Annotated in this window: 52 protein-coding genes, 1 pseudogene and 1 riboswitch (2 of these 54 cut by a window edge); of the genes and pseudogenes, 27 read left to right on the top strand and 26 right to left on the bottom strand. The window is 70.3% G+C overall.

What is annotated here, in order from left to right:
* The 7 genes from H4F98_RS06090 to H4F98_RS06120 all read left to right on the top strand — a co-directional run.
* A protein-coding gene (locus tag H4F98_RS06090) for an SAM-dependent methyltransferase (RefSeq protein ID WP_182685890.1) crosses the window boundary here: on the top strand, positions 1-618 show its 3' portion. Its footprint begins 645 nt before the window's first position; 618 of the gene's 1263 nt are visible here — the last part of the coding sequence; the start codon falls outside the window, past its left edge; it ends in the stop codon at positions 616-618.
* Between the two features lie 47 nt (positions 619-665).
* Entirely contained in the window at positions 666-1442 is a 777-nt protein-coding gene (locus tag H4F98_RS06095; RefSeq protein ID WP_182686030.1) for a DUF1295 domain-containing protein, read from the top strand.
* Positions 1426-2529, top strand: a complete 1104-nt coding sequence (locus H4F98_RS06100; RefSeq protein ID WP_182685892.1) for an SAM-dependent methyltransferase — start codon at positions 1426-1428, stop codon at positions 2527-2529. Before H4F98_RS06095 ends, H4F98_RS06100 begins: the two co-directional genes overlap by 17 nt.
* A gap of 53 nt (positions 2530-2582) precedes the next feature.
* Entirely contained in the window at positions 2583-3074 is a 492-nt protein-coding gene (locus tag H4F98_RS06105; protein WP_220479116.1) for a lipocalin family protein, read from the top strand.
* Positions 3075-3131: 57 nt separating this feature from the next.
* Positions 3132-3926, top strand: a complete 795-nt coding sequence (locus H4F98_RS06110; protein ID WP_182685895.1) for a thiazole synthase — start codon at positions 3132-3134, stop codon at positions 3924-3926.
* Positions 3926-4669: a tRNA (guanosine(46)-N7)-methyltransferase TrmB gene (gene trmB / locus H4F98_RS06115; RefSeq protein ID WP_182685897.1), complete on the top strand. Its 744-nt coding sequence runs from the start codon at positions 3926-3928 to the stop codon at positions 4667-4669. The genes H4F98_RS06110 and trmB overlap by 1 nt, the downstream gene beginning before the upstream one ends.
* A gap of 131 nt (positions 4670-4800) precedes the next feature.
* Positions 4801-6639, top strand: a complete 1839-nt coding sequence (locus H4F98_RS06120; protein ID WP_182685898.1) for an SLC13 family permease — start codon at positions 4801-4803, stop codon at positions 6637-6639.
* Between the two features lie 134 nt (positions 6640-6773).
* Here H4F98_RS06120 and H4F98_RS06125 read toward each other — a convergent pair whose 3' ends face one another.
* Positions 6774-7133 carry a Rieske (2Fe-2S) protein gene (locus H4F98_RS06125; protein WP_182685901.1) on the bottom strand — a complete coding sequence of 120 codons (360 nt, stop codon included), beginning with the start codon at positions 7131-7133 and terminating at the stop codon, positions 6774-6776.
* An 87-nt stretch (positions 7134-7220) separates the two neighbouring features.
* Here H4F98_RS06125 and H4F98_RS06130 point away from each other — a divergent pair, with 87 nt between their 5' ends.
* From H4F98_RS06130 to H4F98_RS16830, 5 genes and pseudogenes are all read left to right on the top strand, one after another.
* Positions 7221-7514 carry a hypothetical protein gene (locus tag H4F98_RS06130; protein WP_220479108.1) on the top strand — a complete coding sequence of 98 codons (294 nt, stop codon included), beginning with the start codon at positions 7221-7223 and terminating at the stop codon, positions 7512-7514.
* A gap of 43 nt (positions 7515-7557) precedes the next feature.
* The gene (locus tag H4F98_RS06135) at positions 7558-8286 is read left to right on the top strand and encodes a fumarylacetoacetate hydrolase family protein (protein WP_182685903.1); all 729 of its coding nucleotides are present in this window, start codon (positions 7558-7560) and stop codon (positions 8284-8286) included.
* 70 nt (positions 8287-8356) lie between these two features.
* Positions 8357-8770 carry a large-conductance mechanosensitive channel protein MscL gene (gene mscL / locus H4F98_RS06140; RefSeq protein WP_182685905.1) on the top strand — a complete coding sequence of 138 codons (414 nt, stop codon included), beginning with the start codon at positions 8357-8359 and terminating at the stop codon, positions 8768-8770.
* A 143-nt stretch (positions 8771-8913) separates the two neighbouring features.
* Positions 8914-10347, top strand: a complete 1434-nt coding sequence (locus H4F98_RS06145) for a M28 family peptidase (protein WP_182685907.1) — start codon at positions 8914-8916, stop codon at positions 10345-10347.
* A 100-nt stretch (positions 10348-10447) separates the two neighbouring features.
* Positions 10448-10768, top strand: a pseudogene (locus H4F98_RS16830) (RebB family R body protein); the annotation flags it as partial.
* 318 nt (positions 10769-11086) lie between these two features.
* On the opposite strand, the gene H4F98_RS06155 reads toward H4F98_RS16830, so the two are convergent.
* From H4F98_RS06155 to H4F98_RS06175, 5 genes are all read right to left on the bottom strand, one after another.
* Entirely contained in the window at positions 11087-11899 is an 813-nt protein-coding gene (locus H4F98_RS06155) for a class I SAM-dependent methyltransferase (protein ID WP_182685909.1), read from the bottom strand.
* A 29-nt stretch (positions 11900-11928) separates the two neighbouring features.
* Positions 11929-12780, bottom strand: coding sequence for a TrmH family RNA methyltransferase (locus H4F98_RS06160; protein WP_182685911.1), 852 nt, complete (start codon positions 12778-12780; stop codon positions 11929-11931).
* Between the two features lie 21 nt (positions 12781-12801).
* Positions 12802-14244 (bottom strand): amino acid carrier protein, encoded by a 1443-nt coding sequence (locus H4F98_RS06165; RefSeq protein ID WP_182685913.1) that lies wholly within the window; start codon positions 14242-14244, stop codon positions 12802-12804.
* Between the two features lie 194 nt (positions 14245-14438).
* Positions 14439-17576, bottom strand: a complete 3138-nt coding sequence (locus H4F98_RS06170; RefSeq protein ID WP_182685915.1) for an efflux RND transporter permease subunit — start codon at positions 17574-17576, stop codon at positions 14439-14441.
* A gap of 2 nt (positions 17577-17578) precedes the next feature.
* The gene (locus tag H4F98_RS06175) at positions 17579-18667 is read right to left on the bottom strand and encodes an efflux RND transporter periplasmic adaptor subunit (protein WP_425487578.1); all 1089 of its coding nucleotides are present in this window, start codon (positions 18665-18667) and stop codon (positions 17579-17581) included.
* Between the two features lie 218 nt (positions 18668-18885).
* On the opposite strand from H4F98_RS06175, the gene H4F98_RS06180 reads away from it, so the two are divergent.
* Positions 18886-19437 (top strand): O-acetyl-ADP-ribose deacetylase, encoded by a 552-nt coding sequence (locus H4F98_RS06180; RefSeq protein ID WP_182685918.1) that lies wholly within the window; start codon positions 18886-18888, stop codon positions 19435-19437.
* A 205-nt stretch (positions 19438-19642) separates the two neighbouring features.
* Here the strand turns inward: H4F98_RS06180 and H4F98_RS06185 are convergent, their stop codons facing one another.
* Entirely contained in the window at positions 19643-20653 is a 1011-nt protein-coding gene (locus H4F98_RS06185) for a class I fructose-bisphosphate aldolase (protein WP_182685919.1), read from the bottom strand.
* A gap of 160 nt (positions 20654-20813) precedes the next feature.
* On the bottom strand, positions 20814-22280 hold the full coding sequence (gene pyk, locus H4F98_RS06190) for a pyruvate kinase (RefSeq protein ID WP_182685920.1): 1467 nt from the start codon (positions 22278-22280) through the stop codon (positions 20814-20816).
* A 209-nt stretch (positions 22281-22489) separates the two neighbouring features.
* Between pyk and H4F98_RS06195 the strand changes: the two genes are divergently transcribed.
* Complete coding sequence (locus H4F98_RS06195) at positions 22490-23794, top strand: short-chain fatty acid transporter (RefSeq protein ID WP_182685921.1); 1305 nt, start codon at positions 22490-22492, stop codon at positions 23792-23794.
* A 23-nt stretch (positions 23795-23817) separates the two neighbouring features.
* On the top strand, positions 23818-24390 hold the full coding sequence (locus H4F98_RS06200) for a GNAT family N-acetyltransferase (RefSeq protein ID WP_182685922.1): 573 nt from the start codon (positions 23818-23820) through the stop codon (positions 24388-24390).
* Here H4F98_RS06200 and H4F98_RS06205 read toward each other — a convergent pair.
* Together H4F98_RS06205 and H4F98_RS06210 are read right to left on the bottom strand one after the other, a co-directional pair.
* On the bottom strand, positions 24387-25043 hold the full coding sequence (locus H4F98_RS06205) for an HAD-IA family hydrolase (protein WP_182685923.1): 657 nt from the start codon (positions 25041-25043) through the stop codon (positions 24387-24389). The two genes, H4F98_RS06200 and H4F98_RS06205, sit on opposite strands and share 4 nt — an antisense overlap.
* Complete coding sequence (locus H4F98_RS06210) at positions 25043-26218, bottom strand: phosphoglycerate kinase (RefSeq protein ID WP_182685924.1); 1176 nt, start codon at positions 26216-26218, stop codon at positions 25043-25045. Before H4F98_RS06210 ends, H4F98_RS06205 begins: the two co-directional genes overlap by 1 nt.
* Before the next feature lie 153 nt (positions 26219-26371).
* Positions 26372-26670, top strand: a riboswitch (cobalamin riboswitch).
* A gap of 413 nt (positions 26671-27083) precedes the next feature.
* Between H4F98_RS06210 and H4F98_RS06215 the strand changes: the two genes are divergently transcribed.
* The 4 genes from H4F98_RS06215 (at position 27084) to H4F98_RS06230 (ending at position 32912) form a co-directional block, all read left to right on the top strand.
* Positions 27084-29420, top strand: coding sequence for a ribonucleoside-diphosphate reductase subunit alpha (locus H4F98_RS06215; protein ID WP_182686034.1), 2337 nt, complete (start codon positions 27084-27086; stop codon positions 29418-29420).
* A 144-nt stretch (positions 29421-29564) separates the two neighbouring features.
* A complete protein-coding gene (locus H4F98_RS06220; protein ID WP_182685925.1) occupies positions 29565-30572 on the top strand; it encodes a ribonucleotide-diphosphate reductase subunit beta in 1008 nt (335 codons plus the stop codon).
* A gap of 78 nt (positions 30573-30650) precedes the next feature.
* On the top strand, positions 30651-31169 hold the full coding sequence (locus tag H4F98_RS06225) for a hypothetical protein (protein ID WP_182685927.1): 519 nt from the start codon (positions 30651-30653) through the stop codon (positions 31167-31169).
* 36 nt (positions 31170-31205) lie between these two features.
* Positions 31206-32912, top strand: a complete 1707-nt coding sequence (locus tag H4F98_RS06230; protein ID WP_182685929.1) for a sensor domain-containing diguanylate cyclase — start codon at positions 31206-31208, stop codon at positions 32910-32912.
* A 19-nt stretch (positions 32913-32931) separates the two neighbouring features.
* On the opposite strand, the gene H4F98_RS06235 is transcribed toward H4F98_RS06230, so the two are convergent.
* From H4F98_RS06235 to gap, 3 genes are all read right to left on the bottom strand, one after another.
* A complete protein-coding gene (locus H4F98_RS06235; RefSeq protein ID WP_182685931.1) occupies positions 32932-33363 on the bottom strand; it encodes a group III truncated hemoglobin in 432 nt (143 codons plus the stop codon).
* A 116-nt stretch (positions 33364-33479) separates the two neighbouring features.
* Complete coding sequence (locus tag H4F98_RS06240; protein WP_182685933.1) at positions 33480-33689, bottom strand: DUF3955 domain-containing protein; 210 nt, start codon at positions 33687-33689, stop codon at positions 33480-33482.
* A gap of 214 nt (positions 33690-33903) precedes the next feature.
* On the bottom strand, positions 33904-34905 hold the full coding sequence (gene gap / locus H4F98_RS06245; RefSeq protein WP_182685935.1) for a type I glyceraldehyde-3-phosphate dehydrogenase: 1002 nt from the start codon (positions 34903-34905) through the stop codon (positions 33904-33906).
* A gap of 165 nt (positions 34906-35070) precedes the next feature.
* On the opposite strand from gap, the gene H4F98_RS06250 reads away from it, so the two are divergent.
* The gene (locus H4F98_RS06250; protein WP_182685937.1) at positions 35071-35694 is read left to right on the top strand and encodes an OmpW/AlkL family protein; all 624 of its coding nucleotides are present in this window, start codon (positions 35071-35073) and stop codon (positions 35692-35694) included.
* 65 nt (positions 35695-35759) lie between these two features.
* Positions 35760-36557 (top strand): S1/P1 nuclease, encoded by a 798-nt coding sequence (locus H4F98_RS06255; RefSeq protein WP_182685939.1) that lies wholly within the window; start codon positions 35760-35762, stop codon positions 36555-36557.
* Positions 36558-36570: 13 nt separating this feature from the next.
* Here the strand turns inward: H4F98_RS06255 and H4F98_RS06260 are convergent, their stop codons facing one another.
* Both H4F98_RS06260 and H4F98_RS06265 read right to left on the bottom strand, forming a co-directional pair.
* A complete protein-coding gene (locus H4F98_RS06260) occupies positions 36571-37056 on the bottom strand; it encodes a protein tyrosine phosphatase family protein (RefSeq protein WP_182685941.1) in 486 nt (161 codons plus the stop codon).
* A gap of 80 nt (positions 37057-37136) precedes the next feature.
* A complete protein-coding gene (locus H4F98_RS06265; protein WP_246372952.1) occupies positions 37137-37457 on the bottom strand; it encodes an ArsR/SmtB family transcription factor in 321 nt (106 codons plus the stop codon).
* 114 nt (positions 37458-37571) lie between these two features.
* Here H4F98_RS06265 and H4F98_RS06270 point away from each other — a divergent pair, with 114 nt between their 5' ends.
* The 6 genes from H4F98_RS06270 (at position 37572) to H4F98_RS06295 (ending at position 42819) form a co-directional block, all read left to right on the top strand.
* Positions 37572-38438 (top strand): MBL fold metallo-hydrolase, encoded by an 867-nt coding sequence (locus H4F98_RS06270; RefSeq protein ID WP_182685943.1) that lies wholly within the window; start codon positions 37572-37574, stop codon positions 38436-38438.
* A gap of 15 nt (positions 38439-38453) precedes the next feature.
* Positions 38454-38885 (top strand): YeeE/YedE family protein, encoded by a 432-nt coding sequence (locus tag H4F98_RS06275; RefSeq protein ID WP_182685945.1) that lies wholly within the window; start codon positions 38454-38456, stop codon positions 38883-38885.
* Positions 38882-39298 (top strand): DUF6691 family protein, encoded by a 417-nt coding sequence (locus tag H4F98_RS06280; RefSeq protein ID WP_182685947.1) that lies wholly within the window; start codon positions 38882-38884, stop codon positions 39296-39298. The genes H4F98_RS06275 and H4F98_RS06280 overlap by 4 nt, the downstream gene beginning before the upstream one ends.
* A complete protein-coding gene (locus H4F98_RS06285) occupies positions 39295-40044 on the top strand; it encodes a sulfite exporter TauE/SafE family protein (RefSeq protein ID WP_182685950.1) in 750 nt (249 codons plus the stop codon). The genes H4F98_RS06280 and H4F98_RS06285 overlap by 4 nt, the downstream gene beginning before the upstream one ends.
* Positions 40045-40120: 76 nt before the next feature.
* Positions 40121-42085: an acetyl-CoA hydrolase/transferase C-terminal domain-containing protein gene (locus H4F98_RS06290; protein WP_182685951.1), complete on the top strand. Its 1965-nt coding sequence runs from the start codon at positions 40121-40123 to the stop codon at positions 42083-42085.
* 47 nt (positions 42086-42132) lie between these two features.
* Entirely contained in the window at positions 42133-42819 is a 687-nt protein-coding gene (locus H4F98_RS06295; RefSeq protein WP_182685953.1) for a hypothetical protein, read from the top strand.
* Positions 42820-42886: 67 nt separating this feature from the next.
* On the opposite strand, the gene tkt is transcribed toward H4F98_RS06295, so the two are convergent.
* The 11 genes from tkt to H4F98_RS06350 all read right to left on the bottom strand — a co-directional run.
* On the bottom strand, positions 42887-44878 hold the full coding sequence (tkt, locus tag H4F98_RS06300; protein WP_182685955.1) for a transketolase: 1992 nt from the start codon (positions 44876-44878) through the stop codon (positions 42887-42889).
* Between the two features lie 168 nt (positions 44879-45046).
* Positions 45047-46366, bottom strand: coding sequence for a dicarboxylate/amino acid:cation symporter (locus H4F98_RS06305; protein ID WP_182685957.1), 1320 nt, complete (start codon positions 46364-46366; stop codon positions 45047-45049).
* A gap of 63 nt (positions 46367-46429) precedes the next feature.
* Positions 46430-48160 (bottom strand): BatD family protein, encoded by a 1731-nt coding sequence (locus H4F98_RS06310; RefSeq protein ID WP_246372929.1) that lies wholly within the window; start codon positions 48158-48160, stop codon positions 46430-46432.
* On the bottom strand, positions 48157-49947 hold the full coding sequence (locus tag H4F98_RS06315) for a VWA domain-containing protein (protein ID WP_182685959.1): 1791 nt from the start codon (positions 49945-49947) through the stop codon (positions 48157-48159). Before H4F98_RS06315 ends, H4F98_RS06310 begins: the two co-directional genes overlap by 4 nt.
* Complete coding sequence (locus tag H4F98_RS06320; RefSeq protein ID WP_182685962.1) at positions 49944-50969, bottom strand: vWA domain-containing protein; 1026 nt, start codon at positions 50967-50969, stop codon at positions 49944-49946. Before H4F98_RS06320 ends, H4F98_RS06315 begins: the two co-directional genes overlap by 4 nt.
* Positions 50966-51424 (bottom strand): DUF4381 family protein, encoded by a 459-nt coding sequence (locus H4F98_RS06325; protein ID WP_182685964.1) that lies wholly within the window; start codon positions 51422-51424, stop codon positions 50966-50968. The genes H4F98_RS06320 and H4F98_RS06325 overlap by 4 nt, the downstream gene beginning before the upstream one ends.
* Positions 51425-51426: 2 nt before the next feature.
* On the bottom strand, positions 51427-52368 hold the full coding sequence (locus tag H4F98_RS06330; RefSeq protein ID WP_182685966.1) for a DUF58 domain-containing protein: 942 nt from the start codon (positions 52366-52368) through the stop codon (positions 51427-51429).
* Between the two features lie 5 nt (positions 52369-52373).
* Positions 52374-53384 (bottom strand): AAA family ATPase, encoded by a 1011-nt coding sequence (locus tag H4F98_RS06335; protein ID WP_182685968.1) that lies wholly within the window; start codon positions 53382-53384, stop codon positions 52374-52376.
* A 199-nt stretch (positions 53385-53583) separates the two neighbouring features.
* Positions 53584-55539, bottom strand: coding sequence for a type IV pilus secretin PilQ (locus H4F98_RS06340; protein ID WP_182685969.1), 1956 nt, complete (start codon positions 55537-55539; stop codon positions 53584-53586).
* A 17-nt stretch (positions 55540-55556) separates the two neighbouring features.
* Entirely contained in the window at positions 55557-56051 is a 495-nt protein-coding gene (locus H4F98_RS06345; RefSeq protein WP_182686041.1) for a pilus assembly protein PilP, read from the bottom strand.
* Positions 56052-56116: 65 nt separating this feature from the next.
* Positions 56117-56193, bottom strand: the 3' portion of a protein-coding gene (locus tag H4F98_RS06350) for a type IV pilus inner membrane component PilO (protein ID WP_182685970.1). 592 nt of this gene lie beyond the right edge of the window; only the last 77 of its 669 coding nucleotides appear in the window; its start codon lies beyond the right edge, outside the window; the stop codon is at positions 56117-56119.

Raw genomic sequence — 56193 nt, forward strand, 5'->3', positions numbered from 1 at the left:
TGCCACGTCACCACCACGACCATCTCCCGCGAACAGCATGCGCTGGCCAGCCAGCGCGTCGCCGAGGCCGGGTTGCAGGAGCGCGTCACGCTGCTGCTGGACGACTATCGCGACCTGCAGGGCCAATACGACAAGCTGGTCTCGATCGAGATGATCGAAGCCGTCGGCGCCGACTACCTTGACACCTACTTCGCCACCCTCGGGCGCCTGCTGTCCCCGGGCGGGCGCGCCGTGCTCCAGGCCATCACCATCGAGGACCACCGCTATGCGCAGGCCCGCGATTCGGTGGACTTCATCAAGCGCTTCGTGTTCCCCGGCAGCTTCATCCCCTCGGTCAGCGCCATGCTCGACGCCAAGACGCGCAACACCGACCTGCAGCTGCTGGGCATGGAGGACTTCGGCCCTTCCTACGCGCTGACCCTGCGGGCGTGGCGCCAACGCTTCCTGGCCCGGCTGGCCGAGGTCCGGGCGCAGGGCTTCGACGAGCGTTTCATCCGCATGTGGACCTTCTACCTGGGCTACTGCGAGGGCGGGTTCCTCGAACGCGCGACCGGCGTCGCCCACCTGGTGATGGGCCGCCCCGACCGGCGCGGCATCGACGCGGGGGCGAGGGCGTGAGTCCCTTCGTCGATCTCCTGGTGGTGTGGGCGCTGGCCGCGGTGACGATGGCCGCGGCCTGGACCTGGCAGCGCCGCCACGCCAACGCCGGGATCGTCGACGTGGTGTGGGCCGGCGGCGTCGGTGCCTCGGCGCTGCTGCTGGCCGTGCTGGGGACGGGGGCCCTACTGCCGCGGGTGCTGCTGGCCGTGCTCGGCGGCGCGTGGGGGTTCCGGCTGGCGCTCCACCTCTGGCGGCGCGTCCGCCATGAAGAGGAGGACGGCCGCTACGCCTACCTGCGCCGTCACTGGAACGACCGCCAGGGCCTGTTCTTCCTGTTCTTCCAGGCACAGGCCCTCCTGGTGGTGCTGTTCGCGCTGCCCTTCCTGGCCGTGGCCGCCAATCCGGCCGGCGCCTTCGGGCCATGGACCGCGGCAGCGCTCGCGACCTGGGGGCTGGCCGTGGCGGGCGAGGCGATCGCCGACCGGCAACTGGCGCGGTTCCGCGCCGACCCGGCCAATCGCGGCCACGCCTGCCGGGCCGGCCTGTGGCGCTACTCGCGTCATCCGAACTACTTCTTCGAGTGGCTGCACTGGTTCGCCTATGTGTGCCTCGCGGTCGGCGCGCCCCTCGCATGGCTGGCCTGGGCCGGCCCCGTTGTCATGTACGTCTTCCTGCGCTGGATCAGCGGCATCCCCTTCACCGAGGCGCAGGCCCTGCGCAGCCGCGGCGAGGACTATCGCCGCTACCAGGCAAGCACGCCGATGCTGTTCCCCTGGTTCCCGCGCCCCACGCCCTCCTCCTCCCCCACGCCCCTGCGAGGTCACCATGAACGCGCGGATTGAGTCCACCCTCCATCACGAGCGCCCCGGGCCCGGCCTGATCGGCCTGGCCGAACGCGGCTGGATCCCCGACACGCTGCTGCGGCTGGGCATCCGGCGCCTGTGCCGGCAGCGCCTTCGCGAAGAACACGCCGGGGGCTGGACCGGCGAGGCCCACCGCTTCGAGGCCCGCCTGGCCATGCTCCGCGGCAGCCCGGTGGCCATCCATGCCGATGCCGCCAATGCCCAGCACTACGAGCTGCCGCCGGAGTTTTTCAGGCTCTGCCTGGGCAAGCGGCTGAAGTACTCGGCCTGCTACTACCCGGAGGGCGACGAGAGCCTGGACGAGGCCGAGGACGCCATGCTCGCGCTCTACGGCGAGCGGGCCGGCCTGGCGGACGGCCAGGACATCCTGGAGCTGGGCTGCGGCTGGGGATCGCTGACGCTGTGGATGGCCGAGCGCTACCCCAACGCGCGGATCACCGCGGTGTCCAACTCCGCCGCGCAACGCGAACACATCCGCGCCCAGTGCCACCAGCACGGCTTCGACCACGTGCGCGTCATCACCGATGACGTCAACGTGCTGGAACTCGATGCAGCGGCCTACGACCGCTGCGTGTCGATCGAGATGTTCGAGCACATGCGCAACTACGCCGTGCTGCTGGAGCGCATCGCCGGCTGGCTGCGGCCGGGCGGCAAGCTCTTCGTGCACGTGTTCCTGCACCGCACGCTGATGTACCCGTTCGAGACCGAGGGCGAGGACAACTGGATGGGCCGGCATTTCTTCACCGGCGGCCTGATGCCGTCGGCCGATACCCTGGCCTGGTTCCAGGACCACCTGTCGCTGGAGCGCCGCTGGCTGCTCGACGGGCGGCACTACGCCCGCACCGCGAACCAGTGGCTGGCGCGGCAGGACCGCCACCGGGATGCGGTTGAGGCGGTCCTGGCCCACGTGCATGGCCAGGCGCAGGCCGCGCTCTGGGTGCAACGCTGGCGCATGTTCTGGATGGCCTGCGCGGAGATGTTCGACTACGACGGCGGCCGCGAGTGGGGCGTGGGCCATTTCCTCTTCAGCCGCCCCGACGACGCGGACGCGGGGGCCGGGCGATGAGCGCGCTGTCCACGCCACTGCGCCCGCGCACCCTCGCCGTGCTGTGCGCGGCGATGCTCGCCGGCTGCGCCCACCAGGCGCCGACCATCGCACCGGTCGAGGCGGTCGAGCTCCCGCGCTTCATGGGGACCTGGTACGTCATCGCGCACATCCCCACCTTCGTCGAGCGCGACGCCTACAACGCCGTCGAGCGCTACCAGCTCGACGACGACGGGCGGATCCGCACCACCTACACGCAGCGCAAGGGCGGCTTCGACGCGGACGAATCGACGATGCACCCCATCGGCCGCGTCGTCCCCGGTACCGGCGACGCCGTGTGGACGATGCAGTTCGTGTGGCCCATCCGCGCCGAGTACGTGATCACCTACGTCGACGCCGGCTACACCCAGACGATCATCGGGCGCAGCAAGCGCGACCATGCCTGGATCATGGCCCGCACGCCGAGCATCCCCGAAGCCGACTACCAGGCCCACCTGCAGCGCCTGCGGGAAATGGGGTACTCGCTGGAGGACCTGCGCCGGGTCCCCCAGCGCTGGCCCGAGTAACACCATCGGACCGCCACGTCGCGCCCCCGCGCGGCCGGGTGGTGCGATAATGGGGGGATGAACGCCCCACACCGCATCGATCCGCTCGTCATCGCCGGGAAAAGCTACGGCTCCCGCCTGCTCACCGGCACCGGCAAATTCAAGGACCTGGAAGAAACCCGGCTGGCCACCGAGGCCGCGGCCGCCGAGATCGTCACCGTCGCCATCCGGCGCACGAACATCGGCCAGGCGCCGGGCGAGCCGAACCTGCTCGACGTCCTCCCGCCCGATCGCTACACCCTGCTGCCCAACACGGCCGGCTGCTATACCGCCGAGGAGGCGGTCCGCACCTGCCGCCTGGCCCGCGAACTGCTCGACGGGCATGCGCTGGTGAAACTCGAGGTGCTGGGCGACCAGAAGACCCTGTTCCCGGACGTCGTCGCCACCCTGGAGGCCGCCGAGACCCTGGTGGCCGAGGGCTTCCAGGTCATGGTCTACACCTCCGACGATCCGATCCTGGCCAAGCGCCTGGAAGCGATCGGCTGCGTGGCGGTGATGCCGCTGGCGGCGCCGATCGGCTCCGGCCTGGGCGTCCAGAACCGCTACAACCTCATGGAGATCGTCGAGAACGCCAGCGTCCCGATCATCGTCGATGCCGGCGTCGGCACCGCGTCCGATGCCGCGATCGCGATGGAGCTGGGCTGCGACGGCGTACTCATGAACACCGCCATCGCCGGCGCCCGCGACCCGCTGCTCATGGCCCATGCGATGAAGCTGGCCGTGGAAGCCGGTCGCGCCGCCTTCAAGGCCGGCCGGATCCCGCGCAAGCGCTACGCCTCGGCGTCCAGCCCGGTGGACGGCCTGGTCGGCTGATGAGCGACGCGCCCGACAAGCCCGCCGGCAAGGCCCCGCCCAAGCCCTTCACGGTGCACGAGGGGCAACGGCAGATCCGCAGTTTCGTCCTCCGGCAGGGCCGCTTCACGCCCGCCCAGCAGCGCGCGTTCGACCAGGCCTGGCCACGCTTCGGCCTCGACTACGAGGGCCGGCCACGCGATTTCGACGCGGTGTTCGGCCGCGCCGCACCGCGGGTGATGGAGATCGGCTTCGGCAACGGCGAGGCGCTCCGCTTCGCGGCCCGCCAGGACCCCTCGCGCGACTACCTCGGCCTGGAAGTGCATGCCCCGGGCGTGGGCCGCCTGCTCAACGCACTGGCCGAGGACGGCAGCGACAACGTGCGGGTCTACCACCACGATGCGGTCGAGGTGCTGGAGAACGAGGTCGCCGACGGCAGCCTCGACGAGGTGCGCATCTACTTCCCCGATCCCTGGCACAAGAAGCGCCACAACAAGCGCCGCCTGGTGCAGCCCGGCTTCGCCGGCCTGCTGGTGCGCAAGCTGGCCAGCGGCGGCCGCTTGCACCTGGCCACCGATTGGCAGGACTATGCCGAACACATGTGGGACGTCCTCGATGCCACCCCCGGCCTGGAGAACCGCGCCGGAGCGCGGGGATCGGTGCCGCGGCCCGAGTGGCGCCCGCAGACCCACTTCGAGACGCGGGGCCAGAAGCTGGGCCACGGCGTCTGGGACCTGCTCTACGACAAGGCACGGGATTCGTGATTCGTGGTTCGTGATCCGGCAAACACGCGGCAACCGGTAGGCTCGGTCGAAGTTCCCGACTCCCGCATCGACGCACGGCGGCACCGGCCCTGTCGCGCGCCACGATCCGGTCACAGGCACGCACGGACCTGATGGACACCACGCTGGCGCTCACCACCGACATGAAGCTCGTCCTCGGGCTGGTGGGCTTCACGATGGTGATGTTCCTGTTCGAGCGCATCCGCGCCGACGTCGTGGCGCTGGTCGTGCTGGTGCTGCTGGGCCTGTCGGGACTGGTCGCGCCGGACGAACTGTTCAACGGTTTCTCGGGCCAGGCGGTCATCAGCGTCATCGCCACGATGATCCTCGGCGCCGGCCTCGACCGCACCGGCGCGCTCAACCGCCTGGCGGCCTGGCTGCTGCGGCGCGCGCACGGCATCGAGCAGCGGCTGATGCTGCTGACCGGGGCGATCGCCGGCCTGAACTCCTCCTTCATGCAGAACCCCGCGGTGATGGCGCTGTACCTGCCGGTCGCCTCCCGCCTGTCCTCGCGCACCGGCCTCTCGCTGCCGCGACTGCTGCTGCCGATCGCCGCGGCGATCATGATGGGCAGCGCGCTGACGATGGTCGGCAACTCGCCGCTGATCCTGCTCAACGACCTCCTGGTCGCGGCCAACAGCAACCTGCCCTCCGGTGCGGCCACGCTTGAGCCGCTGAAGATGTTCGCGCCCCTGCCGATCGGCCTGACCCTGCTGGCGGCGGCGCTGGCGTACTTCCATTTCTTCGGCCACCGGCTCGAGCGCGACGACGCCGGCAAGGGCGTGACCCCGGCGCGCACCCAAAGTTACTTCGCCAAGGCCTACGGCATCGAGGGCGATGTCTACGAGCTGACCGTCACCGCCGAGAGCCCCCTGGTCGGCATGTCGCTGGGCGAGGCCGAGACCCTGCACGGCGTGCCCCTGCTGCTGGCGCTCAAGAGCAACAACGAAGAACGCCTGGCGCCACCGGCCGATACCCGCATCTGGGTCGGCAGCGTGCTCGGCGCGATGGGCCCCAAGCAGCAGGTGGCCGACTTCGCGCAGAACAACTTCCTGCGCCTGACCTCGCGCCTGCGCAACTTCGGCGACCTGTTCAACCCCAGTCGCGCCGGCATCTCCGAGGCCGTGATCCCGCCGACGTCGAGCTTCATCGGCAAGACCGGCCGTGAGCTTGAGCTGCGCAAGCAGCGCGGCATCAGCCTGCTGGCGATCAACCGCGAGAAGGACGTGTTGCGCGAGGACGTGCGCAACCAGCCGCTGCGCTCGGGCGACATGCTGGTCCTGCACAGCATCTGGACCGACCTGGCCAAGGCCGCCGCCGGCAAGGACCTGGTGGTGGTCACCGACTACCCCAAGGGCGAACAGCGACCGCACAAGTTCAAGATCGCGATGGGCATCTTCGCCGTGGCCATGCTGCTGGCGCTGTCTTCGCGCCTGCCGGTGTCGCTGGCCCTGATGGCCGGGGTGGCCGGCATGCTGATCGCCGGGGTCATCCACATCGACGAGGCCTACTCGGCGATCAACTGGAAGACGGTCTTCATGATGGCCTGCCTGATCCCGCTGGGATGGGCGATGGATTCCAGCGGCGCGGCGGCCTGGGTCGCCGGGCACAGCATCGAGCAGCTTCCACGGGGCACGCCGGTCTGGATCATGCAGTTGCTGCTCGGGCTGCTGACGACCGCCTTCTCGCTGGTGATCAGCCACGTCGGCGCGACGATCGTGGTGGTGCCGCTGGCGATCAACATCGCCCTCGCCGCGGGCGGCAACCCGACCGCCTTCGCGCTGATCGTGGCCCTGTCGGCCTCCAACAACTTCATGACCGCATCCAATCCGGTCATCTCGATGATCACCGGCCCGGCCGGCTATTCGGGCAAGGAGCTGTGGCGCATCGGCGCACCGCTTTCGCTGGTGTACACCACGATCACGGTGCTGATGGTCAACCTGCTGTTCTGAGCGGCAATGGGGAATGGGGAATGGGGAATGGGTGCGAGCAAGATCATCGCGGCATGGTTCCCGGCATCTGGCGCCAAAGGTGGGTCACGCCGGCCCACGGGTGGCGCGCGCCACTGGCGATCCCGTACGGCCGGTTACTCCAGCCAGACCGCGCCGTCGCGCACCTGCAGGACCACTTCGCGCAGGGATTCGCCGCGGCAGGGCCCCGCCACGCACTCGCCCCGCCCCAGCTCGAAGCTGGCGCCGTGCGCCGCGCAGACCAGCAGGCCCTCCTTGCTGCGCAGGAACTGGCCGGGCGACCAGTCCAGCCGGCGGCCCGCGTGCGGGCAGATGTTGAGCCAGCCGCGCACCACCTCGCCCTCGCGGAACAGCACCAGCGACTCCGCGTCGCCGTCGAGCACGGCCTCGATCTCCACCAGGCCGCCGTCGGGCACGCGGTCGAGGGCCAGCAACGGCGCTGCCGAACCGTCTGAATCCTGACTGCCATCACGCATCGTTAACGAATCCATTACACGGGAAACTGGTCGCCGACCGATACTCCTCGCTCGGCGATGTTGCCGCATTGTGTCACGACGTACCGAATGTCCGCTTACGCTTTCCGCTTCGATCCCAGCTGGATCCGCTCGCGCGTCCATGCCGCCGCCTCGCCCCGCAAGCCGCGTCAACGCTGGTTGCGCGTCGCCTTCGGCGTGGTGGGCGTCGCCCTGCTGGCGGTGCTGGTGATGTTCAGCGTGGTGGTGGGCGCGGCCATGATCGCCGTCGGCCTGCTGTTCCGGCTGTGGCAGCAGCGCGGCAAGCCGGTGGCCCGCGACAGCCGGGTGGTGGACGGCGAGTACCGGGTGGTGGAAAAGCCCCGCCTGCCGCCGGTACGCTGAGCGTCCCGGGCCGATCGCGGCCCAGCACCAAGAGCCAGACTCCATGGGCGACGTCATCCAGGCGCCGGCAGTGCCGCGCGCTCCCGTCACGATCGACGGCAACGTTTCCGCCGATCGTTTCCCGGTCCGCCGCATCTACTGCGTGGGCCGCAACTTCGCCGACCATGCGCGCGAGATGGGCGCCGTCGCCCCGGCGAGCCGCGAAGCGCGCGGGCAACCGGTGTTCTTCCTTAAGCCGGCCGACGCGCTCGTGCTCGACGGCGAGGTGCCCTACCCGCCCGGCACGCGCGACCTGCACCACGAGGTCGAACTGGTCGTCGCGCTCGGTGCCGACGCCCCCGCCGGCGTGCTGGATCCTGCCGATGCCGAAGCGCTGGTGTACGGCTACGCGCTCGGGCTGGACCTGACCCGGCGCGACCTGCAGGCGGCCGCCAAGGCCAAGGGCCTGCCCTGGGACACCGGCAAGTCCTTCGACCACGCCGCGCCGATCGGCCCCCTGTGTCCCGCCGCCGCGCTGGGCCCGCTCGCCGGCCGCACGATCCGCCTCCACGTCAACGGCGAGCTGCGCCAGCAGGGTTCGCTCGACGACCTCATCTGGACCGTGCCGGAGATCCTGCACGAACTGTCCCGACTGTACGCACTGCGCGCCGGCGACCTGGTCTTCATGGGCACGCCCGCCGGCGTCGGTCCGCTGCAGCCCGGCGATCGCTTCGAGGCCACGCTCGACGGCCTGCCCACGCTGTCGGGCCGGATCCTGCCCCCGGCGGGCTGACCCGCATCAGCGCCGTGCCCGCGCCCGATTCGGGTAGTCTACGGTATCCACCACACACGAGGAGCTCCCGATGGGCATGGTCAGCGAATTCAAGGCGTTCATCGCGCGCGGCAACGTGATCGACCTCGCGGTCGCGGTGGTGATCGGCGCGGCCTTCGGCAAGATCGTCACCGCGCTGGTGAATGGCATCGTCATGCCCGTGTTGGCGACCCTGACCGGCGGCGTCAACGTCAGCGACTGGAAGATCGTGCTGGACCCGGCCACCGTCGATGCCGCGGGCAACGAGGTCGCCGAGGTCGCGATCAGCTACGGCATGTTCATCCAGAGCATCATCGACTTCCTGCTGATCGCCTTCGTGATCTTCCTGTTCGTGAAAGCCTACAACCGCCTGAAGAGGGCCGAGGAAGCAGCGGAAGAAGCGCCCGCCGGGCCGACCGAGGAAGTCCTGCTGCTGCGGGAGATCCGCGACTCGCTGCGCAAATGAGCGGCGACGCGCCAGGCTCGCATGGGATTGCAGGCTGCGACGCAAAACGCTCAAGCCACGCATGACTTGAGGCACCCCGGCCGAAGCCGCGCGCTTGCTAAGCTCGCGGCTTCGTCTTTTTCCGGCCCCTCCTGGAGATATCCATGCGCAAGACCCTGCTGGCCCTGGCCACTGCCCTGCTCCTGTCGAGCACCGTCGCAACCGGCCCCGTCCAGGCAGGCGAGAGCGAGACCTTCATCAGCGTGGACGCAACCGCGGCCGTGCCCGGCCTGCGCGATGCCGCGCTGCGCAGCGACCTGGCCTATCGGGTCGTCGAGTCCCTGACCACCGAGGTCGGTCCGCGCCTGGCCGGCAGCGAAGCCGACGCGCGCGCCGTCGCCTGGGCCGAGGCCAAGTTCCGCGAGCTGGGCTTCGACAAGGTCTGGAAGGAACCGGTCACCTTTCCCAAGTGGGAGCGCCGCAGCGAGCACGCCCGCATCCTGGGCGCGAACGCGCAGCCGCTGACGATCACCGCCCTGGGCGGCAGCCCCGGCGGCACGGTCGAAGGCGAGGTGGTGCGCTTCGCCGACCTCGACGCGCTGGAGGCCGCGCCGGCCGGATCGCTGGCCGGCAAGATCGCCTTCATCGACTACCGCATGGAACGCGCGCGCGACGGCGCCGGCTACGGCCCGGGCAGCCGCGTCCGCAGCCGCGGCCCCTCGGCGGCCATTCGCGCGGGCGCGGCCGGCTACGTCATGCGCTCGGCCGGCACCGACTCGCACCGCAACCCGCATACCGGCATCACCCGTTTCGACGACGGCCTGCAGCCCATCCCGTCGGCCGCGCTCTCGGTCCCCGACGCCGACCAGCTGGCGCGCCTGGTGGCCCGTGGCGCGACCCGCCTGCGGATCGCGCTGGACTGCGGCTGGACCGGCACCGCGACCTCCTACAACGTCATCGGCCAGATCAACGGCAGCCGCCATCCCGACGAAGTGGTGGTGATCGGCGGCCACCTGGACTCCTGGGACCTCGGCACCGGCGCGATCGACGACGGCGCGGGCGTGGGCATCACCATGGCCGCGGGCGCCCTGATCGGCCAGTTGCCCAGCCGCCCGGCGCGCAGCATCCGCGTGGTCGCGTTCGCGAACGAGGAGCAGGGCCTGTACGGCGGCAAGGCCTACGCCGAAGCGCACAAGGACGAGGTCGGGCTGCACGTGATCGGAGCGGAGAGCGACTTCGGCGCCGGCCGCATCTACGGCTACTCGAGCTCGGCGCCGGCGTATGCCGGGCCCGCCGACAAGGCGATCGCCGAAGCCCTGGCCCCGCTGGGCATCGTGCACATGCCCGGCGAGGGCGGCCCGGGACCTGACATCGGTCCGATGGCCGCCAACGGCGTGGCCTGGGCGCGCCTGGCCCAGGATGGCACCGACTACTTCGACCTGCACCACACCCCCGACGACACCTTCGACAAGATCGATCCGCAGGCGCTGGCGCAGAACGTCGCCGCCTACGCGGTCTTCGCCTACCTGGCGGCGTCGAACGAGGGCGAACACGGTTTCGGCAGCGCGCCGCGGGACACGCCCGCGGCTGCCGACTGAGCCTGGCCGGGACGCGTCCGCGGCGCCGGACTGGCGTCGCGGGGTGGGCGTCGTAGACTGACGGCTCACGGAACACCCACCCCAAGCAAGGAGCATTGCCATGTCGTCCGTCCCCCCTCCCGGCCAGACCATCACCGATTCGGTCACGCAGACCAACACCAAGGTCGTGGCCGAAGCCCCGGCCATGGCGATGGCGACCATCTACCAGAGCCTCGCCCACGCGACCGGCATCCTCTACGAGAACGCCGTCACCGCCCAACAGCAGCAGAATGCGCTGTCGCAGGCGGTGGCGAACGCGGGCGTGATGCAGATCTACTCGTTGGACGTGATTCCCGGCGCGGGCAAGCCCGAAGACCTGCAGGCGCAGTTCGAGGGCAGTGCGGCCGATCTCAAGGCCGCGATGTCGAGCGGCCTGAACGCACAGCTCGTCGAGGCGGTGAACCTCAGCCTGCGCAGCGTGCTCGACAGCGCCGGGGACTTCGCCTATGGCATGCGAAGTGCGACCCAGGCCATGCAGGCCGCGCTCGATGAAGCAAGCGCGGCCCAGTACCACGCCTGCATGCGGACCCTCAAGCTGGCCGCGACCGCCGCCTGCATGCACGCGATGATCGCCGACGTGGGCCAGGCCGAGGCCTATGCCAGCGTGCTCGACGTCATTCGCCGGGAATGAGCCCATCGCCAAAGGGCCCGCACCGGACATCGCGCCACGCGGCTCGCACGACGTGAGGCGGCGCCGGCGCTAACGGCGTGCGAGCAGCACCCACTGTCCCTGTGGCAAACCGGCCGACGCTACCTGCACGCGATGGGCCACCGCCTGAGCGAAGCCGGCCGTGCGCAGGTCGTCCAGCAATTGCCAGCCGAAGTGGTGGAAGCAGACGATGCCCCCGCTGAGCGGGTCGCCATGGTATTCGGGCGGACCGAAGTGTTCGATGCTGCCGTCGGCGCGGGGACGGGCGATGCACCGGTTGTCCAGCTGGCCTTCGTAGAAGGGCACCGTGAGGGCGAGGACGCCGCCCGGCCGCAGCACCCGCGCGAACTCGCGCAGGGCCGCTTCATGGGCAGGGACGTGTTCGAGCACGTCCAGGCTCAGCACGGCGTCGCAGGACGCCCCGGCATCGCCCAGTGCAGTCACGTCGCCATGACGGGCCAGCCCGGCCACGCCATGCCGCCATAACCAGGCGCTCAACCGCAGCCGCTGCCATCGCCCCTGCAGGTACTCGCTTCCGCGCAGGCCACCGATGCGGGGGCGCAGGGCGAGAAACAGTCGGCTGGCCTGCTCGGTAATGCGCACCGTCGACGTCGCCGGATCGGCCAGCGATGCCAGCATCACGCGGGCTGCCGCCCGCTGCCTGGCATTGCAGCCGCAGGAAAGGCACGCGAGGCCCTCTCGCATGTTCCCGTCCGGGTTGGCGAACCCACGCGTCGCCCCGCACAGATCGCATTGGCCCGCGAGGTGGCGACGCCGCGCGGCGTCGGCGACGGCCGCGGCTTCGGCCGCGATGACACCGGATGCATCGGGGTGCCAATCGGCCAGGCCCGACCAGCCATGCATGCCAACAGGTCCGCCCATCCGTGCGGGCCTCAGTGACGCATCCGCCACGCCGCCATCAGCACGGCGCTGGCGGCGGCCACGTTGAGGCTTTCCACCGCGCCCGTGCCGGGGATCGAGAGCTCCAGCTCGCAGGTCCGCGCGAAGTCGCGGTCCATGCCTTCTCCCTCCGCGCCCAGCACCAGGACGAGGCGCTCGGGCAGCGCCGCGTCGAACACGCTGCGGCCGCCGGCGACGACCGTCCCCGCGAGCTGGAAGCCGGCGCCGCGCAACGGCGCCAGCCCGTCCTCCGGGCGCCCCATGCGGACCTCCGGCACCGCTTCCGCGCCGCCTTCGGCCACCCGGGCCGCCGCACCGGAAAGTGCGAGCGTGGAATGCCGCGGCAGCAGGATGGCGGATGCGCCGAAGTGGGCAGCCGAACGCAGGATCGCGCCATAGTTGTGGGGATTGCCGACGCCGTCGAGCCAGATCGCAAGCTGGGGACCGGCGTCCAGCGACGCCAGCCAGTCCGAAAGCGCAAGCGCGGGCGTGCGCAGGACGTCGGCCACCACGCCTTCATGGTGGCTGCTGGCCGCCAGCCGGCGCAGGTCGTCCTCGGCGACGACCCGATACCCGATGCGATGGGCCGCGCACCACTTCAGCAGCGGCTGCAGGTCGGGGATGCGCGACTCGGCCAGGTACAGCTTGCGCAGCGCGTCGGGACGCCGGGCGAACATCGCGCGCACGGCGTTGAGTCCGTACAGGCGGAGTTCGCGCTGCGCGCCGGGCGCTTGGCTCGCGTCGTCGACGGGCTGCGGTCGCTTCGCCGCGGGACGACGGGGCCCATCGGCCGGGGCACGCTCGCGGCGGCCACCACGACCCCAGGGGGAGCCGGGCTCAGCCATGGGCAAGCGACCCCGGGCGGTTCATCGGGATGCCTTCCGCTCGACCCAGAAGTCGGCGTTGCGGATACCCAGCGCCTCGGGGTCGAATTCGGGATCGAGGCCCGCCTTCTTCTGCCGCTCGTAATCGCGCAACGCAAGGAACGCCGGCTTCTGCAGGATCAGGATGGCGATGATGTTCAGCCAGGCCATCAGGCCGACGCCGATGTCGCCCAGGCCCCAGGCCAGCGCCGCGCTCTTGATCGCGCCGTAGCCCACCGCCGCCATGATGCCGATGCGCAGCAGCAGGGTCAGCCACGGACGGTGCACGCGGCGATTGATGTAGGTGACGTTGGTTTCGGCCATGTAGTAGTAGGCCACGATCGTGGTGAAGGCGAAGAACAGCAGCGCCAGCGCCACGAAGGGCGCGCCGAAGCCCTGCAGGAAGGTTTCCACCGCCGCCTGCGCGTAGCCCGGGCCCGCTTCGACGCCCGGCAGTTCGTTGACGATCATGCTGCCGTCCGGTGCCTGCACGTTGTACATGCCGGTCGACAGGATCAGGAAGGCCGTCGCCGAACACACCAGCAGCGTATCGACATAGACCGAGAAGGCCTGCACGTAGCCCTGCTTGGCCGGGTGCGAGACCTCGGCCGCGGCCGCCGCATGCGGGCCGGTGCCCTGCCCGGCTTCATTGGAATAGATGCCCCGCTTGACGCCCCATTCGACCGCCAGGCCGGCCACCGCGCCGAACGCCGCCTCGCGACCGAACGCGCTGTTGAAGATCAGCGCGACCATGTCGGGCAGCATCTGCACGTTCAGTACCACGACCACCAGGGCGATGACCATGTAGGCGGCCGCCATGAAGGGCACCACGACCTGGGCGAAGTGGGCGATGCGCTTGACGCCGCCGAAGATGATGAAGCCCAGCGCCAGCACTACCGCCGTCGCGGTGATCCACGGTTCGATGCCCCAGGCCGTCTGCATGCCCTGGGCGATGCTGTTGGCCTGGACGCCCGGCAGCAGCAGGCCGGTCGCGACCACGGTGACCAGTGCGAACAGCCAGGCGTACCAGCGCTGGCCCATCGCCTTCTCGATGAAATAGGCCGGGCCGCCGCGGTACTGGCCCTTCTCGTCCTTCTCCTTGTAGATCTGCGCCAGGGTCGACTCCACGTAGGCGGTCGAGGCGCCGAGGAAGGCCACCATCCACATCCAGAACACCGCGCCCGGCCCGCCGAAGGTGATCGCGGTGGCCACACCGGCGATGTTGCCGGTCCCCACGCGACCCGACAGCGACATCGCCAGGGCCTGGAAGGACGACACGCCGGCCTTGGAGGACTGGCCCGAGAACAGCAGGCGGATCATCTCGCCGAAGCCGCGCACCTGCATGAAGCGGCTGCGGATCGAGAAATAGAGGCCGGCGCCCAGGCACAGGTAGATCAGTGCGCGGCTCCAGATGATGTCGTTGAGTGCTGTGACCAGTGCTTCCACGTATCTCTCCCCGGGACAAGGCCGCATGGCGGCGAAGCGGGGGCCGGTGGGCACCCGCCCGCCTCCCCGCGAATCAGGCGCCCACGATACCCGGAATCGGCGCCGCGGTCGTGCGGCCGCACGACGCCCCGTCCTTCGTGACGCCAGTCACGGCGCGCGGTCCAGGTCGGGTCGGGTGCGCGCAAGCGACCCGCTCAGGCCAGGCCGCCGGCCTCCGGGGTGCTGGACTCGAGCTTTTCCAGTTCGTGCTTCACCGCGTCCGGCGAGCGCGTGTAGCGCGCAAGCAGCACGTAGAACACGGGCACGATGAACAGCGACAGCAGGGTCGAGAACGAGACGCCGAAGATCACCACGACGCCGATCGTCGCGCGGCTGGCCGAGCCGGGTCCGCCGGCCAGCACCAGCGGCAGCGCACCGGCGACGGTGGCGATCGAGGTCATCAGGATCGGCCGCAGCCGCACCGCCGATGCCTCGACGATCGCTTCGTGGATGCTCCGCCCGGCATCGCGCAACTGGTTGGCGAACTCGACGATGAGAATGCCGTTCTTCGCAGCAAGGCCGACCAGCATGACGATTCCGATCTGGCTGAACAGGTTCAGCGTGCCCCCGGTCACCAGCAGTCCCAGCAGCGCGCCGAGCACGCCCAGCGGCACCGTCAGCATGATCACGAAGGGATGGATGAAGCTTTCGAACTGCGCCGCCAGCACCAGGTAGACGATCAACAGCGCCAGCACGAAGGTCAGCAGCACCGCGCTGCCGGCCTTCTGGTACTCGCGCGACTCGCCCTTCCAGTCGATCTGCGCCTGCTCGGGCAGCTCCTCGCGCACCACCTGGTTGAGCCAGGCGATCGCGTCGCCCAGCCGGTAGCCGTCGGCGAGGCCCGCGCTGATGGTGATCGCGCGCAGGCGGTTGAAGCGGTTCAGGCTGCCCGCTTCGGCCAGCTCGGTCAGGCTGACCAGGTTCGACAGCGGCACCAGCTCGCCGTTGCGGGCCCGGACCTGGATCGCCTGGAGGTCGGCCGGCGTCGCCCGCGCGGGCTTGTCGGCCTGCAGGACGACGTCGTACTCCTCGCCGTCCTGGACGAAGGTGGTGACCCGGCGACTGCCCATCATGGTTTCCAGCGCGCGACCGATCGAGGAGACGCTCACGCCCAGGTCGGCCGCCCGCTGGCGGTCGATCTGGACGCGCATCTGCGGTCGGGTCTCCTTGTAGTCGGAGTCGGCGCCGTACAGGTTGGGATTGTCGTCGATCCGCTTGAGCACGCGGTCGCGCCACTCCGCCAGTTCGGCGTAGTCGGGGCCGCCGATGACGATCTGCAGCGGCTGGCCGCCACTGCGCACCAGGCCGGTACGGACCCGCGGGAAAGCGCGCACGCCGGTGAGCTTGTCCAGTTCGCCGCGCAGTTGCTCGACCACGTCGTTGGTGCTGACGTCGCGCTTGTCCCAGTCCTGCAGGAACACGATGACGTTGCCGGTGTGCATTTCCTCGCTGGCGCCCCAGCCGCCCGGCACGCGCGTGTTGGCGCGCAGGATCGGCCGGTCCTCCTCGCCGGGCTTGGCGATCTGCTCGTCCATGATCGCCTCGACCTGGTGGATCTGCCCGACGGTGTAGTCGAAGCCCGCGCCCTCCGGCCCTTCGACCGAAACGAAGAACACGCCGCGGTCCTCCGGCGGCGCCAGCTCGGTGGGCATCCAGCGGAACAGGCCGAAGATCGCCACCAGCGACACCACCATCAGCAGCCCGAAGACCCAGGGATGCTCGACGCTGCGGTCCAGGAAGCGGCGGTAGCGCTCGCCGAGCCGGTCCAGGCGCGCGGTGATCCACCGATGCACGGGGTTGGACTTCTCCTCGCTGTGCGGCCGCAGCAGCTTGGAGGCCATCATCGGGCTCAGGGTCAGGGCGACGAAGGCGGAGATCGCCACCGCGCTGGCCAGCGCGACCGAAAGCTCGCGGAACAGGCGCCCGGTGTTGCCCTCCATGAAGCCCACCGGCAGGAACACCGCCACCAGCACCGCGGTGGTGGCGATGACGGCGAACGCAACCTGTTTGGTGCCGCGCGAGGCGGCGACCAGCCGCGGTTCGCCCAGGTCGGTCCGGCGCTGGATGTTCTCCAGCACCACGATGGCGTCGTCGACCACCAGGCCGATGCACAGCACCAGCGCCAACAGGGTCAGCAGGTTGATCGAGAAGCCGAACAGGTAGAGCGGGATGAACGCCGCCACCAGGCAGACGGGCACCGTCAGGGCCGGGATCAGCGCGGCGCGGAAGCTGCCCAGGAACAGCCAGATCACCAGCAGCACGAGGACGATGGCCTCGGCCAGGGTGTGGTAGACGCGCTCGATGGCTGCCTCGATGAACAAGGTGCTGTCGTAGGCGACGAAGATGTCCGTGCCCTGCGGCAGGGTCGGCTGGATGCGCTCGGCTTCCTCGCGCGCCGCCCGCGCCACTTCCAGCGCGTTGGCGGTGGAGGTCTTGTTGATGCCCAGGCCGATGTTCGGCTCGCCATTGCTCCGGTAGTAGGCGCGGCGCTCGGCGGACTCGAGTTCGACGCGGGCGACGTCGCCCAGGCGCACGACGTAACCGTCGTCGCCCTTGCGCAAGGGGATGCGCGCGAAGTCCTCCGGCGCCTGGTAGCTGCGCGCCAGGCGCAGGGTGAAGTCGCGGCTGTCGGACTCGATGCGCCCGGCCGGCAGTTCGACGTTCTCCGCGCGCAACGCGTCCTCGACGTCGTTGGCGGTGATGCCGCGTGCGGCCATGGCATTGCTGTCGAGCCAGATCCGCATGGCGTAGCGCTGCTGCCCGCCGATGCGCACCGTGGACACGCCGTCCAGGCTGGACAGACGGTCGACGATGTAGCGCTCGGCATAGTCGCTCAGCTCCAGCGCGTCCATCGTGGTGCTGTTCATGTTGAGCCAGATGACCGTGTCCGAATCGCTGTCGGCCTTCTCCACTTCCGGCGGATCGGCCTCGTCGGGCATGCGGTCGGCGACGCCGCTGATCGCGTCGCGCACGTCGTTGGCGGCGGCTTCGATGTCGCGTTCCAGGGTGAACTCGATGGTCACCGACGAACGTCCGTTGACGCTGCGCGATGAAATCGTCTCCACGCCCTCGATGCCCGACAGCGCGTCCTCCAGCACCTGGGTGATGCGGGTCTCGACCACCGCCGCCGAAGCGCCGGGATAGCTGACGTCCACCGATACGATCGGCGGGTCGATCGCCGGCAGCTCGCGCAGGGTCAGGCGGCTGAACGCCATGATGCCCAGCACGATCAGCAACAGGCTCATGACGGTGGCGAACACCGGGCGGCGGATCGACAGCTCGGAGAAATTCATGCTCAGGCTCCGCGATCGGGGGCGGCGTCCGTGCCTTCGTCGGTGGGGACCGCGTCATCGGGGGCGGCATCGGCGCCCCGCACCGGGCCGCCTTCGCTGACCAAGGCGCCCGGGCGCAGCTTGCCGGTGCCGTCGACCACGATGCGATCGCCCGCGGCGGCGCCGTCCAGGACCTCGGCCAGGCCTTCGCGGCGCGCGCCGACCTCGACGTCGACGCGCTCGACGGTGTCGTCGTCCTTGACCCGGAACACGTACGAGGTGTTGCCGACCTGGACGATCGAGATCTCCGGCAGCACCAGGGCCTCGCGTTCGGGCCGGCTCAGGACGACCTGCAGCAGCATGCCCGGGCGCAGCGCGCGGTCGGGATTGTCGAAGTCGCCGCGGACGGTGACCGCACGGGTGGCGGCATCGATGCGGTTGTCGATGGTGCTCACCACGCCGCCGAACCTGCGGCCCGGGTAAGCCTCGCTATGGCCTTCCAGGGTCTGGCCGACGGCCAGGTGCGCGAGTTGCGACTCGGGCACCGGGAAATCCACGTAGACGCGGTGGGTATCGTCGAGGGTGGCGATCGGCGTGCCGGGGGTGACCAGCGCGCCCGGACTCACCTGGCGGATCCCGAGCACGCCGGCGAACGGCGCGCGCACCACGCGGTCGCTGAGCTGGGCACGGATCTGCGCCACCCGTGCCCGCGCCGCGTCGCGAATGGCGCGCTGGGCATCGAACTGCGAACGGGAGATCAGTTTCTGCTCGACCAGTTCGTTCTGCCGGTTGAACAGCTGGCTGGCCTCCTCCGCGGCGGCGAGCGCCTCGTTGAGCGCCGCCTGCTGCGCCTGCCCGCTCAAGGTCACCAGCGGCGCGCCGGCGGCGACCTCGTCGCCGCTCTCGAAATGCACGTCCTGGACGATCTCGCTGACCTTGGCGGTCACGGTGATGGATTCGCGCGCCTTGACCGTGCCCAGGGCCTGCACGGTGTCGCTCCAGGGCCGCGGCTCGAGGACCTGCGTGCTCACCGGCGTCGCACGCGGCCCCTTCTCCTGTTCAGCCCGGTTGTCGCCACATCCGGCCAGGGCCACCAGCAGGAACGGCACGATGAGTGCGCCCGCCAGGCCAAATGGGTGCCGACGTACACGGCGCGATGGGCGGGAGGCGGGGCGATCGGGGTATCGGGGCATGCGGTTCTCTGGACGTCTGTACGGCGCGGACACGGGCAATCGGCAAGGATAGCCATCCCCATGAACGCTCACCTGTCCCATAAGTTGACACCGGTGTGCTCCTCGCCCCGTGACGACGGGCGGCCTGGAGACGCGCCATGACCCGCGACGCGCCCGTGCCGGGGTCCTGCCGGGTGGCACGGGGCGACATCACCGCTTTGGCGGTGGAGGCCATCGTCAATGCCGCCCAGCCCGCGCTGCTGGGCGGCGGCGGGGTCGACGGCGCGATCCACCGGGCCGCGGGCCCCGGCCTGCTGGCCGAATGCCGCGGCCTGCCCGAGTCGCGGTCCGGCGTCCGCTGCCCGACCGGCGAGGCCCGGATCACCGGCGGCCACCGGCTGCATGCGCGCCATGTCATCCACGTGGTCGGACCGGTCTGGCGGGGCGGCGACCATGGCGAGGCGGCCCTGCTCGCCAGCTGCTACCGCCGCGCGCTCGACCTGGCGCGCCGGCATGCCGTCGCCTCGATCGCGTTCCCGGCCATCAGCTGCGGGGTGTACGGCTACCCGCCGGACCACGCGGTGCCGGTGGCCGTGTCCACCGTCCTGCGCTGGCTGGAGGACACCGGCACTCCGATGGACGTGGTCTTCAGCTGCTTCGACGCCGCCATGGCGGCGCGCTACCGGACCGCCCTCGCGACGCCGGACTGAGGCCACCTTGCCGGGCCAGCGCCTGTCCGGCGAGTGATCGGGCGACGTCGGCGCCGCGCTCGAAGCCGCGTTCCGACCTGCGCAGCCGGGTGACGTCCAGGCGCGCGCCCGACGCCTCGCCGGGAGCGCCAGGGCGGTTGCCGCCCTACAGCGAAAAAAAACGCCGGCACGTGGCCGGCGTTTCCAGAAGCGTGGCGCGCCCGGGTCAGGCGGCCTTGCTCCACTCGCCCAGGGCGGCCAGGCCGTTGGCACGCGCGCGCTCGTACACCGTGGCCTGGGCCTCGGCGACGTTCCTGGCGATGTCCTGCGACCACAGCTTCAGCGCCGCCGACTGCATGGCGCGACCGTACGAGAACGACAGCGGCCACGGGTTGGGGCCCATGCGGTTCATCGCGTCCAGGTGGGCGGTCGCGGCTTCGTCGCTCTGGCCGCCGGACAGGAACACGATGCCCGGCAGCGTCGCCGGCACGGTCGACTTGAGGCACTGCAGCGTGGCCGCGGCCACTTCCTCGACCGAGGCGTCGTCGCCGCTGGTCGTGCCCGGCAGGACCATGGAGGCCTTCAGGATGGTGCCCTCGAGCATGACGTTCTGCTCGTACAGCGATGCGAACAGCGAGCGCAGCGTGACTTCAGTGACTTCGTAGCAGGTGTCGATGTCGTGGTTGCCGTCCATGATGACTTCCGGCTCCACCATCGGCACCAGGCCCTGCTCCTGGCACAGCGCGGCATAGCGGGCCAGCGCATGGGCGTTGGCGTCGATGCAGGTGCCGGAAGGAATGTCGTCGCCGATGTTGATCACCGCGCGCCACTTGGCGAAGCGGGCGCCGAGCTTGTAGTACTCCTCCAGGCGCGCGCGCAGCCCGTCCAGGCCCTCGGTCACCACCTCGCCCGGGAAGCCGGCCAGGGCATGGGTGCCCTTGTCGACCTTGATGCCGGGGATCATGCCGTTGTCGGCCATGAGCTTGGCGAAGGGCACGCCGTCGCGGGTGGACTGGCGGATGGTCTCGTCGAACAGGATCGCGCCGGAGATGTAATCGCTCAGCTTCGGCGTGGCCAGCAGGAGCTCGCGGTAGGCACGGCGGTTCTCTTCGGTGCATTCGATGCCGACACCATCGAAGCGCTTCTTGATGGTGGCATTCGACTCGTCGATGGCGATGATGCCCTTGCCCGGGGCGACCATGGCCAGGGCGGTTTCGGCAAGCTGTTCGATGCTCATTGCGGGTCCTGGGGATGGGGTGGGAAGCCGCGCATTATAGCCCCAGCCCCGGCGGTCCGCCTCCCCTCGGGGACCGACAATCAATGACTTGCAGGCCAGACACCCCGAAAAACAATACCAGTGGCGGCGCCCGGCGCAGGAGCGGACGCCACCCGGGGGCTCACAGTTCGCCCAGGCCCTCGGCCTGGCCGTTCGCGCCGACCTGCAGCAGGCGCAGGGTATTGGTGGCGCCGCGGTGCTCCATGTGGTCGCCGCTGGTGAAGATGATCCGCTCGCCGGCATCCAGCAGGCCGGCGTCGAAAAGCTGCCGGATCGCGCTGCGGGCGGCATCGCGCGAGGCCAGTCCACGGCTGTCGAAGTCGATCGGGAACACGTCGCGCATCATCGCCATCTTGCGGCGCGAGCCGTCATGGCGCGACAGGCCGAAGATGGGCACCGAGGACCGGAAGCGCGACAGGAAGCGCGCCGTGCCGCCGGACTCGGTCATCGCCACGATCGCGCGCACGCCGATGTGCTCGGCCAGGAACATCGCCGACATCGCGATCGCCTGGTCGGCGCGCTCGAGGTTGCGCGGCGCGGCCTCGAAATCGGTGTCGTGGGCGAACTGGCGCTCGGCGCCCAGGCAGATGCGCGCCATGGCCTCGACCGCCTTGATCGGGTAACGCCCGGCCGCGGATTCCGCCGACAGCATCACCGCGTCGGTGCCGTCGATGACCGCGTTGGCCACGTCGAGCACCTCGGCCCGGGTGGGGATGGGACTCTCGACCATCGACTGCAGCATCTGCGTCGCCGTGATCACCACCTTGTTGCGCTCGAGCGAGACGCGGATGATCTTCTTCTGCAGGCCCGGGAGCTCGGCATCGCCGATCTCCACGCCCAGGTCGCCGCGCGCGACCATCACCACGTCGCTGGCATCGACGATCTCGACCAGGTTCTCGATCGCCTCGGCGCGCTCGACCTTGGCGACCAGCGCGGCTTCGCTGCCCGCCTCGCGGGCGACGCGGCGCGCTTCGTTCATGTCCTCGGCGTTGCGGCAGAACGACACCGCGATGAAATCGGCGTCGGCCTTGGCGGCGTACTGGATGAGCGCGCGGTCGTGCTCGGTCAGCGCGCCCAGCGACAGGCCGCCGCCGAGCTTGTTGAGACCCTTGCGATCCGACAGCACGCCGTCGTTGAGCACCACGCAGGCGATGCGCGGGCCCTCGACCTTTTCGACCCTCAACTGCATCAGGCCATCGTCCAGCAGCAGGACGTCGCCGGGCGCGACGTCGCCGGGCAGGCCGAGGTAGCTCACGCCGACCGAACGCGCAGTGCCCGGGGGCGCATCGTCGCTGGCGATGAGGTCGAATGCATCGCCGCTCTTGAGTTCCACCTTGCCTTCGGCGAAGCGCTCGATGCGGATCTTCGGGCCCGGCAGGTCGGCAAGGATGCCGACCTCGACGCCGACGCGGCGCGCCGCCGCACGAACGGCCTCGGCGCGCTCGAGTTGGGAGGCCGGATCGCCATGGGAGAAGTTCAGCCGCACCACGTCGACACCCGCCTTGAGCAGCGCGTCCAGCACGCCCGGGGGGTCGGTGGCCGGGCCGAGGGTGGCGAGTATCTTGGTGCGGCGTTGTTGTGCGCTCATGCGTGCGAGTCTGGCGTCGATCCCGCCGAAACTAGCACAGCGCCGCGGCGTTTCGCCCCACGCGCCGCCGCCGAACGGCGAATGGCGCCGGGCGTGTGCACAGTGGTATGAAATGTCCTCGGCCAAAGCAGACCAGTGCACGGCGCCACGCGAACGGCATGGCGGCCGGTTGCGCGGCGCCGACCGCCCCGAACAAGACAGGCCCCTCCATGCTCAACCGTCTCTCGCGTCCCGCCGTCCGCCTCGTCGAGCGCTACCTGCCGGACGCCTACCTGCTGGTGCTGCTGCTCACCCTGGTGGCCGCCGCTTCCGCGATGCTGGTCGAGCGGCAGACGCCGGTCGCCGTGCTGCGCATGTGGGGCGAGGGCTTCTGGGGCCTGCTGGCATTCTCGATGCAGATGCTGCTGGTCCTCGCCACCGGCTTCATGCTCGCCAGCACGCCACTGGTGAAGGCATGGCTCGCGCGCCTGGCCGCGCTCGCGCGCGGCCCGGGCAGTGCCATCGTGATGGTGAGCCTGGTGTCGCTGGCGGCGAGCTGGATCAACTGGGGTTTCGGCCTGGTGGTCGGTGCGCTGTTCGCGCGGGAACTCGCCGCCCAGGTGCGCGTGGACTATCGCCTCCTGGTCGCGAGCGCCTACTCCGGTTTCGTCGTCTGGCACGGCGGCCTCGCCGGCTCGATCCCGCTGACGATCGCCACCGAGGGGCATTTCATGGCCGACGCGATGGGGGTCGTGCCGACGACGCGCACGATCTTCGCGCCCTACAACCTCGCCATCGTCGCCCTGCTGTTCGTCGTCGTGCCGTTGGTGAACCGCTGGATGTTGCCGCCGTCCGGCGAAGCGGTGCTGCACGTCCCCGAAGCGGAACCATCGGCCCCGCCACACGCGGACGCTGCCTCGCCGGCCGACCGCCTCGAGGACAGCCGCTGGTTGTCCTGGCTGGTTGGCCTGGCCGGCATTGGCTTTCTGGCCGACCATTTCATCGGCGGCGGCGGGCTCGACCTCAACATCGTCAACCAGGCCTTCCTGATGCTGGCGATCGTGCTGCACGGGACGCCACGGCGGCTGCTGGCGAGCCTGCAACAGGCCGTGCGCGGCGGCGCGGGGATCGTCATCCAGTTCCCCTTCTATGCCGGCATCATGGCGATCATGGTCGACTCCGGCCTCGCGGCGACCCTCTCGCAAGGCTTCGTCTCGATCGCCACGGAGCGCACGCTGCCCTTCTGGAGTTTCATCGCCGGCGGCGCGCTCAATCTCTTCGTGCCCTCCGGCGGCGGCCAATGGGCGGTGCAGGCACCGATCATGGTCCCGGCGGCGGAGACGCTGGGCGCGGATGTCGCCAAGGTCGCGATGGGCGTGGCCTGGGGCGACGCCTGGACCAACCTGGTGCAGCCCTTCTGGGCGCTGCCGGTGCTGGCGCTGGCCGGCCTGAAGGCCCGCGACATCATGGGTTTCTGCCTGGTGCAATTGCTGGCCACCGGCCTGGTGATCGGCGCCTGCCTGCTCTGGCTGTGACACATCGACCTGGAAACGCAACGATGACGACCCGGCCCGCATACCAGCCCCCCGTCCTTGAAGGCACCCGCGTCCGCCTTCGCCCCTACCGCGACGGGGACCTGCCGGCCTTCTTCGGCCTGCATGCCGACCCGGAGGTGATGCGCTACGGCAGCCATCCCGCGTGGACGCACCCGGACCAGGCCCGCGACAAGTTCGAGTCCAGCCGGCACGGCAATGCGCCCGACCGCCAGGTCTGCTGGGCCATCGCCGATCGCGACGACGACCGCATGCTGGGCGGCGTCACGCTGTTCCACGTCAACGCCGCGCAGCGGATGGCGGACTTCGGCTACATGCTGGAGCGCGCATCATGGGGACGCGGCCTGGCCGCGGAGGCGACGACGCTCGCCCTGGACCACGCGTTCGCGGTGCTCGGCCTGCGCCGGATCGAGGCCGACATCGACCCGCGCAACAGCGGTTCGTGCCGACTGGCCGAACGCCTGGGCTTCGTCCACGAAGGCCGTCTGCGCGAACGCTGGGAGATCGCCGGCGAGACCTGCGATACCGCGTTCTACGGCCTGCTCGCGCGCGACTGGAAGACGGCGCGGCCTGCCTAGGCCACCATGCGCAGCAGGGCCGACGGTGCGTCGGCGATGCGCTCCGCGCCCGCCGCGACCAGCTCGGCCTCGCCACCGAAGCCCCAGAGCACGCCGATGTTGCGCAGGCCGTGGTGGCGCGCGCCTTCGATATCCATCCGCCGGTCGCCGATCATCACGCAGGCCCCGGCCTCGAGCCCGAGCCGTGAAAGCGCCTCTGCGACCAGTTGCGGCTTCTCGCTGCGCGTACCGCATGGCGTCGCCCCGACGACGTCCACGAAGCGCTTGCCGAAGGGCAGGTGGTCGACGATCCGGCGCGCGTGCTCTTCGTTCTTCGCGGTCACCACGGCCAGGCGATGCCCGCGGCCGTGGAGGGCCTCGACGACGTCGGCGATGCCCGGGTAGACCTGGTGCTCGGTCCAGCCGACCCGGTCGAAGCGCTCTCGGTAGTGTTCCACCGCGGCCTCCACTCGTTCGGGATCCACCAGGGCCGGACCGAAGCTGGTGCGCAGCGACGGGCCGATCCAGCCCCGCAACTCGGCCTCGGGCGGCGCTTGCAGGCCCATGCGCGCGAACGCATGCGCGACGCAGCGGGTGATGCCGACCGCCGAGTCGATCAGCGTGCCGTCCAGGTCGAAGAACAGCGTGGCCGGTGCGTCGCCCGCGGCGCGCATCAGGCGGCGCGCGCCTTGAGGGCGGCGACCGCCGGCAGCTCCTTGCCTTCCAGGAATTCCAGGAACGCCCCGCCGCCGGTGGAGATGTAGCCGACCCGGTCGGCGATGCCGTACTTGTCGACCGCGGCCAGGGTGTCGCCACCGCCCGCGATCGAGAACGCCGGACTGGCGGCGATCGCACGCGCCAGCGCTTCGGTGCCCTTGCCGAAGGCATCGAACTCGAACACGCCGACCGGCCCGTTCCAGACCACCGTGCCCGCCTTCGCGATCAGTTCGGCGTAGGCCTTGGCGGTCTCCGGCCCGATGTCGAGGATCATGTCGTCGGCGCCCACCGCGTCCACGGGCTTGACCGTCGCCGGCGCATCGGCGGCGAAGGCCGGCGCCACCACCACGTCGGTCGGCAGCGGGATGCTGGCGCCGCGCGCCCGGGCGTCGGCGATGATCTTCTTCGCAGTGTCGACCAGGTCCATCTCGACCAGCGACTTGCCGACGCCGTGGCCCATCGCGGCGATGAAGGTGTTGGCGATGCCGCCGCCGACGATCAGCTGGTCGACCTTGGACACCAGCGAGCCGAGCAGTTCGAGCTTGGTGCTGACCTTGGAGCCGGCGACGATCGCCAGCAGCGGGCGCGCGGGCGCATCGAGTGCCTTGCCCAGCGCATCCAGCTCGGCCATCAGCAGGGGGCCGCCGGCAGCGACCGCGGCCGCCCGGATCACGCCATGGGTGGAGGCCTGGGCGCGGTGCGCGGTGCCGAAGGCGTCCATCACGAACACATCGCACAACGCCGCGTACTTCTTCGACAAGGCCTCGTCGTCGGCCTTCTCGCCGACGTTCATGCGGCAGTTCTCGAGCAGGACCACCTGTCCCGGCGCCACCTCCACGCCATCGACCCAGTCGCGCACCAGCGGCACGTCCATCCCCAGCATTCCGGACAGGCGCGCGGCGACCGGCGCCAGCGAGTCGGCCTCGCTCCATTCGCCCTCGCTCGGACGACCGCGGTGCGAGGTCACCATGACCGCCGCCCCCTTCTCCAGCGCCAGCCGGATCGTCGGCAGGGCGGCCGTGATGCGCTGCTCGGACGTGATCCGGCCCTCGGTGATGGGCACGTTGAGGTCCTCGCGGATCAGCACGCGCTTGCCGCTGAGGTCGAGGTCGGTCATGCGGAGGATGGACATGGGGAGGCTTCCGGGGTCGGGTGGGGGGAGGCGGCGGCAGTGGCCGGCGCAGGGCACGCCATTGTCCGGTGCGAGGCCGGCGCCGGCAAATGCCGTCGTATAGGCCTTTCCGGCCACCAGCACAACATATGGTGTTGACGACAGGAGAAAACAGGTTATGTTGTGCCCGTCGGTGCCGCACCCGCTTCGCGCGGGGACGGCTTAAAAGGGAAGTCCGGTGCGGCGGGTCGATGACCCCCCAAGGCCGGCGCTGCCCCGCAGCGGTAGTGGAAACGAACTCCGTCATGGCACTGGGGACCCTCCCCGGGAAGCGACGGACAGTAGGCCGAGCCGGACGCGAACAACGCGGCGTGGAACCCGGGACGAAGGCCCTGCCCGGCCCGACCCACCACCCGCCCGCCGCGACCGCTCCCGTCCAGAGCCCGAAGACCTGCCGACAGCCGCGCGATGCACACCGCGCGGTGACCGGCCAGGGAGTCTCCGGGGGGAGACGGTCGGTGTCGCGGCGGATCGCAGCTTGCAGCGGTCCGCCGGTCGACCGGTGGTCGCCGGTCCTTCGCCGCCGTCTCGGGCTGCGCGACACCCCGCCTCCATCCTGTGGATTCCGCGCCCGCGGGGGCGTGGCGGGACCGATGCCCTGGCATCGATTCCATCGCCTCCCGTGCGCCGTCCCCGAGGGAGGGGCGGCGACCCGTGCGCCCTGCACTGGAGCCCCGCCATGACCACCGACAGCCTCGACACCGCCCCCCCCGCGACCGCCGCCGCGGAGGGCGCCGGCCCCGACGTCCATCCAGACCCGTCCCCGGCGACAGCGCCGCCCGCGCGCGCGGGCTTCACCCTCACCGCGCCCGCCAGCGCGCTCAGCATGAGCGTCACCAAGCGCAACGGCAGCCGCGAGCCCGTGGACCTCAACAAGATCGTCCGCGCCATCACCCGCTGCGCCGAGGGCCTGCATGCGATCGATCCGATGCGCGTCGCCACGCGTACGATCTCGGGCCTGTACGACGGCGCCAGCACCCGGGAGCTGGACGAACTCTCCATCCGCACCGCCGCCCTGCTCACCGCCGAGGAACCCGAGTACGGACGCCTCGCGGCGCGCCTGCTGGCCGGCGTGATCGAGAAGGAAGTCGCCGCGATCGACATCAACGCCTTCTCGCAGTCGGTGCAGCGCGGCCACGAGCTGGGCGTGATCAATGCGCGCCTGCTGGGCTTCGTGCAGGCCAATGCGCGCAAGTTGAACGACGCGATCGACAACAGCCTCAACCAGGGCTTCGACTACTTCGGCCTGCGCACCCTCTACGACCGCTACCTGCTGCGACACCCGACCGCGCGCACGGTCATCGAGACGCCGCAGCAGTTCTTCCTGCGCATCGCGTGCGCGCTGAGCGAGGACGTCGGCGACGCGCTGGCGCTGTACCGGCGGATGGCGCAGCTGGACTACATCCCCTCCTCGCCCACGCTGTTCAACGCCGGCACCACGCACGAGCAGCTGTCGAGCTGTTTCCTGCTCGACTCGCCCGAGGATTCGCTGGAAGGCATCTACAAGCGCTACATGGACGTGGCCAAGCTGAGCAAGTTCAGCGGCGGCATCGGCCTGAGCTACTCCCGCATCCGCGCCCACGGCTCGCTCATCCGCAGCACGAACGGCCTGAGCAACGGCATCGTGCCGTGGCTCAAGACCCTCGATGCTTCGGTGGCGGCGGTCAACCAGGGCGGCAAGCGCAAGGGCGCGGCCTGCGTCTACCTGGAGCCCTGGCACGCCGACGTGGAGGCCTTCCTGGAGCTGCGCGACAACACCGGCGACGAGGCGCGGCGCACGCACAACCTCAACCTGGCCAACTGGATCCCCGACGAGTTCATGCGCCGCGTCGAGGCCGACGGCGAGTGGTCGCTGTTCGATCCGCACGCGGTCCCGCAGCTGACCGACCTGTGGGGCGAGGCGTTCGACACCGCGTATCACGCCGCCGAGGCGGCGGGACTCGCGCGCAAGCAGGTCCGCGCGCGCGAACTTTACGCGCGGATGATGCGCACCCTGGCCCAGACCGGCAACGGCTGGATGAACTTCAAGGACAAGTCCAACCGCGCCTGCAACCAGACCCTGCGCGAGGGCAACGTGGTCCACCTGTCCAACCTGTGCACGGAGATCCTGGAGGTCACCTCGCAGGACGAGACCGCGGTATGCAACCTGGGGTCGATCAACCTCGCCCACCACGTCGAACTCTTCGAGGAGGGCCCCGTCCACGGGCAGGCCGGCCGCTTCGACTTCGAGCGCCTGGCCGAAACCGTGCGCCTGGCCGTGCGCCAGCTCGACCGGGTGATCGACCTGAACTTCTATCCGATCGAGACCGCGCGCCGCGCCAACCTGAAATGGCGCCCGGTCGGACTCGGCGCGATGGGCCTGCAGGACGTGTTCTTCAAGCTCCGCCTGCCCTTCGACTCCGAGCCGGCCCGCGCGCTCTCGCGCGAGATCGCCGAGGCCATCTACTTCCATGCGCTGTCGGCTTCCAACGAGCTGGCCATCGAGCGCGGGCGGCATCCCGGCTTCGCCGACACACGCGCCTCGCAGGGCGAGTTCCAGTTCCAGGCCTGGGGCGTGGAGCCGGCGGACGCGTCGCGCTGGGAAGCCCTGCGCGCACGCATCCTCGACCATGGCCTGCGCAACTCGCTGCTGGTGGCGATCGCCCCGACCGCGACCATCGCCTCGATCGCCGGCTGCTACGAGTGCATCGAGCCGCAGGTGTCCAACCTGTTCAAGCGCGAGACCCTCTCGGGCGACTTCATCGTGGTGAACCGCTACCTGGTCGAGGAGCTCAAGGCGCTCGGCCACTGGACGCCCGAGTTGCGCGACCGTATCAAGATGGCCGAAGGCTCGATCCAGGGCATCGACGAGATCCCGGCATCGCTGCGCCAGGTCTACCGCACCGCCTGGGAGCTGCCGATGCGCTCGTTGGTCGACATGGCGGCCGACCGCGGCGCCTTCATCGACCAGAGCCAGTCGCTGAACCTGTTCATCGAGAGCCCCAACATCGGCCAATTGTCCTCGATGTACATGTACGCCTGGAAGAAGGGCCTGAAGACCACCTACTACCTGCGTTCGCGCCCGGCGACGCGGATCGCCAAGTCGACGGTCGGCGCGGCCGCGCCGGTCGCAGCGGTGAGCTGTTCGCTGGAGAACCCCGAGTCCTGCGAGGCCTGCCAGTAAGGCATCCATGCCCCTCTCCCCCGGGAAAGGGGTTGGGACGAGGGTCCGGCGAAACGGCCTGGACCCCACTTCTCCGCCGCCCCCCATCCGCCCTTCGGGCACCTTCTCCCGGAGGGAGGAGGGATAGAACACAAGGCAACAGACATGTCCAACCACCTGCTCGACCCGGGCTTCGACCTGACCCTGCGACCGATGCGCTACCCGCGCTTCTACGAGATGTACCGCGACGCGATCCGCAACACCTGGACCGTGGAGGAAGTGGACTTCTCTCTGGACGTCAACGACCTGCGACACAAGTTCGGTCCCGCCGAACGCCACCTGGTCGAGCGCCTGGTCGCGTTCTTCGCCACTGGCGACTCGATCGTCGCCAACAACCTGGTGCTGAACCTGTACCAGCACATCAATGCGCCCGAAGCGCGGATGTACCTGTCGCGCCAGCTCTACGAGGAAGCGCTGCACGTGCAGTTCTACCTGACCCTGCTCGACACCTACCTGCCGGACCCGGTCGCGCGGGCGAAGGCCTTCGCCGCGGTCGAGAACATCCCCTCCATCCGCGCCAAGGCCGATTTCTGCTTCCGCTGGATGGACTCGATCCAGGACCTGCGCCGGATCGAGACGCTCGAACAGCGCCGCCGCTTCCTGCTCAACCTGGTGTGCTTCGCCTGCTGCATCGAAGGCCTGTTCTTCTTCGCTGCGTTCGCCTACGTGTACTACCTGCGCTCGCGCGGCCTGCTGCACGGGCTCGCCTCGGGCACCAACTGGGTGTTCCGCGACGAGAGCTGCCACATGGCGTTCGCGTTCGAGGTCATCGACACCGTGCGCAAGGAAGAACCCGCCCTGTTCGACACCGAACTGCAACAGCAGGTGGTCACCATGCTCGAGGAGGCGGTCGACTGCGAAATGCGCTTCGCCGAGGACGTATTGTCCGGCGGCGTGGTCGGCCTCTCGATCCGCGACATGCGCCAGTACCTGGAGTACTGCGCCGACCAGCGACTGGCCCAGCTCGGCATGCCCCGGCACTTCGGCGCGACCAACCCGTTCGGCTTCATGGACCTGCAGGACGTGCAGGAAGTGACCAACTTCTTCGAGCGCCGCGTGTCGGCATACCAGGTCGGCGTCAGCGGAGAGGTGGCCTTTGACGCGACTTTCTGACGTAATAGGGACGCTGGTACCACATTGACGTGGGCCGGCCGGCGGCAGGATGCCGTCCGGGGGCTGGATGCCCACTGCATGGATGCCCATGACGACACGGCCGTCGTCATCAGCGGCAGGACGCCACCAAGGAAACGGAACATCCCCTGTTCCAATGGCTCGACTGGCGGCACGGATGCCGCCCCGCCATTGCGCCTCCCATTCCCCCAGCGGTCCCGGTGCGAACGCATCGCGGAGGCGCCCGCCATGCCCACGCACCCCACGCCGACGACCGGGACCGCCCCCGCGCCCACCGAGGCGCACATGGTGTCCACCGGACGCAGCTCGATGCAGGCCGACGTGGAAATGCACACCGAAGACCTGCTGACCTGCGCACGCCTGCTGGCGACGCGCGGCGGCTTCACGATGATCGCGCTGGATGCCGACGGGCGGCCGACGCCCATCCGCCCCCTGCAGGATCGGACAGGACCCGAAAGCGGCGCCTGGAACCGGCGCCCCGCAGGGCCCGCGCGCGCCCATGTGAATACGCGAACCCGATCACATCCGGACGGGCGGCGCCCCACCCGCGAATTGCCCGCAAAGCCCGTCACACGGTAGTTTAGGCACTCCACCGACCGGAGCGCGCCCGTTTCCTTGGCACACCCTGCCCGCCAATGGACATTGCGCCGCCGCTTCACGCGCCTGTTGCTGTTCGCAGCGCTGATCCCGGCCCTGCTCTTCAGTGCGGTGATGCTCTGGCAGCAGTACCGCGCCTCGCGCACGTCGCTCGGCGAACGGGTGGGCCTGTCGGCAAGCCTGACCTCGACGAGCATCGACGATTTCATGCGCAGCCGCCTGGCCGGCCTGACGCTTCTGGCCAGCACGCGCGACGCCCCGCTCGCCGACTGGTCGCCGGACCTGGACCGCCTCCGCCAGGCCTATCCCGGCCTCACCAGCGCACTGGTCGTGGACGCCACCGGCCACGTCGTCGCCGCATCGCCGGCGCCGCCGCCGGGCGTGCTGGGCACGCCGGCGAGCCGGGTGGACGACCGCGACTACTTCACCGTGCCGGCGCGGACGCGCAAGCCGCACGTGTCCGATGCCTTCCGCGGGCGCGTGGTCGGCAACACCCCGCTGGTGGCGATCTCCGCCCCGATCGTCCGCAACGACGAACTGGTCGGGGTGCTCGAGGCCTCCATCAACGTCGAGAGCTTCGCGCGCCAGCGCGGCGAGGCCTTCCGCATGAACGGCTACGAGATGCTCCTGCTCGACCGCGGCAACCACGTCATCCATGCCACCGGCGGGCTGCCCTACGGGTTCATGGACGCGGTGAGCGACCCCCGCCTGACGATCGAGGCCGATGCGCCCAGCAACACCGCGCGGACGCGTTTCGAGCACGACATGCTCGACGGTTCGGCCGGCTACGTCGCGCGTGCGCGCATGAGCAGTGGCTGGACCCTGGTCCTGGTCGCGCCGGTACGCAACCTGTTGCTGTCGGTCGGCCGCAACACCCTGGTCCTGCTGGCCCTGCTCATGCTGGTGAGCCTGGGCGTGCTCGCCGCGACCTGGCTGCAACTGCGCGACCTCGCCCAGGGCACCGGGCACCTGCTGGACACCTTGCGCAAGTTCGCCCTGGGCGACCCGCTCGACACCGGCGAGCAGGCGCCCATGCCGCGCGAGCTGCAACCGGTCGCCTCGGCGATCCGCGACATGTCCGGGCGCCTGAACACCGCCTACGGCGAGCTGAGCAACGCGCTGATCACGCAGCGCGACCTGGCGGCATCGCTGCAACGGGTGGTGGACGACCGCGACCAGGAGATCGCCGATCGCACCGCGGAACTGCGCAACGCGGTCGACGAGCTCGAGAAACTGGCCAGCATCGACGCCCTGACCGGGGCGCTCAACGTCCGCGGGTTCCGCCGCGACATCGGCGCACTGGTGGAGGATCCCGAGTGCGAGGACATGTCGGTGGGCGCGCTGATCATCGACATCGACCACTTCAAGGCCTACAACGACCGCTACGGACACCCGGCGGGCGACACCGCGCTGCGTCGCGTGGTCGGCGCGATGCAGAGCTGCATGCGCGGCGCATCGGACACCCTGGCCCGCGTCGGCGGCGAGGAATTCGCCATCCTGCTGCGCGACGCGGACATTGCCCTGGCCATCGAGGTCGCGCAGCGCATCTGCGACACCGTCCGCGATGCCCGCATCCCGCATGCCGACGGCATCGATGGCGTCATCACGATCAGCATCGGCATCGCGGCGCAACCGTCGCCCGAACTCATGGACCACCTGTTGTCGCAGGCGGACGAGGCCCTTTACCGGGCCAAGCGTGCGGGGCGGGGACGCATCAGCCGCTGAAGCGCGTGGCGTCGCCCGCTCAGGACACGTCCACGAGGGGGAGGCCCAGGCCGCGGGTGCGCTCGCCGATCCCGACGCCATAACGCAGGCTGCGACCGATGCGCGTGGCATGGCCCACCATGCGCTCGGCCTGCACCGCCGGCAGCAGTTCCGACGCCGTGGCCTGCCACAGGTCCAGCCACTGCTCGAAATGCGCGGCATGGATCGGCAGCCCGCGATGCTTGGCCATCGGGTTGCCCCGGTAGCTGCGGGTGCCCAGGGCCACCGAGGACCAGAACGAAACCAGCAGGGCCTTGTGGCCCGGCCAGTCGTCGATCGCGGCATTGAACACCGGGCCGAGCGTGGGGTGGACGCGGACGCGGTCGTAGAAGCGGTCGACCAGTACGGCCAGCTGCGCTTCGGTCAGGGCGGCGTCGCCGGCGGTGTCGGTGGGGACGTTCGAGGCAGTCATCGCGCGACAGGATACCGCGCCCGACCGTCCGATTCCGCGTACGCCGGCATGCGCGCACCCCCCGTGCAGCGGGCCTTCACCTGCCGCGCCGGGGTGCGCCAGAGTGCGCCGGGGCGTCAGTGTTCGCGCGGCGCATGCGCCCGGCGGGACCGGACCCAGCCGCCGGCGAGCAGCGCGGCGCCCAGCACGATGGCCAGACAGCCCAGCGGAACGAGGGCGAACGGCTCGTGCAGCACGCCATCGGGACCCACCTGGCCGCCGATCAGGCGGAAGGCGACGAGGCCGTCCACGCCGGCGAGAACTGCAAGGATGCCCAGGCGGTACATGACGTGACTCCGGATTCGCGAGACCCCAGCGTGCTGCCCCGGGGTGAGGGCACGATGAAGCGGGGTGGCGCCAGGGGACGGGCGACGGCCGCCGCCCACTCGCATCGCGCCACCCGCGCAATCAGCGCGAACGGCGTCGCCCGAAAAAAGAAAAGACCGGGCAGGCCCGGTCTTTTCTTCTCGTTCCTTGTCGCCGCGGGCGGCGATGCCCGGATCAGCCGGCGATGACGCGGGCCATCTCCAGGCACTTGTTGGAATAGCCCCACTCGTTGTCGTACCAGCTCACCAGCTTGACGAAGCTGCCGTCGAGCGCGATGCCGGCCTCGGCATCGAAAATCGAGGTGCGCGTGTCGCCCCGGAAATCCGTCGCCACGACCTTGTCCTCGGTGTAGCCCAGCACGCCCTTGAGCGCACCCTCGGACTGCGCCTTCATCTCGGCGCAGATCTCGGCGTAGCTGGCGTCCTTCTCCAGCTCGACGGTCAGGTCGACCACCGAGACGTCGCTGGTCGGCACGCGGAAGGCCATGCCGGTCAGCTTCTTGTTGAGTTCGGGGATGACCACGCCGACGGCCTTGGCCGCGCCCGTCGACGACGGGATGATGTTCTCCAGGATGCCGCGCCCGCCGCGCCAGTCCTTGTTGGAGGGGCCATCGACGGTCTTCTGGGTGGCGGTGGCCGCGTGCACGGTGGTCATCAGGCCGCGCTTGATGCCCCACTTGTCGTTGATGACCTTGGCGATCGGCGCCAGGCAGTTGGTGGTGCACGACGCGTTCGAGATGATCGCCTCGCCCTTGTAGGTGCCATGGTTGACGCCGTAGACGAACATCGGGGTGTCGTCCTTGGACGGCGCCGAGAGGATCACCTTCTTCGCGCCCGCATCGAGGTGCTTCTGCGCGGTTTCCTTGGTCAGGAACAGGCCGGTGGACTCGATGACGACGTCGGCGCCCACCTCGTCCCACTTCAGGTTGGCCGGGTCGCGCTCCTGGGTCAGGCGGATCCGCTTGCCGTTGACGACCAGGGTGCCGCCGTCGACCGAAACCTCGCCCTTGAAGCGACCGTGCACGGAGTCGTAGTTCAGCATGTACGCCAGGTAGTCCGGCTCGAGCAGGTCGTTGATGGCGACGATCTCGATCTCGCCTGCGAAGTTCTGCACGGCCGAGCGCAACACGTTGCGTCCGATGCGGCCGAAGCCGTTGATGCCTACCTTGATGGTCATTGCTGGGAGCTCCTGCGGCCGCGTCCGGCGCGGCGGGTGACGGGGGACGACATTCTAGCAGGCCCGCGGGGCGGGCTCTTCCGGGGCACGGCGGATTTGAGCGGGGTCAAGTCGCGGGCGACGCGAATGCCGATAGTGGCGCCACTCCCAACCCGAGCCCTGCCCATGCGACATCCGCTGAACACCACCGCCCTCGCCCTCGCCCTGGCCGCCTGCGCGGCCCCCGCCCTGGCCCAGTCCCGCGGCGACTGGACCCTGGGCCTGGGCGCCCACGCGGTGGCGCCGTCTTCCGACAATGGCCGCCTGGCCGGCGGCACCCTCGCGGTGGAGGTCGACGACAACGTCCGGCCCACCGTGACCTTCGAGTACTTCCTGCGCGACAACCTCGGCCTGGAGGTGCTGGCCTCGGTGCCCTTCCAGCACGACATCGCGATCCGCGGCCTGGGCACGGTCGGCAGCACCCGCCAGTTGCCGCCGACGCTGTCGCTGCAGTACCACTTCAACGACGACGGCCGCGTGCACCCCTTCGTCGGCGCCGGGCTGAACTACACGCGTTTCTTCGACGAGGACGCGCGCGGCGCCCTCGCCGGCAGCCGGCTGGCGCTCGACGACTCCTGGGGCCTGGCCGGCCACCTGGGCCTGGACGTGGACGTCGGCGCGCGGAGTTCGATCCGCGTGGACGCACGCTGGATCGACATCGACACCGGGGTCCGCCTGGACGGCACTGACCTGGGCACCGTCGCGATCGACCCCTGGGTCTACGGCGTCGCCTACGTCCTGCGTTTCTGAGCCGCGTCGCCAGCCCGCCAGATCCGGTCATCGGGGATGCGGTCGGCGTCGGCTAGAGTAGGTGCATGAACCTGCGTACCGCACTGGCCGCCACGGCGCTGGCCGCCGCCCTCGTCCTGCCCCCTCCCGCCCACGCCTGGGGCGCGATGGGCCACCGCCTGGTGGCCGACCTCGCCTGGGACGCGATGACGCCTCGGGCGCGCGCCGGCGCCCGGGACCTGCTCGCGCTCGAAGGCGATGCACGCCTGGCCGACGTCGCCAGCTGGGCCGACGAGCTGCGCGCGAGCGACCCCGACCTGGGCCGGCGCAGTGCGCGCTGGCACTACGTCAACATCGCCGAAGGCGACTGCCACTACCGCGCCGGACGCGACTGCCCAGGCGGCGACTGCGTGGTCGCCGCGATCGAGGCGCAGGCGGCGATCCTCGCCGATCCCGGCCAGTCGCGCGCGGCGCGCCTGCAGGCACTGAAGTTCGTGGTCCATTTCGTCGGCGACGTCCACCAGCCGCTGCACGCGGGCCGCGCCCACGACCGCGGCGGCAACACCTATCAGCTCAACATCGACGGGCGCGGCAGCAACCTGCATGCGCTGTGGGACAGCGGCCTGCTCGCCCAGGCGGGCCTCGACGAGACCGGCTGGCTCGCGCGCCTGCGGCGCTTGCCCGCGATCGGTGCCACGCCTGCATCGATACCGGCCGACTGGGCCGAAGCCTCCTGTGGCATCGTCGAGCGCCCGGGCTTCTATCCGCCCAAGGGCACGCTGGATCCGGCCTATGCCGGGCCGTGGCTGCCGGTGGCCGAGCAGCAGCTGCGCCTGGGCGGCCAGCACCTGGCCGAGGTGCTCAACCGCGCGCTCGGCGGCTGACGCCGGGCAGGCGTCACTCGGCCGGCAGGCCGAGCTGGCGTCGCACCTGCGGCTCGGCCATGCCCAGGCCCGCGCGGCGCCCCAGCTCGACCGCTTCTCCGGCAGGCATGCCGTCCAGCGCCGCGGCCAGCGCCACCAGGCCGCCGACACGGTTGCCGGAGGCGCAATGCACGAGCACCGTGCCCTCCGACCCGGCGAGCAGCACGCGCAGGCGTTCGGCATTCGCGGCGTCGATCCCGGCCCCACCCTCCACCGGTATCGCGTCGTAGGCCATCCCGGCGGCCGCCACCTCGGCCGCCTCGTCGCGACCGGCCATTTCCGTGTCGGTGCGGAGGTTGACCACCCGGGTCACGCCCATCGCCCTGAGCCGGTCCCAGTCCTCCGGCGCGGGCTGGCCGGCCGCCAGCAGGCCGCTCCTGGCCAGGCGCAGGTGGGGGATACCGGTCGCGGACGGATCCGCCGGCGGAGAAGTAGGCTCGACGTGCATGGACATGTTCATCGCGGCGGTTCCGTTGGGGGGCGATGTGCCGCAGGCCACCAGGGCTGCGGACAAGGCCATTGGAGGGAAGAGCGCGGCGTTCATCGCGCCGACGGCCCGCAGTAGATGTCGTGCAGGGTTGCCATGACCTGCTGCGCCGGCCCCGGCTGCAGGCGATAGAACACCTGCACGCCTTCCCGGCGGGTGTCGACGATCCCGGCCTCGCGCAACACGGCCAGGTGCTGGGACAGCGCCGACTGCGAGAGCGCGAGGCGCGCATGGAGCTCGCCGACCGCCAGTTCGCCCTCGACCAGGTGGCACAGGATCATCAGGCGCTGCGGATTGCCGAGCGTGCGCAACAGGGTCGAGGCATCGGCGGCATGCACCTGCATCCGTTCGAGATCGAGGTCGCCGGTGGACATGGGAACGGCAGCGTTCACTGCGCTCTCCTTTGCTTGGAATGCCGTCATTATATCACTACTTGCTAATTTAGCAATAGCTAATATAATGACGGCATTCCCGACAGGAGATGTCGAATGAACACCTTGGTCCATCCCTTCTTCCACGCCGATACCAATACCTGGACGTACCTCGTCCACGCCGAAGGCGCCCACGAAGCCGCGGTGATCGATCCGGTCCTGGACTTCGACCCCAAGTCCGGACGCACGGACAGGCACTCGGCCCAGGCCCTGGTCGATGCCGTCGCGGCAGCCGGCCTGGACGTGCGCTGGATCCTGGAAACCCATGCCCACGCCGACCATCTCAGCGCCGGCCACTGGCTGAAAGCCCAATGGCCCGGCGCCACCCTCGCCATCGGCGAAGGCATCCGCGCCGTGCAGGAGACGTTCCGCTCGATCTTCAACCTGGGCGACGGCTTCCCGATCGACGGTTCGCAGTTCGACCGCCTATTGAGCGACGGCGAGACCTTCGACATCGGCCCCCTCCAGGCGCGGGTGATCGCCGTGCCGGGACACACCCGCGACAGCAACGCCTTCCTGGTCGGCGATGCGCTGTTCACCGGCGACTCGATCTTCATGCCCGACGGCGGCACCGCCCGCTGCGACTTCCCGGGCGGCAATGCGCGCACCCTCTACCGCTCGATCCACAAGCTGTTCGACACCCTGCCCGACGACACGCGGGTGTTCGTCTGCCACGACTACGGTCCGGGGGGCCGCGCCTTCGCCTGCCAGAGCAGCATCGGCGACCAGAAGCGCGACAACATCCACGTCGGCCAGGGCATCGACGAAGACCGCTTCGTCGAGATGCGGGAGACGCGCGACGCCACCCTGGCGATGCCCACGCTGATCCTGCCGTCGGTGCAGGTCAACATCCGCGCCGGCCAGCTGCCGCCGGCCGAGGACAACGGCGTGCGCTATCTCAAGCTTCCCCTCGACCTGCTGTGACGCGGAGCACCCGGCATGAGCGTAGCCACTGAGTTCACCCCCCTCGCGTCGCTGGCGGGCGGCGCCCTGATCGGACTGGCGGCGACCTGGCTGCTCGCGTCCATCGGCCGCATCGCCGGCATCAGCGGCGTGCTCAACCAGGCGGTCGAGCAACGCGACGGCCGCGCCTGGCGGCTGGCGTTCCTGGCCGGACTGGTCGTCGCCGCCGGCGCCTGGTTCCATGCCACCGGCGTACTGCCGCGCGCCGGTTTCCCGCTGCCGCTGCTGGTGGCGGCGGGCCTGCTGGTCGGCTTCGGCACGCGTCTGGGCAACGGCTGCACCAGCGGCCATGGCATCTGCGGGCTGGCGCGTCTGTCCCGGCGATCGCTGGTTGCAGTCGCGGTCTTCATGGCCTGCGGCTTCGCGACGGTGTACATCGTCCGCCACCTTGCCGGGGGCGCGCCATGAGGCCCGCACTGCATGCGCTGCTCGCCGGGGCCCTGTTCGGACTCGGCCTGGCGGTCTCGGGCATGACCAACCCCGACAAGGTGCTGAACTTCCTCGACATCGCCGGCACCTGGGACCCTTCGCTGGCCCTGGTCATGGGCGGTGCCCTCGCGGTGAGCCTGCCCGGCTATGCCTGGGTCCGCCGGCGCAATCGCACCTTCTGCGACACGCCCTTGCCGGACGCGCCATCCACGCGCCTGGACGGCCGCCTGCTGGGCGGCAGCGCCCTGTTCGGCGTGGGCTGGGGCCTGGCGGGCTTCTGCCCGGGACCGGGACTGGCCAACCTCGCGCACGGCAGCCTCGAAGCGGTTGTGTTCATGCTGGCCTTGCTGGCAGGCTCGGCACTGGCCCGCTTCATGGTTCCCCCCAATTGAGCGAAACCGAACTGATCCTCGCCGTGCTGCTGCTCGGCGTGGCCGCCCTCTATTCCTCGGTCGGCCACGCCGGCGCCAGCGGTTACATCGCGATGATGGCGCTGATGGGCCTCGCGCCGGAGCAGATCCGTCCGACCGCCCTGACCCTCAACCTGCTGGTGGGCGGCATCGGGCTGTTCCGCTTCTGGCGCAACGGCCACGTCCGCTGGCGCAACGTGCTGCCCTTCGTCCTGGCGTCCGCACCGGCGGCCTTCTTCGCCGCGCAGGTGCGCTTGCCGAAAGAGAGCTACTCCATCCTCCTGGGCGTGGTGCTGCTGGTGGCCGCGATCGGCGTGTTCCGCCACGCGTCGCGCGCCGAGGAAGAGGACGCGGCCACGGCGGGCCGTCGCGTGCCATGGGTACCCGGGCTGCTGACCGGGGCCGTGATCGGCGTGCTGTCGGGACTGACCGGCACCGGTGGCGCGATCTTCCTGACGCCGCTCCTGCTGTTTGCGCGCTGGATGCCCACGCGCGAGGCCAGCGGCACCTCGGTGGCCTTCGTCTGGATCAACTCGCTCACCGCGCTCGCCGGGCTCCTGCACGCCACCGGCAGCCTGCCGACGGCGCTGCCCCTGTGGCTCGGGGCGGTGGCGGTAGGCGCCCTGGTCGGCACCCAGATGGGCCTGCGCTGGGTCCCGGTGCGTGGCCTGCGCCTGCTGCTGGGATTCGTCCTGCTGATCGCGGCCGGGAAGCTGTTCTTCGCCTGATCGCCCTCCGCCCCGCTCCGCCCGCGACCGGCGTCCGTCACCTGCCCGCCATGCGCAGGCGCGTTAGGCTGTCGCCATGACCGATGCCAGCCCCGGGCGGCCGACGCCCGCCACCCACCTCGACGATGCCGTGTCGAAGATGCTCGAGCGGATCGAGGGGCCGCTGCGGATCGGCGCCCCACTCGGCCTGGGCAAGCCGCACCGGCTGCTCAACGCGCTGTACGAACGCATGGCCGCCTCGCCCGAACGCGGCCTGCACCTCTACACGGCGCTCTCGCTGGACCCGCCCGGGCCCGCCAAGGGGCTGGAGGGTCGTTTCCTCGGCCCCTTCGTGGCCCGCCATTTCGGCGACGATTTCCCCCGCCTGGCCTATGTCCAGGCGCTGCGGCGCAACGCGCTGCCCGCGCACATGGAGGTCGAGGAGTTCTACATGCAGTCCGGCGCCATGCTCGGTTCGCGGCAGGCGCAGCGTCGCTATGCCAGCCTGAACTACACGCACGTGGCCCGGGCCCTGGCCGACCGCCGGATCAATGCCATCGTGCAGAAGGTCGCGCGCGAGCCGGGCGGCGAACGCCTGTCGCTCTCGTGCAATACGGACCTCACGTTCGACGCCCTGGCCGCGGTCGCGTCGCGCGGCCTGCAGCGTCCGCTGATGGTGGCCGAGGTCGACCCCCAACTGCCCTGGCTGGGCGGCGGCGCGGCCGTGGATGCTGGCTTCTTCGACATCGTGGTCGACCCGCCCGGGCCGCATCCGCGCCTGTTCGGCCTGCCGCGCCAGCCCGTCACCGACGTCGACTACGCGATCGGCTTCCATGCCAGCACCCTGGTCAAGGACGGCGGCACGCTGCAGATCGGCATCGGCGCACTGGCCGACGCCCTGTGCCACGCCCTGGCGCTGCGCCACGCCGACAATGCCACCTATCGACGCGTGCTCGCCGCCCTGGGCGCGGATGCCGCGGAGGACCCTGCGCTGGGGCCTTTCGACACCGGCCTGTACGGCTGCAGCGAAATGCTCAACGAGGGCTTCCGCCGACTCGTCGATGCCGGCGTGATCCGGCGCAAGGTCGTGGACGACCTGGCGCTGATGCAACGCGATGCCGAGGACCGCCTCACCATCGCGGACCGCGAACGGCTCGCGCGCGAGGGCCAGTTCCTGCACGGCGCCTTCTACCTGGGTTCGCCCGACTTCTACCAGTGGCTGCGCGACCTTCCCGAGGCCACGCGCGCGGCGATCGGCATGTGCCCGGTGAGCGCGGTCAACGAGCTGTATGGCGGCAACGAGACGCTCGAGCGCCTGCAGCGACGCGACGCGCGATTCTTCAACAGCTGCATGATGGCGACCGCGCTCGGCGCGGCGGTTTCCGATGCGCTGGAAGACGGCCGGGTGGTATCGGGCGTCGGCGGCCAGTACAACTTCGTGGCGATGGCCCACGCGCTGCCCGATGCGCGCTCGGTGCTGATGTTCCGCGCCACCCGCGACAGCAGTGGCCGGCGCAGCTCCAACGTGGTCTGGCGCTACGGCCATGCGACGATCCCGCGCCACCTGCGCGACGTCTACATCACCGAATACGGCATTGCCGACCTGCGCGGCGCCACCGACGAAGACTGCATCGCGGCGATGGCGGGCATCACCGACGCCGACTTCCAGCCGGCGCTGCTGGCGCAGGCGAAGTCGGCGGGCAAGATCGCCCGGGACTTCGCGCCGCCGCCGACCGCCTCGCGCAACACCCACGAAGCGCTACGCGCGCGGCTGGCACCGCTGCGCCGCGACGGCACCCTGCCCGACTACCCGCTCGGCAGCGATTTCACCGTGGTGGAGCAACGCCTGGTCGCGGCGCTGGGCTGGCTGAAGGCGGCAACCGCCTCGCCACCGGGCAAGCTCGGTACGGTGCTGCGAGCACTCGTCGCAGGCGCCCCGCGCGACCGGGAAGCGCTGCAGCGCATGGACCTGCAGGCGCCCGACGGGGTTGCCGCGTGGCTGGAGTCGCGGCTCCTGTCGCTCGCCCTGGACAAGGCCTCCGGTGCCGCGACGGCGCCTTAGCGACTTTGCCTATACTGGCGCCTGGCACGCAGCAGGTCCCTCGCCGGATGTCCGCAGACAACGTCTACAAGCACTTCTACCGCACCATGCGCCTGGCCGCGACCGAGCTCAGCGACGGTGGCGGACCGTTCGGTTTCGACATCACCACCGCCCTGGAATTCGACTTCCTGGTCGAGCGCTACCAGTGCGACGCGATCATCGAGACGGGCAGCAACATGGGCGATACGACCGACTACCTCGCCCGCACCTATCCGCACCTGCAGATCATCACCTGCGACGTGGTCGACAAGTACGTCGACATCGTCAAGCGCCGCGTGGGCTTCATGCCGCACACCCACGTGGAGAAGATCGATTCGCCCGAGCTGATCGCGAAGTTCAAGGACGCGTTCCGCTGCCCGCTCTACTACCTCGACGCACACTGGTACGAGGACTGGCCGCTGGAACGGGAACTGGGCCTGATCGAGAACGGCGTGGTCTGCGTCGACGACTTCAACATCGGCCATCCGCGCTTCGGTTTCGACAAGTACGGCGAGGTCGAATGCGGGCCGCGGATGCTGTCGCGCTTCATCGACAAGGTGCCGCACTTCTACACCAACAATCCCGACGCCCAGCACGAACTGCCCTGCCTGCAGACCGGCCGCCGCGGCGGCAAGGCCTACTTCGCGATCAACCAGTTCGACCACATGAAGCACCACCGCTATTTCCGCCGCTTCGAGACCCCGCGGCCGGACTGAAGCCGGCGCGTCCCCCAGACATGCGAACGGCGCCCGCAGGCGCCGTCCGTGGTCGAACCCGCCGGCCTCAGGCCAGCGCGCGCGCCGCCTCGACGACCTTGTCGACGGTGAAGCCGAAATGCTCCATGAGCGGCTTGATCGGCGCGGAGGCGCCGAAGGTGTCGATGCCGACCACCGCGCCGTCGAGGCCGACGTACTTGCGCCAGAAGTCGGACACGCCGGCCTCCACCGCGACGCGGCGGCGGCAGGCGCGCGGCAGGACCGACTCGCGATAGGCTTCGTCCTGGCGGTCGAAGACGTCGGTCGAGGGCATCGACACCACGCGGACCGAATCGCCGAGGCGTTCGGCGGCCTGCATGGCCAGCCCGACTTCCGAGCCGGTCGCCAGCAGGATCGTCGCGGGTGCGCCCACCGAGTCCTTGAGCACGTAGCCACCGCGCGCGATGTCGGCGACCTGGGCCGCGTCGCGCGCCTGGTGGTCCAGGTTCTGGCGCGAGAACACCAGGCAGCTGGGGCCGTCGTGGCGCGTGATCGCGGCCTTCCACGCAACCGCCGACTCGACCGCGTCGCACGGACGCCAGACGTCGTTGTCCGGGATGTAGCGCAGGCTGGCGAGGTGCTCGATGGGCTGGTGGGTCGGACCGTCCTCGCCCAGGCCGATCGAGTCGTGGGTGTACACGTGGATCGCCTGCGCGCCCATCAGCGCGCTCATGCGCACGGCGTTGCGCGCGTAGTCGCTGAACACCAGGAAGGTGGCGTCGTAGGGAATGAAACCGCCGTGCAGGTTGAGGCCGTTGCTGATCGCGGTCATCGCGAACTCGCGCACGCCGTAGTACACGTAGTTCGCGTCGGCAGCATCGGAGGCGACCGACTTGCTGCCCTTCCACAGGGTCAGGTTGGAATGCGCGAGGTCGGCCGAACCGCCGATCAGTTCCGGCAGCAGCGGGGCGAAGGCCTCGATGGCCATCTGCGAGGCCTTGCGCGACGCCACTACCGGGCCGTCCGCCTGCAGGCGCGCGATGTAGGCGTCGGCCTCGGCCACGAAACCCTCGGGCAGCTCGGCGTGCGAGCGCCGGGTCAGCTCGGCGGCCTCGGTGGGGAACTGCGCGGCGTAGGCGTCGAAGAGGGTGTTCCACTGGTCTTCGCGGACCAGGCCGGCGTTGCCGGCGTGCCAGCCATCGAGAAGCGCCTGCGGGATGTCGAAGGCGCCATGGGGCCATCCCAGCGCCTCGCGGGTGGCGGCCACCTCATCGGCGCCCAGCGGCGCGCCATGGCTCGATTCCTTGCCGGCCTTGGCCGGCGAGCCGTAGCCGATGGTGGTCCGGCAGCAGACCAGGGTCGGCTTGTCACTGGACGCCAGCGCGGCCTCGATCGCCTGTTTGATGGCATCGGCGTCATGGCCATCGACGCCGCGCACGACGTTCCAGCCGTAGGCCTCGAAGCGCGCGGGCGTGTCGTCGGTGAACCAGCCCTGGGTGTCGCCGTCGATGGAGATGCGGTTGTCGTCCCAGAACGCGACCAGCTTGCCCAGGCCCCAGGTGCCGGCGAGCGAGGCGGCCTCGTGGGAAATGCCCTCCATCAGGCAGCCATCGCCCATGAACACCCAGGTACGGTGGTCGACGACCTGGAACTCGGGACGGTTGAAGCGCTGGGCCAGCAGCTTCTCGGCCAGCGCCATGCCCACGGCGTTGGCGAAGCCCTGCCCGAGCGGACCGGTGGTGGTCTCGATGCCCGGGGTCATGAAGTTCTCCGGGTGGCCGGGCGTCTTGTAGCCGAGCTGGCGGAAGTGCTTCAGGTCCTCGATCGAGAGGTCGTAGCCCGACAGGTGCAGCAGCGCGTACTGCAGCATCGAGCCGTGGCCGTTGGACAGCACGAAGCGGTCGCGGTTGAACCACTTCGGGTTGTTGGGGTTGTGGCTGTAGTAGTCGTTCCAAAGCACTTCGGCGATGTCGGCCATGCCCATGGGCATGCCGGGATGGCCGGAGTTGGCGGCCTGGACCGCGTCGATGGCAAGGAATCGGATGGCGTTCGCGAGGTCGCGGCGGCTGGGCGTCGTCATGGCGTCGAGGGCAGTCTTGGAAGCGGCAGGAGGCGCCCGGGACGCGGCTGGCCGGCCTGGACGCGGGTCCAGGGCGGCCGTGCGGGGGCGACGGGCGCGCTATTGTCCCATCCGGCGGCCCCGCTGTCGCCCTCCCTGCGCCCGGAGCGTCCGCCCGGGCGCCAGCGTTCAGCCTGGCCGGCTGGCGGCGCGGGCTTCGGCGGCCGCTTCACTGCGGCCGATCACCACCGATCCGGCCATGTCGCCGCCGACATTGACGACGGTCCGGCACATGTCGAGCAGGCGGTCCACGCCGAGGATCAGGCCGATGCCCTCGGGCGGGATCTTGAACATCACCAGGATCATCGCGATGACCGGGAGCGAGCCACCCGGCACGCCGGCCGCGCCGATCGAGCCCAGGATGCACATCACCAGGATCATGACCTGCTGGAACAGGCTCAGGTCGACGCCGAAGAACTGCGCCAGGAACAGCACCGTGATGCCCTCGAACAGGGCCGTGCCGTTCATGTTGGCGGTGGCACCCAGGGTGCAGACGAACCGGGCGACGCGGCGCGGTACGCCCAGGGCTTCCTCGGTCACCTTCAGCGTGGTGGGGAGGGTCGCGCTGGACGAGGACGTCGAGAAGGCCGTCAGCAGGGCGGGTTCCGCGCCGCGGAAGAACGCCCTCGGCGACATCCCGCCGAACAGCTTGAGCAGGATCGGGAACACCACGAAGAAATGGATCGCCAGGGCCAGGATCACCGTGCCCACGTAGCGGGCGAGCTGCACCAGCACGTCGACGCCCAGCTTGGCGGTGATGGAGAACAGCAGCGCGGCGACGGCGTACGGCGCCAGCTCGATGACCCAGCCGATGAGCTTCAGGCAGATGTCGTAGATGCCCTGCACGGTGGAGACGAAGCTGCGGGTGCCGTCGGTCTGCAGCACCGTCGCGGCCACGCCGAACATCAGTGCGAAGAACATGACCGCGATGAGGTCGCCGTTGGCCGCGGCGGCGACCGGGTTCTTGGGCACGATGTTGAGCAGGATGTCGATGCCCGAGACGCCCTCGCGCTTGCTGGCGACGTCCGCCGCGCGCTCCGAGCCGGCGGCCAGCAGGCTCTGGCCGACGTCCTGGGACAGGCCCGTGCCCGGCTGCAGCACGTTGACGCAGACCATGCCGATCAGCACCGCGAAGGCCGTCACCACGAGGATCCAGACCAGCGTCTTGCCGCCGATGCGGCCCAGGGACTTGGCGTCGCCGATCTCGACCACGCCCAGCACCAGGGCGGAGAAGACCAGCGGGATCACCAGCATGAACAGCAGGCGCAGGAACAGCTGGCCCACCGGGTCGGTGACGTAGTGGATGAGGGCGTCCACCCAGCCCGCCTCGCCGATGAAGAAATTGACCAGCAGGCCGGCGCCGGCACCGACGATGAAGCCCAGCAGCATGCGCGTGTGCAGGGACAGGCCGGGGCCGCTGGAGGTGTGCGAGGCGTTTTGATCGGTCATGGTGCGATTCCGTCGGGACGCGGCGAGCTTATCAAACCGGGCACCCGCGCCCGCCTGGACCGCTCAGCGCTGCGGATAGAGTGGCGGCAGGATCGACTCGCCGGCGGCGTGTCCGGGCACCGTCCAGCGGGGACCGTCGGCGAAGGCCTCGCGCAGCAGTGCCCGCGCCGACGGCCCGTCGCCATCGCCCCAGCGCGCCTGCTGCATGGCCTCCAGCGCCCGTCGCTGCGCAGGATTGTCGAGGCGTTCGAGCAGCGCATCGACGCTCTTGACCGGCGGTTCCGCCATCGCCCCGAGCACCTGCACGAAATCTTCGAAACTCCCTGTGTCGAGCGCCTTGCGCAGGGCCGCGGGCGTGGGACGCGCTCGCGCGTCCGGCGCATGCGCGGAGGTCGGACCACCGGCGGGGGTCGCCGGGCGCTGGTGGCGCCAGTGCAGTGCCAGCAACAGGGTCAGCAGCCACAGGACGGCGAACAGGACGGTGGCCGCCACCCACGCCGCGCGGTCCCCTTGCATGCCCGGCAGCGGGAGCGCCGCACTTTCAGCGGGTGCAATGGCGCCATCGCCTGGCCGCGCGGTCGAAGGCCCGGCGCCCGCGGGAATCGACGGCAAGGCCGCCGTTGCCGCGGGTGGATCGAATCCCGCGGCGCCCGGCTGCACGTTCCATTGCAGCGGTGGGAGACGTGCCTCGCGCGCCTCGCCCGCCTTGACGTCCCACCAGCCCATCCTCACGCCGGACAGCGCGACGGCGCCGGTCCTGCCGGGCACCAGCGAGAAGCTGCGCGTGACGGTGGCGCGGGGCCGGCCATCGACGAAGCGCTCATCGACCTGCGCACGTTCGGGGAAGACCTGCACGCCGTCGCTCGGCGGCAGTTCGAGCTCGGGCATTTGCGCGCCGGTGGCGCCGTCGGCGACGGCCTCGACGGTCAGCGTGGCCGCGAGACCCTGCCGCAATTCGGCCGGATTGGCGCGATAGCGCAGCTTGAGATCGTGCAGGGGCAACCAGGGTTGCGGTGCCTTGTCCGGGACCGGTTGCACCTGCAGGGTGCGCGGCCCCACCTGGGCTCCCAACCTGCCGCCGCGTCCACCGCCGAACATGTCGTCGAACAGGCCGCTCGTGCCCCGCCCCTCGAAGCTGGCGCCGGGTATCTCCAGCGGCCCGCTGCGCTCGGGTACCAGCATGAAGCGCCGCTCCACGATCTGGTACTGGCGACCGTTGATCGTCCGCGAATACTGCGCGTCGTCGCCGACGCGCTGGAACGACGCGCCCTCCGGCGCCGGCTGGTCCAGGGTGCCCGAGACGATCGGGACCGCCGAGAACAGGCGGACGACCCAGCCCACCGATTGCTGCACGTAGGGGCGTGTGTCATCGGGCACGCTTTCGATGAAGACGTCGCCCCGCGCCTGCGCCGGCGTCTGCTGCGGCGCCGGCTCGACCACGAGGGTCAGCGGTGCCGTGCGCTCGTTGCCGACCGACAGCGCCGGGATCGTCAACACACCATCGCGCAGCGGCCGCAGGGCCACCGCGAAGAGGGTGTAGGACGAGGTCTGGCCCGTGCCGCCGGAGAAGCCGCGCTGGCTGGAATGCCCACTGAGCCGGAAATCGCCTTCCAGCGGCGAGTAGTCCGGCGCCGAGGACAGCAGGCCGGCCTCCACGTTCAGCGTGACCGTCTCGCCCAGCACGATCCGGTCGCGGTCCAGCCACGCGCGCGGCGCGGCGGATGCCATCGTCGCGAACAGCATCAACATGAGCCATGCGCCCCAGCGCACGCGGGTCCGAGTCTCGGGTGTCATTCGTCCCAGTCTCCCTGTCGACGACGGCGTTCGTGTTCGATCCTGAATTTCTCGCGCAGCAGGCCGCCCGGATCGTCGGGCACGCGCCGCAACCAGGCCTCGTTGGCGACGCGACGTTCACGTTCGGCGGGGGTTTCTCCGGCCGGTCCAGCGAGCGGTTCGCCGTCGTCGCCCGGCTCGCCACCGTCCGCCTGGCGTGCCTGCCCCAGGGCCTGCCGCATGCGCTCGCGCTGGGCGGCGTCGGCTGCGTCCTGCTCGGCGGAACCCTTGGCTTCCGGCGCCTCCGGCGTGGAGCCTGTCGCCCGGCCCTCGTCGGCATCGTCGGGCCGGGGTGCCGGGCCCTTGGGCGGGTCGTCCCCGGCCTGCTGCCGTGACGGCGCGCCGTCCCCGCCGTCGTCGCCCGACGACGCCTCCTGTCCGCCGGACGGGTCCGACTGCGACGAGGGCTTGCCGTCCTGGCCGCCCTCGCCCTGGCCACCCGTGCCCTCGCCATCCTGCTTCCGCTTCACGGCCGCCTCGACGGCGCGCTTGTTGGCGATGGCGTCCTCCATGCCGGGCTGGATCGCCAACGCCCGGTCGTAGGCTTCGATCGCCTGCTGGAACTGCCCGGCCTTGGCCAGTGCGTTGCCCCGGTTGTAGTGGCCATCGGCCGATTCGACGCCCGCATAGCCGCTGGCCGCGCGGGCGTAGTCGCCCTGCCGGAAGGCGTTGGCGGCCTCGACCATTCGCTTGTGCTCGACCTGGTCGTCGCGCCGCCACCAGTCCGCGGCCTGCGCGGGCAACACCGGCAGCCACAGCACGAGCGCCAGCGCGGCGACGGCCGCTCCCCTGCGGAAGGCGAACAGCGCCAACAGCATGAGCGGCGGGATGAGCCAGAAGCCTTCGTCCTGCCAGGTGCGCCCGGCCTCGCCATCCTCGCTGACCGCATCGCCCGGACCGGGCGACAACACGCCGAGCGCCCGCAGGTCGGCCTCATCGGCCGCGAGGCCGACGTAGCGACCGCCGCCGCGTGCGGCGACCGCCTGCAGCCGGGCCTGGTCGAAGCCCGCGACCCCGGTATCGCCATCGACGGTCCGGTACGCCACCCCCCCTGCCCGGCCGATACCCAGGACGCTGGTCTCGAAACCGCTCGAGCGCGCCTCGGCGGCGGCCGCGGCCGCGTCGGCATCGGCCTGGCCGGCAAGCAGCAGGATCTGGCCGCGCTCGAAGCCCGCCTGGCGCATCAAGCGCGTCGACCAGGCGATCGCCCGGCTGGCGTTCGCACCGTCGCGCGGCATGATGCTTGGGGACAAGGCATCGAGGAACAGGGCCAGGTTGGCCGCATCGTCGGTCAGCGGCGCCACCGTGTAGGCATCGTCGGCGTACACCACGAGCCCGACCGGGCCATCGCCGCGAAGCTCCAGCAGCCGCGCCAGTTTGGCCTGGGCCTGCGCGAGGCGCGAGGGCGGCGGGTCGGCCGCGGCCATGGCGCTGGACAGGTCGAGCGCGACCATCAGCGGCACCTGGCCGCGCCAGAGCGGTTGCTCGACCTGCCGCCAACTGGGACCGGCCAGGGCCATGACCGCCAGGACATACCCCAAGGCAGCGAGCCATGGGCCTGGCTGGATGCGCCGCCCGACACGGGCGTCCAGCAGATGGGGGAGCAGGTGCGGATCGACGACGTCGTGCCAGACATTGGCGCGGCGGCGGCGCACGATCCACAGCGCGGCCAGGACCGGGAGCGCGAGCAGCCCCCACAGCCACTCGGGGCGGAGCAGGTGCAGGCTGGACGGGTCGAAGCCGTTCATCGGCGCCACCTGGGCGGCCACAGGAAGGCCAACAGCCCCATCGACACCGCCAGGCCGAGCGGCCATGCGTAGCGTTCGATGCGCGGGCGCACGGCCGGGCCGGGACGCTCCACCGGTTCGAGACGGTCGATCTCGGCATAGATCCCCGCCAGTTGCGCGGTATCCCGCGCGCGGAAGAAACGCCCGCCGGTTTGTTCGGCGATGCGGCGCAGGGTGGCTTCGTCGATCTCGTCGCCACCGCCCGGCATCGGCAACTGGAAACCGAACACGGACATCGCCCCGTCGCCGCCGAACGCCACGGTGTGCACGCGCACGCCATGGTCGTGCGCCAGTTGCGCGGCCTTTTCCGGCTCCAGCAGGCCCGCGGTGTTGACCCCATCGGTCAGCAGGATCAGGACGCGCTGGCCTTCGGGCTGGTCGCGCAGTCGCTTGACCGCCAGGCCGATGGCATCGCCGATGGCGGTTTCCTGGCCGGCGAGGCCGACGACGCTGTCCTGCAACTGCTGGCGCACGGATTCGCGGTCCGGGGTCAAGGGCGTCAGGGCATAGGCACGACGCCCGAAAACCAGCAGCCCCACGCGGTCGCCGCTGCGACGGTCGAGGAAGTCGGCCAGCACCGCCTTGGCCGCTGTGAGACGGTCGACCGGTCGCCCCCCCAGTTGCATGTCGGGCTCGTCCATGCTGCCGGACAGGTCGAGGGCCAGCATCAGGTCGCGTCCGGACTGGGGCGGCTCGACGGCTTCCCCCAGTTGCTGCGGGCGCGATGCGGCCAGGCACAGGAGCATCCACGCCAGCAGCAAGAGCGGACTGGGAAGACGGCCCGCGCGTCCGCGGCCCGGCGCGTCGGCCAGGCCGGCCAGGCGGCCCAGCCGGGGCATCCGCACCGCGGGCGACGTCGATCGCGTGGCAGGCAACACCCACCAAGCCAACAGCGGCAGCGGCAGCGCCCACAGCCAGGCCGGCCATGCCAGCGCGATGGCGCCGGGATCGAAGGCGTCCATGAACGAGGCGGCGAAGTTCATCGCACCTCCATCCATTCCACGAAGCGCAGCCGCGCGGCGCGGGCGACGGCCTCCACCTCGCCGGGGTCTGGATCGGGACGGAAGCTGCCGTCGAGCAACAGGTCGCCCAGATGACCGGAGAAACGCGGCGGCTGCACGCCCTTGTCCAGGCAGCGCCGCCAGGCCTCGCCCTGCAGGCGGTCGGCGTGGCGCTCGTGCCGGCGCGCGGCACGCCGGAGCAGCTCGGAAATGGCCGCCAGGCGCGCGGCGGCGTCGGGTGCGTCGGCGAGGGCCGTGTCGAACAGGCGTTCGATCCGTCGACGACGCTTCTTGCGCCAGGCATGCCAGGCCCATGCGGCGATGCCGCAGGCCAGGATCGCCCCTGCCAGCAGCCACCAGCCAGGTGCGGGGGGCCACCAGCCGGGCGCGGGGGGCTGGTGGATGTCGCGCAGGACGATGGTCGCCAGGCCGGTCATGCTCAGGCCACCTGGTGCCAGGGAAGGCCCAGCAGCGGCAGCCAGGCATCGCTGCCGTCGTTCGTCGACAGCGCCGCCACGCGCACGCCGCGCGCCGGCAACTGGGCCAGCGCGGTGGCGACCGGTGCGCCGAAGCACTCGCGCCAACGCGCACGCACCCGTTGCGTGCCCAGGTCGAGTTCAAGACGGGATGCGCCCTCGCCCGCGCCGTCGGCCAGCGGCAGCAGCGCCTTCGGCGGCGAAACCTCCAGCGGGTCGACCAGCATCAGCAGGATCACCTCGTGGTGCTGTGCCAGCACCGGCCAACGCTGCGCCGGCGTGTCGGCGACGCTGCCAGCGTCCGCCAGCACGATCAGTCGCGAACCCGGGCGAAGTAGGCGTTGGGCATGGTCGAGCGCCATGCCCAGCCCGCCGTCGTCCGAAGGAGGACGCGCATACCAGCGCACCAACGCATCGAGGGTGCGCAGGACGCCACGCGTACCCGCCGCCGGTGGCACTGGCGGCTCGTGCAGGCTGCCGCGCAATGCGGCGATGCGGTCGCCGTCGCGCGCGGCGACCCAGGCGGCGATCGCGCCGGCACGGGCGGCCTGGACCGACTTGAACCGCACGCGCGTGCCGAAATACAGCGCCGGCGCGGTGTCGCCGACGATCAGGGTCAAGCGCTCGCGCTCGGCCTGGAACATCTTGGTGTGGGCACGACCGGTGCGCGCGGTGAGCTTCCAGTCGATGTGGCGCGCATCGTCGCCGGCCACGTATTCGCGGGACTCGGCGTAATCCATGCCACGGCCCCGCAGGGGGGACAGTGCCGGACCGGCAATGCCGTGGCGTCCGGACCTCGGCGTCCGCCTGGCGCCGGCGAGCGACTTGAGTGACAGCAGTTCGGCAAGGGTAGGCGCGATACCGTCCCCGGCCGGCTGCGCCTGCGATGGACGTGCCCTGGCCATCGTCGTCAGGGCAACGGAACCTGTTCGAGCAGCGCGTCCACGAGCCGCCCGCCGTCCCAGCCCTCGGCCGTCGCCTCGTAGCTGGGCAGCACCCGATGGCGGAGCACGTCGGGTGCGACCTCGCGCACGTCGTCCGGGGTGACGTAGTCGCGTCCCGCCAGCCAGGCGTGGGCACGCGCGCAACGTTCCAGCGCGATCGAGCCGCGGGGGCTGGCACCCCAGGCGATGCGACGCCCCAGGTCGGCGTCGTAGCGCGCAGCGTCGCGCGAAGCCAGCACGATCTCGACGAGATAGCGTTCGACCGCCGGGGCCACGTGCAGGTCGAGGACAGCGGCGCGTGCATCGAAAACGTCGCCGATGGGCATCCTGTCGACGGCCTCGGGTACGGCGCGCATCGCGTCGCGGGCCCGATCGCGGGCCAGGCGCAGGATCTCGGTCTCGGCATCCACCTCGGGATAGGCGATCCGCACGTGCATGAGGAAACGGTCCAGCTGCGCCTCGGGCAGCGGGAACGTGCCCTCCTGCTCGATCGGGTTCTGCGTGGCCATGACCAGGAACAGCGCAGGCAGCGGATAGGTGGCGCGGCCCACGGTGACCTGGCGCTCACCCATCGCCTCCAGGAGCGCGGACTGTACCTTCGCGGGCGCCCGATTGATCTCGTCCGCCAACAGGATCGGGTGGAAGATGGGCCCGGACTGGAATTCGAAACGGCCATCCTGGGGACGCCACACTTCGGTACCGGTCAGGTCGGCGGGCAACAGGTCGGGCGTGAACTGCACGCGGGCGAAGTCCGCTTCCAGGCGCGACGCCAGCGCACGGATGGCGCTGGTCTTGGCCAGGCCGGGCGCGCCCTCGACCAGCAGATGCCCGTCGGCGAGCAACGCGATCAGCAGCCGCTCGATCAGGGCCGACTGACCCACGATCTCGGCCGAGAGGGCATCGCGCAGGGCCTTGAACGCGTCGTGCAGGCGCGCCGTCGCACCTTCGGGCGGCGCTGCCGGGGGAATGCTGTCCATTCGATCCTCGAGTTTCTTGTGTACGGGCAACTGTCCAGGCGTTCGACCAGTGGACGGCCGGATTGGTTCCAGCCTGCCCCGGCCACCATTCAGCCGGTCTACCCGCCCAAGCATTGCACAAACGAAGAGAGGGCCTTGCGGCCCTCTCCACATTTATCGCCGTTGCCGGGTCGTCGTGTCCGACCCGAGCCGAATCGGATCAGCGCTGTTCGACGCGCAGGACCTTCGGCGTGACCATGATCAGCAGCTCGGCCTTGTCCTTGGAACGTCCCTTCTTCTTGAACAGGTTGCCCAGGAAGGGGATATCGCCCAGGAAGGGGACCTTGCTGATGTCGCTGCGATCGCGGAACTCGTAGACACCGCCGACCACGACAGTCTGCCCATCCTCGACCAGGATGGCGGTGTTCACTTCGCGCTTGGCGATCTGCGGCACGCTGCCGATCGACGTGTCGGTGAAGCCTTCGACCTCGTCTTTCTTGATGGCCATGTTCAGGAACACGCGGCCGTCGTGGGTGATCGTCGGCGTCACCTTGAGCTCGAGCAGCACGTCCTTGAACTGGACGTTCGGGATCGGGATGCTGTTGCCGCCCTGCTGGGGCGAGATGGTCACGTAACCGACTTCCTGGCCCTGGCGGATGACCGCCTCGCGCTGGTTGCTGGTGACGACGCGGGGGTTGGAGATCACTTCGCCGCGACCCTCTTCCTGCATCGCAGACAGCTCGACGTCGAGCGCATAGCCGGCGTTCAGGATCGACAGTGCGACGGAACCGGCGGGGTTGGTGACGCCCAGGTTGCTCATCAGGCTACGGGTGACGTCGAAGGTGCGATCGCCGCTCATCACCGCGTCGGCACGCGAGGACGCGTTGTCGCCCGATGCTCCGATGTCGCCGCCATAGCCCAGGGAGCTGCGGTCGCCATCCTTGCCCGAAGCGCCGCTGATGCCGAACCGGGCGCCAAGTTCACGCGCGAACGTGTCGGTGGCGATGACGACCCGGGCCTCGATGACGACCTGGTCGACCGGGCGATCGATGACCTTGATCAGCTCGCGCATCTGCACGACTTTCTTCGGGATGTCGCTGATCATGAGCGTGTTGGTGCGCTCGTCGGCGACGAGGCGGCCGCGCGGCGAGAGGAAACCGTTCTCGTCGCTGCCCGAGCCACCCTGGCCGCCACCCTGGCCGCCGATGCCCTTGGCTTCGGTCAGGGCTTTGAAGATCTGCGCGGCATTGTGGTAGTTGATCTGCACGTATTCGGTGACGAGGTCGACGCGGTTGTCGAGCGCGATACGCGCGTCTTCCTTGTCCTGCTCGTACTTCGCGATCTCGGCCTGCGGCGCGATCCAGATGACGTTGCCGCTGCGGCGCTTGTCGAGCCCCTTGGCCTGCAGGACGATGTCCAGCGCCTGGTCCCACGGCACGTTGATCAGGCGCAGGGTGACATTGCCCTGCACCGTGTCGGCGGCGACGACGTTCAGGCCGGACTCTTCCGCGACGAGCTGAAGCACCGTGCGCACCGGGACGTCCTGGAAGTTGAAAGTCACCGGGCGGCCGGAGTAGCCGCGGCTGGAACCCGTGCTGCTGGTGGCGCCAACGGCGCGACCGGCGCCGACCGCGCCCGTGGCCGCGGTCGAAGCGGTCGCGGCACGGGGCACGATCTCGACGATGTAGTCGCTGCCGGTCTGGTAGGCCATCGACTCGAAGTTGCCCCGGGTATCCAGGGTCAGGAGCGTGCCGCCGCCCGAGCGGCGCGCATCGATGCGCTCGACCGGGGTCGCGAAGTCGGTCACGTTCAACGGCCGCTGCAGGCTGGCGGGCAGCTCGGCGTTGCCGACGTTGATGGTGACGGTCGAACCCACGCTGCGCAGGTCGGGGCTGGCACCCTCGCCGCTGAAGCTCAGGATCAGGCGCCCGGCGCCACCGTCGCCTCGCTTGAAGTCGATCTTCGAGACTTCGATCGCTCCAGGCAGGCGCTTGGCCGGGTCCACGCTGGGCGCGGGCGCGACGGACTGGCCTGCAGCCGGCGCCGCGGCGGGCGCCTGCTGGGCATGGACGGCACTGAAGGCCGCGATAGCGCCCACCGCGATGCCGACACCGGCAGTGCGCAGGAGCATTGAGCGCCGGGCGGGCCGCGGGCTGTTGGCGTTGTTAACGGTCATCGTGCTATCCCCCAAACTCATTGATCTTCCAATGCAACGGACGCCGGGCGTTCAAGCCAGCCACCCGCGCCATCCGGCACCAGTTCCACCAGTTCGATGCGGTCTTCATGGACGCTGGTCACGCGACCGTCGCTTTGACCCATGTACGCACCGGGCCTGACGCGGTATGTCACCTTGTCGGGCGCCATCACCAGGGCGACGATGCCACTACCGGCCCCCAGGGTTCCCACCATGTCGAGGCTGTCGAGCGGGAACTGCTCCAGCGTCTGCTTGCGACGGGACGAGTCCGGTCGCGGGCCACTGCCGCCATCCTGGTCGCGGAACGCGCGACTGAACGGATCACGCAGGGCCTGGGCGTTGTACTCGAAGCTCTCGAACTGCTGCATGACCGGGAGCGGATCCAGCGGCGGCGCGGGACGCGCCTTCACTTCGTCGATCCACTTCTCCAGGTTCGGGGCTTCCCCGGGCGTGCTGGTGATGCCACGCGAGCACCCGGCCAGGGCGACGAGCATCAGGCCCGCCGCGATGGCGCGAGAGAGAGTGTGGTGGCTCTGCATACGTGCTGCACTGCGCATGCTCAGGACCCTCCCATGGTGTTGTCCTGGCTCGCTCCCGCTTCCTGGTCGGCGACTTCGTCCTCATCCAGGTAACGGT

Source organism: Marilutibacter spongiae (assembly GCF_014145325.1).
Classification (GTDB): Bacteria; Pseudomonadota; Gammaproteobacteria; order Xanthomonadales; family Xanthomonadaceae; genus Marilutibacter; species Marilutibacter spongiae.

Coding starts and splice junctions, on each gene's coding strand:
- H4F98_RS06095 (WP_182686030.1), top strand. CDS start 666: ATGGCCGCGGCCTGGACCTGGCAGCGCCGCCACGCCAACGCCGGGATC.
- H4F98_RS06100 (WP_182685892.1), top strand. CDS start 1,426: ATGAACGCGCGGATTGAGTCCACCCTCCATCACGAGCGCCCCGGGCCC.
- H4F98_RS06105 (WP_220479116.1), top strand. CDS start 2,583: ATGCTCGCCGGCTGCGCCCACCAGGCGCCGACCATCGCACCGGTCGAG.
- H4F98_RS06110 (WP_182685895.1), top strand. CDS start 3,132: ATGAACGCCCCACACCGCATCGATCCGCTCGTCATCGCCGGGAAAAGC.
- trmB (WP_182685897.1), top strand. CDS start 3,926: ATGAGCGACGCGCCCGACAAGCCCGCCGGCAAGGCCCCGCCCAAGCCC.
- H4F98_RS06120 (WP_182685898.1), top strand. CDS start 4,801: ATGGACACCACGCTGGCGCTCACCACCGACATGAAGCTCGTCCTCGGG.
- H4F98_RS06125 (WP_182685901.1), bottom strand. CDS start 7,133: ATGCGTGATGGCAGTCAGGATTCAGACGGTTCGGCAGCGCCGTTGCTG.
- H4F98_RS06130 (WP_220479108.1), top strand. CDS start 7,221: ATGTCCGCTTACGCTTTCCGCTTCGATCCCAGCTGGATCCGCTCGCGC.
- H4F98_RS06135 (WP_182685903.1), top strand. CDS start 7,558: ATGGGCGACGTCATCCAGGCGCCGGCAGTGCCGCGCGCTCCCGTCACG.
- mscL (WP_182685905.1), top strand. CDS start 8,357: ATGGGCATGGTCAGCGAATTCAAGGCGTTCATCGCGCGCGGCAACGTG.
- H4F98_RS06145 (WP_182685907.1), top strand. CDS start 8,914: ATGCGCAAGACCCTGCTGGCCCTGGCCACTGCCCTGCTCCTGTCGAGC.
- H4F98_RS06155 (WP_182685909.1), bottom strand. CDS start 11,899: ATGCATGGCTGGTCGGGCCTGGCCGATTGGCACCCCGATGCATCCGGT.
- H4F98_RS06160 (WP_182685911.1), bottom strand. CDS start 12,780: ATGGCTGAGCCCGGCTCCCCCTGGGGTCGTGGTGGCCGCCGCGAGCGT.
- H4F98_RS06170 (WP_182685915.1), bottom strand. CDS start 17,576: ATGAATTTCTCCGAGCTGTCGATCCGCCGCCCGGTGTTCGCCACCGTC.
- H4F98_RS06180 (WP_182685918.1), top strand. CDS start 18,886: ATGACCCGCGACGCGCCCGTGCCGGGGTCCTGCCGGGTGGCACGGGGC.
- H4F98_RS06185 (WP_182685919.1), bottom strand. CDS start 20,653: ATGAGCATCGAACAGCTTGCCGAAACCGCCCTGGCCATGGTCGCCCCG.
- pyk (WP_182685920.1), bottom strand. CDS start 22,280: ATGAGCGCACAACAACGCCGCACCAAGATACTCGCCACCCTCGGCCCG.
- H4F98_RS06195 (WP_182685921.1), top strand. CDS start 22,490: ATGCTCAACCGTCTCTCGCGTCCCGCCGTCCGCCTCGTCGAGCGCTAC.
- H4F98_RS06200 (WP_182685922.1), top strand. CDS start 23,818: ATGACGACCCGGCCCGCATACCAGCCCCCCGTCCTTGAAGGCACCCGC.
- H4F98_RS06205 (WP_182685923.1), bottom strand. CDS start 25,043: ATGCGCGCCGCGGGCGACGCACCGGCCACGCTGTTCTTCGACCTGGAC.
- H4F98_RS06210 (WP_182685924.1), bottom strand. CDS start 26,218: ATGTCCATCCTCCGCATGACCGACCTCGACCTCAGCGGCAAGCGCGTG.
- H4F98_RS06215 (WP_182686034.1), top strand. CDS start 27,084: ATGAGCGTCACCAAGCGCAACGGCAGCCGCGAGCCCGTGGACCTCAAC.
- H4F98_RS06220 (WP_182685925.1), top strand. CDS start 29,565: ATGTCCAACCACCTGCTCGACCCGGGCTTCGACCTGACCCTGCGACCG.
- H4F98_RS06225 (WP_182685927.1), top strand. CDS start 30,651: ATGGATGCCCATGACGACACGGCCGTCGTCATCAGCGGCAGGACGCCA.
- H4F98_RS06235 (WP_182685931.1), bottom strand. CDS start 33,363: ATGACTGCCTCGAACGTCCCCACCGACACCGCCGGCGACGCCGCCCTG.
- H4F98_RS06240 (WP_182685933.1), bottom strand. CDS start 33,689: ATGTACCGCCTGGGCATCCTTGCAGTTCTCGCCGGCGTGGACGGCCTC.
- gap (WP_182685935.1), bottom strand. CDS start 34,905: ATGACCATCAAGGTAGGCATCAACGGCTTCGGCCGCATCGGACGCAAC.
- H4F98_RS06250 (WP_182685937.1), top strand. CDS start 35,071: ATGCGACATCCGCTGAACACCACCGCCCTCGCCCTCGCCCTGGCCGCC.
- H4F98_RS06255 (WP_182685939.1), top strand. CDS start 35,760: ATGAACCTGCGTACCGCACTGGCCGCCACGGCGCTGGCCGCCGCCCTC.
- H4F98_RS06260 (WP_182685941.1), bottom strand. CDS start 37,056: ATGAACATGTCCATGCACGTCGAGCCTACTTCTCCGCCGGCGGATCCG.
- H4F98_RS06265 (WP_246372952.1), bottom strand. CDS start 37,457: ATGTCCACCGGCGACCTCGATCTCGAACGGATGCAGGTGCATGCCGCC.
- H4F98_RS06270 (WP_182685943.1), top strand. CDS start 37,572: ATGAACACCTTGGTCCATCCCTTCTTCCACGCCGATACCAATACCTGG.
- H4F98_RS06275 (WP_182685945.1), top strand. CDS start 38,454: ATGAGCGTAGCCACTGAGTTCACCCCCCTCGCGTCGCTGGCGGGCGGC.
- H4F98_RS06280 (WP_182685947.1), top strand. CDS start 38,882: ATGAGGCCCGCACTGCATGCGCTGCTCGCCGGGGCCCTGTTCGGACTC.
- H4F98_RS06290 (WP_182685951.1), top strand. CDS start 40,121: ATGACCGATGCCAGCCCCGGGCGGCCGACGCCCGCCACCCACCTCGAC.
- H4F98_RS06295 (WP_182685953.1), top strand. CDS start 42,133: ATGTCCGCAGACAACGTCTACAAGCACTTCTACCGCACCATGCGCCTG.
- tkt (WP_182685955.1), bottom strand. CDS start 44,878: ATGACGACGCCCAGCCGCCGCGACCTCGCGAACGCCATCCGATTCCTT.
- H4F98_RS06305 (WP_182685957.1), bottom strand. CDS start 46,366: ATGACCGATCAAAACGCCTCGCACACCTCCAGCGGCCCCGGCCTGTCC.
- H4F98_RS06310 (WP_246372929.1), bottom strand. CDS start 48,160: ATGACACCCGAGACTCGGACCCGCGTGCGCTGGGGCGCATGGCTCATG.
- H4F98_RS06315 (WP_182685959.1), bottom strand. CDS start 49,947: ATGAACGGCTTCGACCCGTCCAGCCTGCACCTGCTCCGCCCCGAGTGG.
- H4F98_RS06320 (WP_182685962.1), bottom strand. CDS start 50,969: ATGAACTTCGCCGCCTCGTTCATGGACGCCTTCGATCCCGGCGCCATC.
- H4F98_RS06325 (WP_182685964.1), bottom strand. CDS start 51,424: ATGACCGGCCTGGCGACCATCGTCCTGCGCGACATCCACCAGCCCCCC.
- H4F98_RS06330 (WP_182685966.1), bottom strand. CDS start 52,368: ATGGCCAGGGCACGTCCATCGCAGGCGCAGCCGGCCGGGGACGGTATC.
- H4F98_RS06335 (WP_182685968.1), bottom strand. CDS start 53,384: ATGGACAGCATTCCCCCGGCAGCGCCGCCCGAAGGTGCGACGGCGCGC.
- H4F98_RS06340 (WP_182685969.1), bottom strand. CDS start 55,539: ATGACCGTTAACAACGCCAACAGCCCGCGGCCCGCCCGGCGCTCAATG.
- H4F98_RS06345 (WP_182686041.1), bottom strand. CDS start 56,051: ATGCTCGTCGCCCTGGCCGGGTGCTCGCGTGGCATCACCAGCACGCCC.